General features: G+C 67.7%; 52 protein-coding genes, 1 tRNA gene and 1 pseudogene (2 of these 54 cut by a window edge). 28 read left to right on the top strand and 26 right to left on the bottom strand.

All coding sequences use genetic code 11. The features are described from left to right. The 6 genes in view from AC5P9P_RS16930 to AC5P9P_RS16905 are tightly spaced (each overlapping or abutting the next) and all read left to right on the top strand, a layout consistent with a single transcriptional unit that may run on beyond the window. Window positions 1-275 carry the final stretch of an RDD family protein gene (locus AC5P9P_RS16930; protein ID WP_005414811.1) on the top strand. Its footprint begins 415 nt before the window's first position, so only the last 275 of its 690 coding nucleotides appear in the window; the start codon falls outside the window, past its left edge; its stop codon occupies window positions 273-275. After that, window positions 272-1,264, top strand: a complete 993-nt coding sequence (locus tag AC5P9P_RS16925; RefSeq protein WP_164135164.1) for a stage II sporulation protein M — start codon at window positions 272-274, stop codon at window positions 1,262-1,264. Before AC5P9P_RS16930 ends, AC5P9P_RS16925 begins: the two co-directional genes overlap by 4 nt. After that, window positions 1,254-2,876, top strand: coding sequence for a DUF4129 domain-containing protein (locus tag AC5P9P_RS16920; protein ID WP_049403685.1), 1,623 nt, complete (start codon window positions 1,254-1,256; stop codon window positions 2,874-2,876). Before AC5P9P_RS16925 ends, AC5P9P_RS16920 begins: the two co-directional genes overlap by 11 nt. Further along, a complete protein-coding gene (locus AC5P9P_RS16915; protein ID WP_033833771.1) occupies window positions 2,873-4,057 on the top strand; it encodes a DUF4350 domain-containing protein in 1,185 nt (394 codons plus the stop codon). Before AC5P9P_RS16920 ends, AC5P9P_RS16915 begins: the two co-directional genes overlap by 4 nt. Further along, window positions 4,054-5,040 (top strand): AAA family ATPase, encoded by a 987-nt coding sequence (locus AC5P9P_RS16910; protein WP_033833772.1) that lies wholly within the window; start codon window positions 4,054-4,056, stop codon window positions 5,038-5,040. Before AC5P9P_RS16915 ends, AC5P9P_RS16910 begins: the two co-directional genes overlap by 4 nt. After that, the gene (locus AC5P9P_RS16905; RefSeq protein ID WP_049403678.1) at window positions 5,037-6,335 is read left to right on the top strand and encodes a DUF58 domain-containing protein; all 1,299 of its coding nucleotides are present in this window, start codon (window positions 5,037-5,039) and stop codon (window positions 6,333-6,335) included. The genes AC5P9P_RS16910 and AC5P9P_RS16905 overlap by 4 nt, the downstream gene beginning before the upstream one ends. A gap of 153 nt (window positions 6,336-6,488) precedes the next feature. Here AC5P9P_RS16905 and AC5P9P_RS16900 read toward each other — a convergent pair whose 3' ends face one another. The 3 genes from AC5P9P_RS16900 to AC5P9P_RS16890 are packed head-to-tail and all read right to left on the bottom strand — an operon-like array spanning window position 6,489 to window position 8,894. After that, a complete protein-coding gene (locus AC5P9P_RS16900) occupies window positions 6,489-7,136 on the bottom strand; it encodes a hypothetical protein (protein WP_049403677.1) in 648 nt (215 codons plus the stop codon). Next, window positions 7,136-8,314, bottom strand: coding sequence for a glutathionylspermidine synthase family protein (locus AC5P9P_RS16895; RefSeq protein WP_012481554.1), 1,179 nt, complete (start codon window positions 8,312-8,314; stop codon window positions 7,136-7,138). Before AC5P9P_RS16895 ends, AC5P9P_RS16900 begins: the two co-directional genes overlap by 1 nt. A 7-nt stretch (window positions 8,315-8,321) precedes the next feature. Beyond that, window positions 8,322-8,894: a DUF1190 domain-containing protein gene (locus AC5P9P_RS16890; RefSeq protein WP_005411539.1), complete on the bottom strand. Its 573-nt coding sequence runs from the start codon at window positions 8,892-8,894 to the stop codon at window positions 8,322-8,324. A gap of 318 nt (window positions 8,895-9,212) precedes the next feature. On the opposite strand from AC5P9P_RS16890, the gene ilvD reads away from it, so the two are divergent. Next, window positions 9,213-11,051, top strand: a complete 1,839-nt coding sequence (gene ilvD, locus AC5P9P_RS16885) for a dihydroxy-acid dehydratase (protein ID WP_049403676.1) — start codon at window positions 9,213-9,215, stop codon at window positions 11,049-11,051. 129 nt (window positions 11,052-11,180) lie between these two features. On the opposite strand, the gene dinG is transcribed toward ilvD, so the two are convergent. The 3 genes from dinG to aroE form a co-directional block, all read right to left on the bottom strand. Next, window positions 11,181-13,283 (bottom strand): ATP-dependent DNA helicase DinG, encoded by a 2,103-nt coding sequence (gene dinG / locus AC5P9P_RS16880; protein WP_495232974.1) that lies wholly within the window; start codon window positions 13,281-13,283, stop codon window positions 11,181-11,183. Between the two features lie 167 nt (window positions 13,284-13,450). Then, entirely contained in the window at window positions 13,451-13,804 is a 354-nt protein-coding gene (locus AC5P9P_RS16875; RefSeq protein WP_005411542.1) for a hypothetical protein, read from the bottom strand. Window positions 13,805-13,807: 3 nt separating this feature from the next. Beyond that, window positions 13,808-14,653: a shikimate dehydrogenase gene (gene aroE, locus AC5P9P_RS16870; RefSeq protein WP_033833778.1), complete on the bottom strand. Its 846-nt coding sequence runs from the start codon at window positions 14,651-14,653 to the stop codon at window positions 13,808-13,810. Between the two features lie 48 nt (window positions 14,654-14,701). Between aroE and AC5P9P_RS16865 the strand changes: the two genes are divergently transcribed. Beyond that, window positions 14,702-15,565, top strand: a complete 864-nt coding sequence (locus AC5P9P_RS16865) for a TolB-like translocation protein (RefSeq protein WP_231522514.1) — start codon at window positions 14,702-14,704, stop codon at window positions 15,563-15,565. Window positions 15,566-15,648: 83 nt separating this feature from the next. On the opposite strand, the gene AC5P9P_RS16860 is transcribed toward AC5P9P_RS16865, so the two are convergent. The 4 genes from AC5P9P_RS16860 to AC5P9P_RS16845 all read right to left on the bottom strand — a co-directional run bounded on the left by AC5P9P_RS16860 (window position 15,649) and on the right by AC5P9P_RS16845 (window position 18,248). Next, window positions 15,649-15,918 (bottom strand): hypothetical protein, encoded by a 270-nt coding sequence (locus tag AC5P9P_RS16860; protein WP_005411545.1) that lies wholly within the window; start codon window positions 15,916-15,918, stop codon window positions 15,649-15,651. Between the two features lie 32 nt (window positions 15,919-15,950). Continuing rightward, window positions 15,951-16,940 carry a porphobilinogen synthase gene (hemB, locus tag AC5P9P_RS16855; protein WP_049403672.1) on the bottom strand — a complete coding sequence of 330 codons (990 nt, stop codon included), beginning with the start codon at window positions 16,938-16,940 and terminating at the stop codon, window positions 15,951-15,953. Between the two features lie 19 nt (window positions 16,941-16,959). Next, window positions 16,960-17,877, bottom strand: coding sequence for a bestrophin family protein (locus tag AC5P9P_RS16850; RefSeq protein ID WP_111109185.1), 918 nt, complete (start codon window positions 17,875-17,877; stop codon window positions 16,960-16,962). 122 nt (window positions 17,878-17,999) lie between these two features. Further along, a complete protein-coding gene (locus AC5P9P_RS16845; protein WP_005411548.1) occupies window positions 18,000-18,248 on the bottom strand; it encodes a hypothetical protein in 249 nt (82 codons plus the stop codon). A 184-nt stretch (window positions 18,249-18,432) separates the two neighbouring features. On the opposite strand from AC5P9P_RS16845, the gene AC5P9P_RS16840 reads away from it, so the two are divergent. Further along, complete coding sequence (locus AC5P9P_RS16840; protein WP_024958198.1) at window positions 18,433-18,891, top strand: hypothetical protein; 459 nt, start codon at window positions 18,433-18,435, stop codon at window positions 18,889-18,891. A 172-nt stretch (window positions 18,892-19,063) separates the two neighbouring features. Here AC5P9P_RS16840 and AC5P9P_RS16835 read toward each other — a convergent pair whose 3' ends face one another. The 4 genes from AC5P9P_RS16835 to AC5P9P_RS16820 all read right to left on the bottom strand — a co-directional run bounded on the left by AC5P9P_RS16835 (window position 19,064) and on the right by AC5P9P_RS16820 (window position 24,720). After that, on the bottom strand, window positions 19,064-20,863 hold the full coding sequence (locus AC5P9P_RS16835) for a DUF885 domain-containing protein (protein WP_012481559.1): 1,800 nt from the start codon (window positions 20,861-20,863) through the stop codon (window positions 19,064-19,066). Window positions 20,864-21,101: 238 nt separating this feature from the next. Further along, on the bottom strand, window positions 21,102-21,617 hold the full coding sequence (locus AC5P9P_RS16830; RefSeq protein WP_049403671.1) for a cytochrome c oxidase assembly factor Coa1 family protein: 516 nt from the start codon (window positions 21,615-21,617) through the stop codon (window positions 21,102-21,104). 25 nt (window positions 21,618-21,642) lie between these two features. Further along, on the bottom strand, window positions 21,643-23,868 hold the full coding sequence (locus tag AC5P9P_RS16825; RefSeq protein ID WP_024958200.1) for a S9 family peptidase: 2,226 nt from the start codon (window positions 23,866-23,868) through the stop codon (window positions 21,643-21,645). Between the two features lie 162 nt (window positions 23,869-24,030). Continuing rightward, window positions 24,031-24,720: a glutathione binding-like protein gene (locus AC5P9P_RS16820; protein ID WP_005411553.1), complete on the bottom strand. Its 690-nt coding sequence runs from the start codon at window positions 24,718-24,720 to the stop codon at window positions 24,031-24,033. A 112-nt stretch (window positions 24,721-24,832) separates the two neighbouring features. Between AC5P9P_RS16820 and AC5P9P_RS16815 the strand changes: the two genes are divergently transcribed. Both AC5P9P_RS16815 and AC5P9P_RS16810 read left to right on the top strand, forming a co-directional pair. Further along, complete coding sequence (locus AC5P9P_RS16815; protein ID WP_012481561.1) at window positions 24,833-25,453, top strand: TIGR00645 family protein; 621 nt, start codon at window positions 24,833-24,835, stop codon at window positions 25,451-25,453. A 202-nt stretch (window positions 25,454-25,655) separates the two neighbouring features. Further along, window positions 25,656-26,660 carry an energy transducer TonB gene (locus AC5P9P_RS16810; RefSeq protein WP_005414830.1) on the top strand — a complete coding sequence of 335 codons (1,005 nt, stop codon included), beginning with the start codon at window positions 25,656-25,658 and terminating at the stop codon, window positions 26,658-26,660. A gap of 82 nt (window positions 26,661-26,742) precedes the next feature. Here the strand turns inward: AC5P9P_RS16810 and AC5P9P_RS16805 are convergent, their stop codons facing one another. Further along, entirely contained in the window at window positions 26,743-26,997 is a 255-nt protein-coding gene (locus tag AC5P9P_RS16805) for a hypothetical protein (protein ID WP_033833784.1), read from the bottom strand. 77 nt (window positions 26,998-27,074) lie between these two features. Between AC5P9P_RS16805 and AC5P9P_RS16800 the strand changes: the two genes are divergently transcribed. Both AC5P9P_RS16800 and AC5P9P_RS16795 read left to right on the top strand, forming a co-directional pair. After that, the gene (locus AC5P9P_RS16800) at window positions 27,075-27,872 is read left to right on the top strand and encodes a helix-turn-helix domain-containing protein (protein WP_049433063.1); all 798 of its coding nucleotides are present in this window, start codon (window positions 27,075-27,077) and stop codon (window positions 27,870-27,872) included. 100 nt (window positions 27,873-27,972) lie between these two features. Then, window positions 27,973-28,671, top strand: a complete 699-nt coding sequence (locus AC5P9P_RS16795) for a transposase (protein WP_049433064.1) — start codon at window positions 27,973-27,975, stop codon at window positions 28,669-28,671. 33 nt (window positions 28,672-28,704) lie between these two features. Here AC5P9P_RS16795 and AC5P9P_RS16790 read toward each other — a convergent pair whose 3' ends face one another. The 4 genes from AC5P9P_RS16790 to AC5P9P_RS16775 form a co-directional block, all read right to left on the bottom strand. Continuing rightward, window positions 28,705-29,889, bottom strand: coding sequence for an ABC transporter permease (locus AC5P9P_RS16790; RefSeq protein WP_033833787.1), 1,185 nt, complete (start codon window positions 29,887-29,889; stop codon window positions 28,705-28,707). Further along, a complete protein-coding gene (locus AC5P9P_RS16785) occupies window positions 29,886-30,632 on the bottom strand; it encodes an ABC transporter ATP-binding protein (protein WP_005411560.1) in 747 nt (248 codons plus the stop codon). Before AC5P9P_RS16785 ends, AC5P9P_RS16790 begins: the two co-directional genes overlap by 4 nt. Further along, window positions 30,629-32,155 carry an alpha/beta hydrolase gene (locus AC5P9P_RS16780; RefSeq protein ID WP_049433065.1) on the bottom strand — a complete coding sequence of 509 codons (1,527 nt, stop codon included), beginning with the start codon at window positions 32,153-32,155 and terminating at the stop codon, window positions 30,629-30,631. The genes AC5P9P_RS16785 and AC5P9P_RS16780 overlap by 4 nt, the downstream gene beginning before the upstream one ends. Before the next feature lie 68 nt (window positions 32,156-32,223). Next, the gene (locus tag AC5P9P_RS16775; RefSeq protein WP_080240769.1) at window positions 32,224-32,607 is read right to left on the bottom strand and encodes a diguanylate cyclase; all 384 of its coding nucleotides are present in this window, start codon (window positions 32,605-32,607) and stop codon (window positions 32,224-32,226) included. Window positions 32,608-32,823: 216 nt separating this feature from the next. Between AC5P9P_RS16775 and AC5P9P_RS16770 the strand changes: the two genes are divergently transcribed. From AC5P9P_RS16770 to AC5P9P_RS16760, 3 genes and pseudogenes are all read left to right on the top strand, one after another. Continuing rightward, a complete protein-coding gene (locus AC5P9P_RS16770; protein ID WP_495227354.1) occupies window positions 32,824-33,351 on the top strand; it encodes a DUF1203 domain-containing protein in 528 nt (175 codons plus the stop codon). Window positions 33,352-33,541: 190 nt separating this feature from the next. Continuing rightward, on the top strand, window positions 33,542-34,714 hold the full coding sequence (locus AC5P9P_RS16765) for a lytic polysaccharide monooxygenase (protein WP_495227355.1): 1,173 nt from the start codon (window positions 33,542-33,544) through the stop codon (window positions 34,712-34,714). Window positions 34,715-34,887: 173 nt separating this feature from the next. After that, a pseudogene (locus tag AC5P9P_RS16760) lies at window positions 34,888-36,045 on the top strand (lytic polysaccharide monooxygenase). A 112-nt stretch (window positions 36,046-36,157) separates the two neighbouring features. Here the strand turns inward: AC5P9P_RS16760 and AC5P9P_RS16755 are convergent. Next, window positions 36,158-36,907 (bottom strand): ferredoxin--NADP reductase, encoded by a 750-nt coding sequence (locus tag AC5P9P_RS16755; protein ID WP_495227356.1) that lies wholly within the window; start codon window positions 36,905-36,907, stop codon window positions 36,158-36,160. 84 nt (window positions 36,908-36,991) lie between these two features. Here AC5P9P_RS16755 and AC5P9P_RS16750 point away from each other — a divergent pair, with 84 nt between their 5' ends. The 5 genes from AC5P9P_RS16750 (at window position 36,992) to AC5P9P_RS16730 (ending at window position 41,957) form a co-directional block, all read left to right on the top strand. Then, window positions 36,992-37,960 (top strand): ABC transporter ATP-binding protein, encoded by a 969-nt coding sequence (locus AC5P9P_RS16750; protein ID WP_005411567.1) that lies wholly within the window; start codon window positions 36,992-36,994, stop codon window positions 37,958-37,960. Then, window positions 37,957-38,748: an ABC transporter permease gene (locus AC5P9P_RS16745; protein ID WP_005411568.1), complete on the top strand. Its 792-nt coding sequence runs from the start codon at window positions 37,957-37,959 to the stop codon at window positions 38,746-38,748. Before AC5P9P_RS16750 ends, AC5P9P_RS16745 begins: the two co-directional genes overlap by 4 nt. Before the next feature lie 323 nt (window positions 38,749-39,071). After that, window positions 39,072-39,839 carry a hypothetical protein gene (locus AC5P9P_RS16740; RefSeq protein ID WP_033833792.1) on the top strand — a complete coding sequence of 256 codons (768 nt, stop codon included), beginning with the start codon at window positions 39,072-39,074 and terminating at the stop codon, window positions 39,837-39,839. Between the two features lie 298 nt (window positions 39,840-40,137). Beyond that, complete coding sequence (panE, locus tag AC5P9P_RS16735) at window positions 40,138-41,076, top strand: 2-dehydropantoate 2-reductase (RefSeq protein ID WP_033833793.1); 939 nt, start codon at window positions 40,138-40,140, stop codon at window positions 41,074-41,076. Further along, window positions 41,073-41,957, top strand: a complete 885-nt coding sequence (locus AC5P9P_RS16730; RefSeq protein WP_495232973.1) for a Rossmann-fold NAD(P)-binding domain-containing protein — start codon at window positions 41,073-41,075, stop codon at window positions 41,955-41,957. Before panE ends, AC5P9P_RS16730 begins: the two co-directional genes overlap by 4 nt. A 56-nt stretch (window positions 41,958-42,013) precedes the next feature. On the opposite strand, the gene AC5P9P_RS16725 is transcribed toward AC5P9P_RS16730, so the two are convergent. Beyond that, window positions 42,014-42,811: a TatD family hydrolase gene (locus AC5P9P_RS16725; protein ID WP_033833795.1), complete on the bottom strand. Its 798-nt coding sequence runs from the start codon at window positions 42,809-42,811 to the stop codon at window positions 42,014-42,016. A 67-nt stretch (window positions 42,812-42,878) separates the two neighbouring features. Between AC5P9P_RS16725 and hrpB the strand changes: the two genes are divergently transcribed. Together hrpB and AC5P9P_RS16715 are read left to right on the top strand one after the other, a co-directional pair. Continuing rightward, window positions 42,879-45,383, top strand: a complete 2,505-nt coding sequence (gene hrpB, locus AC5P9P_RS16720; RefSeq protein ID WP_049403660.1) for an ATP-dependent helicase HrpB — start codon at window positions 42,879-42,881, stop codon at window positions 45,381-45,383. A gap of 120 nt (window positions 45,384-45,503) precedes the next feature. Beyond that, a complete protein-coding gene (locus AC5P9P_RS16715; RefSeq protein WP_019661686.1) occupies window positions 45,504-45,893 on the top strand; it encodes a hypothetical protein in 390 nt (129 codons plus the stop codon). Between the two features lie 90 nt (window positions 45,894-45,983). Here the strand turns inward: AC5P9P_RS16715 and AC5P9P_RS16710 are convergent, their stop codons facing one another. The 3 genes from AC5P9P_RS16710 to AC5P9P_RS16700 all read right to left on the bottom strand — a co-directional run bounded on the left by AC5P9P_RS16710 (window position 45,984) and on the right by AC5P9P_RS16700 (window position 47,851). Then, window positions 45,984-46,523, bottom strand: a complete 540-nt coding sequence (locus AC5P9P_RS16710; protein WP_033833798.1) for a pseudouridine synthase — start codon at window positions 46,521-46,523, stop codon at window positions 45,984-45,986. Window positions 46,524-46,630: 107 nt separating this feature from the next. Further along, on the bottom strand, window positions 46,631-46,882 hold the full coding sequence (locus AC5P9P_RS16705) for a hypothetical protein (RefSeq protein ID WP_224329425.1): 252 nt from the start codon (window positions 46,880-46,882) through the stop codon (window positions 46,631-46,633). A 111-nt stretch (window positions 46,883-46,993) separates the two neighbouring features. After that, window positions 46,994-47,851 (bottom strand): class I SAM-dependent methyltransferase, encoded by an 858-nt coding sequence (locus AC5P9P_RS16700; RefSeq protein ID WP_033833799.1) that lies wholly within the window; start codon window positions 47,849-47,851, stop codon window positions 46,994-46,996. A 169-nt stretch (window positions 47,852-48,020) separates the two neighbouring features. Here AC5P9P_RS16700 and AC5P9P_RS16695 point away from each other — a divergent pair, with 169 nt between their 5' ends. The 4 genes from AC5P9P_RS16695 (at window position 48,021) to AC5P9P_RS16680 (ending at window position 52,458) form a co-directional block, all read left to right on the top strand. Then, window positions 48,021-48,977, top strand: coding sequence for an aldo/keto reductase (locus tag AC5P9P_RS16695; protein WP_033833800.1), 957 nt, complete (start codon window positions 48,021-48,023; stop codon window positions 48,975-48,977). A gap of 648 nt (window positions 48,978-49,625) precedes the next feature. Continuing rightward, a tRNA-Thr gene (locus tag AC5P9P_RS16690) sits at window positions 49,626-49,699 on the top strand. Between the two features lie 357 nt (window positions 49,700-50,056). Continuing rightward, the gene (locus AC5P9P_RS16685) at window positions 50,057-51,181 is read left to right on the top strand and encodes a slipin family protein (RefSeq protein ID WP_495232972.1); all 1,125 of its coding nucleotides are present in this window, start codon (window positions 50,057-50,059) and stop codon (window positions 51,179-51,181) included. A gap of 56 nt (window positions 51,182-51,237) precedes the next feature. Continuing rightward, window positions 51,238-52,458, top strand: a complete 1,221-nt coding sequence (locus AC5P9P_RS16680) for an RtcB family protein (RefSeq protein WP_049406694.1) — start codon at window positions 51,238-51,240, stop codon at window positions 52,456-52,458. A gap of 95 nt (window positions 52,459-52,553) precedes the next feature. Here the strand turns inward: AC5P9P_RS16680 and AC5P9P_RS16675 are convergent, their stop codons facing one another. Both AC5P9P_RS16675 and AC5P9P_RS16670 read right to left on the bottom strand, forming a co-directional pair. Further along, window positions 52,554-53,459, bottom strand: coding sequence for an NAD(P)/FAD-dependent oxidoreductase (locus tag AC5P9P_RS16675; protein WP_033833803.1), 906 nt, complete (start codon window positions 53,457-53,459; stop codon window positions 52,554-52,556). Beyond that, entirely contained in the window at window positions 53,449-53,904 is a 456-nt protein-coding gene (locus AC5P9P_RS16670) for an Rrf2 family transcriptional regulator (protein WP_033833804.1), read from the bottom strand. Before AC5P9P_RS16670 ends, AC5P9P_RS16675 begins: the two co-directional genes overlap by 11 nt. Window positions 53,905-54,086: 182 nt before the next feature. Here AC5P9P_RS16670 and AC5P9P_RS16665 point away from each other — a divergent pair, with 182 nt between their 5' ends. Beyond that, window positions 54,087-55,564 carry the 5' portion of a methyl-accepting chemotaxis protein gene (locus AC5P9P_RS16665; protein ID WP_024958519.1) on the top strand. 643 nt of this gene lie beyond the right edge of the window, so 1,478 of the gene's 2,121 nt are visible here — the first part of the coding sequence; it begins with the start codon at window positions 54,087-54,089; the stop codon falls past the right edge of the window.

Below are 55,564 nucleotides of genomic sequence, written 5' to 3'. Positions count from 1 at the left end.
GCCTCGGCGACCTGGTGGCCGGCACCGTGGTGGTGCACGCGCCTGTGCTGTACCTGCCGCCGCCACCTACCATCGACAGCGTGCTGGCCCCGCCGCAGCCACTGCGGCCGGAGGAACAGGCCGCGCTGATGGCCTTCGCCGAGCGCGCGCCACGGCTGTCGGCGGCCCGCCAGCAGGAGCTGGCCGGCATTGCCGAGCCCCTGACCGGTACCCACGGCCAGGTCGCCGTGCTGCGCCTGTACGCCATGGCCAACTGGCTGCTGGGGCGGCGATGAAACAGGAACAGTTCGTCGCCCGCTACCAGCAGGAATGGCAGGAGCTGGAACAGTGGCTGCTGCTGCGTGCCGGCGCCTCGCGCCGCGCGCGCCGCAAGGCCAGCGGCCTGGCACTGGACGATACCGCCGTCCCGCAGCGCTACCGGCGCCTGTGCCAGCAGCTGGCGCTGGCCCGCGAGCGCGGTTACAGCCCGCAGCTGCTCCAGCGCCTGCAGCAGCTGATGCAGCAGGGCCACAGTGTGCTGTACCGCACACGGCCGACGCGCTGGCGCGCCGCGCTGGAATTCCTCGTGGCCGACTTCCCGCTGCTCGTGCGCAGCCAGGCACGCAGCATGTGGGTGGCGCTGGCGATGTTCGCGCTGCCGGCAATCGCCTGCTTCGTGCTTGTACAGGTCTACCCGGACCTGATCCACACGTTGATGGACAACCGCCAGATCGCCGCGATGGAGCGCATGTACGACCCTGCCGCCGAACGACTGGGCCGCGACAGCGGTACCGACTGGATGATGTTCGGCCACTACATCCTCAACAACATCAGCATTGCCCTGCGCACCTTCGCCAGCGGCCTGCTGGCCGGGCTGGGTACGCTGCTGGTGCTGCTGTTCAACGGCGTCACCATCGGCGCGGTGGCCGGCCACCTGCAGCACATCGGACACGGTGGACCATTCTGGCGCTTCGTGGCCGGCCATGGCGCGTTCGAGCTGACCGCGATCGTGATCGCCGGCGGTGCCGGCCTGCAGCTGGGCATGAAGCTGCTGGCACCGGGCCGGCGCAGCCGCCTGGACGCGCTGGTCGACGGTGGCCGCATCGGTGCGCGGCTGTGCCTGGGCGTGGCGTTCATGCTGCTGGTCGCAGCCTTCATCGAAGCGTTCTGGTCGTCGATCGCGGAAGTCCCCGCATGGACCAAGCTCGGCGTCGCCGGAGTGCTCTGGGCCGGCGTGCTGCTGTGGCTATGGCGTGGCGGGCGTGGAGGCGGCCATGCGCATTGACCGTCTGGACGTAGTGCTGCGTGCACGCAGCGGCTGGGAAGCGATGGAGCTGGGCAGTGCCCTCGCCCGCCGCCATGCGCGCGCCGTGTGGGGCAGCTGGCTGCTGGCCAGTGCTCCGTTGTTCGTGATCTTCAACGCGCTGGGATGGTGGCTGGATGCCTTCGGCTGGGCCTGGCTGGCGATGTGGTGGTGCAAGCCACTGTTCGAGCGTGCGCCGCTGTATGTGCTGTCGCGCGGCATCTTCGGCGAACCGGTCAGCACACTTTCGGCCCTGCGTGCGCAGCGCCACTGGGGCAACACTGGTTCCTGGGGCTACCTGGGCTGGCGTCGCTTCAGCGTGCTGCGCAGCCTGTGCCTGCCGGTGAACCTGCTGGAAGGCAACGCACCGGGCCAGCGCGGTCCACGCCGCCGTGCGGTGGCTGCCGGCGCCGCAGGTGCGGCGACAGTGCTGACCGTGACCTGCATGGCGTTCGAAGCGGTGCTGGTATCTGGTGCCATCGGTGCAGTGTTCATGTTCATGCCACTGGACCTGATGTCCGAATCCTGGCGTGCGGCGTGGGACATGATCGGCAAGGACACGCCGGCATGGGCACGCTTCGGTTTCAATCTGGCCTGCTGGCTGGCCTCGGCGCTGATCGGCCCGTTCTTCGTCGGTGCGGGCTTTGGCCTGTACTTGAACCGGCGTACGCAGATGGAAGCCTGGGACGTCGAAATCGCCCTGCGCCGCCTGCGCGATCGCCTGCTGCCGGCGGCATCGACGCTGGCGCTGCTGCTGTGCCTGGCACTGCCGCTGGTCTCCGCCCCGGTGCATGCGCAGGACGCAGATGCCGAGCCCGGGCGCGCAATGGGCAAGCCCAACGCCAATAACATCGCCGCCGAAGACGACGACGATGAACCGACCATCGACCCGGCCAACACGCCGGCCACCATCTTCGGTGGCACGCCGGTGGACACCGCCGGTTTCCGTCAAGCGGTTAACCGCGCCTATGAGGACCCGCTGCAGCGCCCGACCCGCGAGGTCACCCGCTGGAAGCCGATCGAGCAGGCCGAGGAAAAAAAGAAGGAAGACAAGCAGCTGCAGCGTGACACCAACAGCAAAGGTGAACGCAAAGCGCGCAGGGACGGCATCGCCTGGCTGGCACGGCTGGCCGAATGGGGCCTGTGGGGCCTGCTCGGCATCCTGCTGCTGGTGCTGCTGCTGACCGCGCGGCTGTGGCTGCCATGGCTGCGTGGCAGTGGCCGGCGCAAGGCCGACGCTGCACCGAAGGTGCTGGAGGAACAGGTGGAGTTGCCGGTGGTGCTGCCGCCGGACGTGGCCACCCAGGCTGGCCTGCTCTGGGACCAGGGCCGGCCGCGGCAGGCGCTGGCCCTGCTGTACCGCGCCAGTGTGCGCACGGTGGGCGAGCGCAGCGGTATCGCGCTTCCACCTGGTGCCACCGAAGCGCAATGCCTGCGCGCGTCGCGGCGCATGCCTGATGCCACCGATCGTGACCTGTTCGCGCGCATCGTGCGCATGTGGCAGTACGCCGCCTACGGTGGCCGCCTGCCCAGCCGCGCCGATTTCGATGCATTGGCCGATACCCTGCGCCAGCAGTACGGGTGGCAGGCATGAGTCCGCGCCTGTTCTGGTCGCTGCTGCTCGGTGCATTGGTGCTGTTCGGTGTACCGCTGACCATCCTCTACCTGCGCACGCACGAACGGGTGACCGAGACGATCCGGCTGCCGCCACAGGGCGAAGCCGCCTACAACCCGCTGTACGTACTCGGCCAGGCCCTGCGCGCCGATGGCATTGACGTGCACTCGCGGCCACGGCTGGAACTGCAGCAGATGGCACTGGGGCCGAACGATACGGTGGTGCTGCTGCAGGACAGCAGCGAACTGCCGCCGCCCGTTGCCAGCGCGCTGCTGGACTGGGTCGACGGTGGCGGCCACCTGCTGGTACGTACACCGCCGCCGGCCGAGGACGATGCCGGCAGCACGCAGGGCCCCTTGCTGGACCGGCTGGGCGTGGACAGCCTGTTCCAGCGCAGCGACTGCCAGCCGTTCCATGTCGACGACGATCCTGGCCACGTCGAATTCTGCGGTGGCCGTCGCTTCACCCTGGGTTTTGCCGCCAGTGCGCAGGCCGAACGTCGCTGGGGCACGGATCGCGACCTGGTGTTCGCGCGCCTGCGCCATGGCCAGGGCAAGGTGAGCGTGCTGGCCGACATGGAGTTCATGCGCAGCGAGGTGGACTCACCGGCGGCGCGCCTGGCCTCCGCAGGGGGCAAGGCCAGCGACGGCCTGCACGACGCGTCGCATCGCGACCTGACCCGCTACCTGCTCGATCCGAACTACGGCAAGGGTGCGGTCTGGCTGGTCTATGCCAGCCGCCCGCCGTCGCTGTGGTCGCGCATGTTCTATCAGGGTTGGCCGCTGTGGGCACCGTTGCTGCTGGCCCTGCTGGGTTGGCTGTGGGGCCGCTCGCAGCGCTTCGGCAGCCTGCTGCCGTCGCCGGTTCTGGAACGCCGTTCGCTGCTGGAGCACGTGCGCGCCAGTGGCGAACTGCTGCTGCGTTTCGGCCACGGCGCGCGCCTGTACGAGGCCGTACTCGCCCTGTTCCTGCACCGCCTGCGCCTGCGCGCACCGGTTGCCGCCGCACTCGATGGCGCGCCGCGCGATCAGGCCATCGCCGAGCTGCTGAAGTGGCCGCAAGGCCGCGTTGCCAGCGCGCTCACGCCCCCTCCGCCGCACGATTCCTCCGCCCTGCGCGAGCGCATCCGCTTGCTGCTCCAGATGAGATCCCTGCTATGACCGAAGTCCCCGAGCTGCCGGCGGCCGCCAACGCCCGCCTGATCGAACGCGTCGATGCCATCCGCGATGCCGTCGGCCACGCCTTCATCGGCCAGGCTGATGTGCTGGACCAGATCCTGGTGGCCCTGCTGGCCGGTGGCCACGTGCTGATCGAGGGCGTGCCCGGGCTGGGCAAGACCCTGCTGGTGCGCGCGCTGGCCCAGGCACTTGAGCTGGACTACGGTCGCGTGCAGTTCACCCCCGACCTGATGCCCAGCGACGTCAGCGGCCACGCGGTGTACGACCCGAAGACCGAGAGCTTCAAGATCCGTCGTGGCCCGGTGTTCACCAATCTGCTGCTGGCCGACGAGATCAACCGCGCACCGGCCAAGACCCAGTCGGCGCTGCTGGAAGTGATGCAGGAAGGCCAGGTGACCATCGAAGGCAAGGCCTTCACCCTGGCGCCGCCGTTCATGGCGCTGGCCACGCAGAACCCGCTGGAACAGGAAGGCACCTACCCGCTGCCGGAAGCGCAGCTGGACCGCTTCCTGCTGAAGGTGCTGATCGACTACCCGCAGCTGGAGGACGAGAAGCGCATGGTGACCGCGATCACCAGCGGCCGCGCCGCCAGCGATTTCGACCTGAGCCAGGTGCCGCGCGTGCTCGGCGCCGGTGAGCTGCTGGAACTGCAGCGCGCCACGGCGGCGATCACCGTCGATGACGAAGTGATCGACTACGCGGTGCGGATTGTGGCGGCCACGAGGCAGTGGCCGGGTATCGCGGTCGGCGCTGGCCCGCGTGGCAGCATCGCGCTGGTACGTGCCTCGCGCGCGCAGGCGGTGTTGGCCGGCCGTGACTTCGTCACCCCCGACGACGTGCGCGACATCGCGCGCCCCGCGCTGCGCCATCGCATCGCGCTGGCACCGGAACTGCAGATCGAAGGCCAGGACGCCGACGACGTGCTGGGTGCACTGCTGGCCAAGGTGGAAGCACCGCGCCGATGAGGCCGGCCCCGCTGCTGCTGGCGCTGCTGCTGGCCTGGGCCGCCCTGGGTGGCCTGGTGCTGGGCGGCATGCTGCCGCGCTGGAGCTGGGCGCTGGCCGCGGTGGCGATTGCCGTGCCAGCGTTGATGGATCTGTGGCGGCAGACGCGGCGTCCATCGCCGCAGATCCAGCGTGAGCTGCCCGAAGCACTGGCACTGGGCGTGCGCCGCGAGGCCGCGCTGCGGCTGCAGGCGGACGCATCGATGACGGTGCAGGTGTTCGACCTGGTCCCCGGCGGCTGGCCGCTGGAATCGCTGCCGCAGCGCGTGCGCCTGAAGCCTGGCAGCGCCTCCACCCTGCACTACCACCTGCAGCCGCTGCAGCGTGGGCGCTTCCGCTTCGACGGCGTGCATCTGCGCATGCGCTCGCCATGGCGCCTGTGGTGGCAGCAACGCACGCTGCCTCCCGCGCTGGACGTGCGGGTCTATCCGAACTTCGTACCGCTCACCCGCTTCGCCCTGTTCAGTGCCGACCAGGCCTCGCGGCTGGTCGGTGCACACGTGAAGCGCCGCCGCGGTGAAGGCACCGACTTCCACCAGATGCGCGAGTACCGCATCGGCGACAGCCTGCGCCAGCTGGACTGGAAGGCCACCGCGCGTGCGCGCAAGCTGGTCTCGCGCGAGTACCAGGACGAGAAGAACCAGCAGCTGCTGCTGATGCTCGACAGTGGCCGCCGCATGCTGGCCAGCGAAGGCGGGCTCTCGCACTTCGATCATGCATTGAACGCCTCTCTGGTGGTGGCCTACCTGGCGCTGCGCCAGGGCGATGCTGCCGGCCTGTTCGCCACCGGTGGCGAGCGCCGCTGGGTGGCACCGCAGCGTGGCATGGGCACGGTCGAGCACCTGCTGCGTGCCAGCTACGACCTGCAGCCGCGCGCGGTGGCCACCGACTACCTGGCCGCCGCCACCGAAGTGTCGCTGCGCCAGCGCCGGCGCGCGCTGGTGATGCTGGTCAGCAACGTACGCGATGAGGACATCGAAGACCTGCTGGCGGCGGTGCGCCTGCTGCAGAAACGCCACCTGGTGTGCGTGGCCAGCCTGCGCGAGCGCGAACTGGATGCTGTCCTCGATGATGAGGTGCAGTCGCTGGAGGACGCGGCACAGGCCGGCGCCGCGGCGCTGTACCTGCAGCAGCGCGCGAAAGCGCATGAAGCGCTGCGCAGCGAGAAGGTGATGGTTCTGGACGTGACCGCCGACGCCCTGCCCGGTGCACTGGTGGAGCGCTATCTGGCGGTGAAGCGCGAAGGGTTGCTCTGATACCAGGAACGATTGCCGGCCAGCGGCCGGCACTACCCCCCCTGTAACAACCGCCACATCGCCCTGGTGGGTGCCTACCTTGGTTGGCACGAAACTCACGGCGCCGACCAGGGTCGGCATCTACCAACGGCGGTTGCCGGCCAGCGGCCGGCACTACCCCTGCAACAATCGCCGCTGCAATCGCTCCACCGCGCGCTGCAGCAACACCCGATTGCGGGCCAGCTTCATCCACTGCGGCAGGCGCGAGAACATGGATCGGTGATGGCCGCGGCTTTCGCGCAATGTCGCGCTCGCGTACTCGTGCAATGCCTGCAGATGTTCAGCGTTATAGGCCCAGAGCAGGCCTGCGCGGGTCGGTTCGACCAGGCACAGCGGCAATCCGAAGTGCGGATCGGCAGGCTCGGCATCACGCAACGGACGCACCGAGACCGAAACATCGGTACTGCGATCACATTGCGCACATCGAGCAGCGAAGGACGCCGGCGCAGGGATGCCAGCGGGAACCCGACGACGCACGTGCAGCCACTGATGCCCACAGAATCCACAAGGTTGGCGGCCCAGCATGTAGACCGCACCGACCCAGTCACCACTGTCCAGTGCAGAACTGCAGCCGGTGCAGCGGAATCGCGCGGTCCACCGGTAGGGTTTCCAGCTGGCGACCACCCAGCCGGGGGTATCGCAGCGATGGCAACGCACCGCGACGCGGTCCGCGAAGGCCTGCAGGCTGCGCCCGTCATCGAAATGCCGGCCCGGCACGGGCGTGGGACGCCCATGCCGGCCAGGCCAACGCCGCACCGTCATCAGACGTAGATCCGCGTCGGCGCCTCGTCAACGATCGCATGCGGCACGAAGCGCGCACTGTCACGGGTGATCGCGCTGTCGTCCTCGCGGATGCCAATGCCGCAGGCGTGGTCACCCACCACCCAGCTGCCGATCAGCGGATAGCCGCCTTCGAAGCGGGTGAGCGGATGGGCGCGCTGGATGATCGCCGGGCCATCGTAGGGACCGTCGCTGCGCTGGGTGCTGCCATCGGCCAGATGCATCTCGATGTTCGCGCCTTCGCGCGAGAACAGCGGCTTGCGCACCCAGCCCGACGCCAGCGTGCTGCCGTCATCGAAATGCGCTTCCAGCAGGTTCGGATGGCCCACGTTACGCTGCCACAGCAGCGGCAGGATGCCCTTGTTGCTCAACACCGCCTTCCACGCCGGCTCCAGCAGCTGCACGCCCGAACCGGGCAGCGCGCGACCGAATTCCTCGGCCATCAGGTCTTCCAGCGGGTACAGCTTGAACAGCGTGCCGATCACCGAATCGTCCAGCGCGGTGAAGCGGCCGTCCTCGGACAGGCCAATGTCCTCGATGGCGATGGCCTGGCCATGCAGGCCGGCCTGCGATGCACAGTCGCGCAGATAGTCGACGGTGCCGCGGTCTTCTTCGGAGCTGCCCACGGCACTGAAATACAGCGGCGGCGGCAGCTGCGTGGCCAGTTCGCCGAAACGCTCGACCAGCGTTTCGTGGATCGCGTTGAACTGGTCGGCGTGCTGCGGCAGGCGACCGGCGTTGCGCTGGTCTTCCAGCCACTGCCATTGGAAGAAGCTGGCCTCGAACAGCGAGGTCGGCGTGTCGTAGTTCAGTTCGTACAGCTTGGCCGGACCGGTACCGTCGTAGGCCAGGTCCAGACGACCGTACAGATGCGGCTGGCGCTGGCGCCAGCTGTCGGCGATCCAGTCGCGGTAATGCGACGGAATCGCCAGCTGGTCCATCAGCCGTTCGCTGGCGATGACATCGCCGACCAGGTCCAGCGCCATCTGGTGCAGCTCGGCGCTGGGGTCTTCGATGTCCTGCTCGATCTGGCGCAGGGTGAACGCGTAGTACGCGCTTTCGTCCCAGTACGGCTGGCCGTCGATGGTGTGGAAGCGGAAACCCGCCTCTTCCGCGCGCGCCCGCCATTGGGCACGCTCGGCAATCCGGATGCGCTGCATGGGTCGATCAGCCGCCGTAGCTGCCGCTGCTGCTGCGGCGCGCGCTGGTGTTGCCGAAGCCACCACGGCTGGCAGTGACCGCACGGTTCGGTTCGCTGGTGACCGGGGCCAGGCCGGCCTTGCCCGCGCCGATGCCGCTGGCGGTGTTCAGGCCACCAGTGCCACCCGGTGCCGGGCGCGCCCAACCCGCGTTCTTGTCCTGGTAGGCCGGCGCCGACGCCGGTGCCTGCGGTGCCAGGCCTCCGCGGTTACTCAGCATCTGCGACATGAAGAAGCCCATCATCATCGGGCCGATGAACGAGGTACCGGCCGAGGTGTGCTGCTGCACGCACTGCTCCGGCTTGTAATCCTTCTCGCAGGCTTCCCTGCTGGCGTACTTCGGCGCCGCATCGGCGGCCTGCTTCTGCGCTTCGGCGAAGGCATTGCGGCACGACGACGGATCGCCGGTGGCCTCGGTGCAGGCCTCGACCGACGTGTACAGGCCTTCCTGCACCTTCACCTCCGGCTCCTTCTGGCAGGCGGTGAACAGCAGCGGCGCGGCGCTCATCAGCAGCAGCGCGGTGGTGCGGGAACGTTTCATGGCCTCATGCCCTGTCGACGGATCAATGCCCCAATGATGCCAAATCCGGGCCAGCAACCGGAATCGGCAAAGTCCGAAAGATGAACGGACTTTCATTTTCGTCGTTCCCCATCATCCACGCATGGCGTGGATCCATCGTGTCGACCAAGGTCGACACCTACCAGGAGCAGAGCGCCGGCCCCGACAGATCGCAGCAGACTGTCGAAGGCGGGGTGGGTCCGGTTGCGGGGGCGTGATCCGGTGGTTGCAGCAGCAACCGAAAAAATTGGCCATGATCGGCTGACCCCCACGTCGTACGGCCCGCCCGTTCCGCCAGCCATGCCCGAATACCGTTCCCGCACCTCCACCGCCGGCCGCAACATGGCCGGCGCCCGCGCCCTGTGGCGCGCCACCGGCATGAAGGATGGAGACTTCCACAAGCCGATCATCGCCATCGCCAACTCCTTCACCCAGTTCGTGCCCGGCCACGTGCACCTGAAGGACCTCGGCCAGCTGGTCGCGCGCGAGATCGAGCAGGTCGGCGGCGTCGCCAAGGAATTCAACACCATCGCCGTGGACGACGGCATCGCGATGGGCCACGACGGCATGCTGTATTCGCTGCCCAGCCGCGAGATCATCGCCGACGCCGTGGAGTACATGGTCAACGCGCACTGTGCCGACGCGCTGGTGTGCATCAGCAACTGCGACAAGATCACCCCCGGCATGCTGATGGCAGCGCTGCGCCTGAACATCCCGGTGGTGTTCGTTTCCGGCGGACCGATGGAAGCGGGCAAGACCAAGCTGTCCGAGCACAAGCTGGACCTGGTCGATGCGATGGTGGTGGCTGCCGATGACAGCGCTTCCGACGAGAAGGTGGCCGCGTTCGAACGCAGCGCCTGCCCCACCTGCGGCTCCTGCTCGGGCATGTTCACCGCCAACTCGATGAACTGCCTGACCGAAGCACTGGGCCTGTCATTGCCCGGCAACGGCACCACGCTGGCCACCCACGCCGACCGTGAGGCGCTGTTCCGCCGTGCCGGCCGCCTGATCGTCGAACTCTGCCATCGCTGGTATGGCGGCGAAGACCCGAGCGCGCTGCCGCGCGGCATCGCCACCCAGGCGGCGTTTGCCAATGCGATGACCCTCGACATCGCCATGGGCGGCTCCACCAACACCATCCTGCACCTGCTGGCCGCCGCGCAGGAAGCGGAGGTCGACTTCAACCTGACCCACATCGACGCGCTGTCGCGGCGCGTCCCGCAGCTGTGCAAAGTGGCGCCGAACACGCCGAAGTACCACATCGAGGACGTGCATCGCGCCGGCGGTGTGTTCGGCATCCTCGGTGAACTGGACCGCGCCGGCCTGCTCGAAACCACGGTGCCGACCGTGCACAGCGCCAGCCTGGCCGAAGCACTGGAACGCTGGGACGTGGTGCGCAGCGACAACGACACCCTGCATACCTTCTTCAAGGCCGGCCCGGCCGGCATCCCCACCCAGGAGGCCTTCAGCCAGGCCACGCGCTGGCCGACGCTGGACGTAGACCGCGCCGAGGGCTGCATCCGCTCGCTGCAGCATGCGTATTCGCTGGAAGGTGGGCTGGCCGTGCTGCGCGGCAACCTGGCCGTGGATGGCTGCGTGGTGAAGACCGCCGGCGTGGACGAGTCGATCCATGTGTTCGAAGGCCCCGCGCGCGTCTATGAAAGCCAGGACGCCGCCGTCGCCGGCATCCTCGCCGACGAAGTGCAGCCGGGCGAGGTGGTGGTGATCCGCTACGAAGGCCCGAAGGGCGGCCCCGGCATGCAGGAAATGCTGTACCCGACCAGCTATCTGAAATCGAAGGGGCTGGGCAAGCAGTGCGCACTGCTCACCGATGGCCGCTTCTCCGGCGGCACCTCCGGCCTGTCGATCGGCCATGTCTCGCCGGAAGCCGCCAGCGGGGGTGTCATCGGCCTGGTGGAAGATGGCGACCGCATCCGCATCGACATTCCGGCCCGCCGCATCGACCTGCTGCTGGATGAGACCACGCTGGCCCAGCGCCGCAGCGACGCCGATGCGCGTGGTTGGAAGCCGCGCGCACCGCGCCCACGCAAGGTCACCAGCGCGCTGAAGGCTTATGCACTGCTGGCCACCAGCGCCGACAAGGGTGCCGTACGCAACACCGCGCTTCTGGGCGATTGACCGCCATACGGTAGTGCCGGCCGCTGGCCGGCATCTGGGAAAAGGGGCTGAGGGAATTAAGTCGTTTGTGCCTAAATCGACTTAATCCCCTCCGTCCCCTTTTTGCCGGCCAGCGGCCGGCACTACCGGTCAGCCGATCACACGCTTGAACGGTGGCAGCGCGTCGATGATGCGCTTGCCGTAGCGGCGGGTCAGCAGCCGCGAATCGAGGATGATCACGCGGCCGGTGTCGGTGGAAGTGCGGATCAGGCGGCCTGCGAACTGGGTCAGCGTGCGCAACGCATGCGGAATGGCGATCAGGTTGAAGGCATTCAGCCCACGCCCCTCGAACCATTCGCTGAGGGTGGCGGTCTGCGGATCGGTCGGCACCGCGAACGGCACCTGGGTGATCACCACCGTGGTGCAGGCTTCACCGGGCAGGTCGAGGCCTTCGCCGAACGAATTCAGCCCGAACAGCACCGAACCCTCGCCTGCGGCCACGCGGCGCAGGTGCTCGTCGATCAGGCGGGTCTTGGACATCTCGCCCTGAACCAGCACCTGCTTGCGGCGCGCGGCCGACATCAGCCCGGCCACCTTCTCCATCTTCCAGCGCGAGGTGAACAGCACCATCGAGCCTTTGGCCCAGTCCAGCTCGGTGTCGAGGTAGCGCGCCACTTCGCGCGGATGGCCTTCGCGGTCGTCCGTAGTGACCGGGAACTTCGGCACGATCAGTTCGGCCTGGTTGGGCAGGTCGAACGGTGACGACAGCGAGACCATCTCGGCCTCTTCGGGGATGCCGTTGTCGATCGCCAGCGACTGGAAATCGCCGCCACCGGTCAACGTCGCCGAGGTCATCACCACCGAGTCCACTTCATCCCACAGCAGCTTGCGCAGCACGTGCGCGGCCGACACCGGCGAGCCGTGCAGCACCAGATCGCCGTCGCGGGTGGCGGTGACCCAGCGCGCCATCGGCGGCGCACCGTCCTTGTCTTCGCGGCGCCAGGCCTGCCACAGGTTGTACTGCTGCTCGATCATCTCCAGCGCCATGCCCAGGTTGCGCTGCAGGCGCTCGCGCGCGGCATCGTCCGGCTTGCCCTTGGCTACCTGGGCGGTGGCGGCGTGCGCCCAGTTGTAGAGGCTGCGGGTATCGTCAGCCAGTGCTTCGATCGGCTCGCGCCAGGCCTCGGGCAGTCGCCCATTGGCCGCGCGCCACATCGGCTCTTCGTCCGCCGGCGCCGGCATCCACACGCGCTCGATATGATCGCGGAACGCGCGCAGCTGCTTGGCCACGTTGCTGGCCACCTCGATCGCTTCGTTCGGCAGCAGGTTGCCGAGGCGATCCTTGTCGACCGCGCGGTAGGCGCCGGCGATCAGGATCTGCAGGCGACCGGTGCGTTTGGCCATCTCGTCCAGCGCCAGGCTGGCCGCGCCCTGGTCGATCGCCACGTTGCCGATGTGATGGCCTTCGTCCAGCACCAGCAGCATGTCCGACGGCGGTGCGATCAACGGCTGGCCGTTGTCGCTGTCGCCGATCGACAGCGCCGACAGCAGCAGCGCGTGGTTGGTGACCACGATCTGCGCGTCACGCACGGTGTTGCGCGAACGCAGCACCGCACACTGCGCCGAATAGGCACAACGGCGCCCGGCGCAGCCCGAAGCCGGCGTGGTGATGCGGCTGCGCAGGCCGGGGCTGATCGTCTCCGGTGCGTTGTCGATGTCGCCATCCCAGCTGCCGCCGGTGAAGGCATCGGTCAGGCGCTTGGCGATGTCCATCTCGATCGGCGCCAGTGGCCGGTCGAACAAGGGCGCGTCGTCCTCGAACATGCCGCCCTGCGAGCCCTCGCCCTGCGCCTCGGCGGCATTGCGCGTGCACAGGTAGCGGGTACGGCCCTTGGCCAGCGCCACGGTCGCCTCCAGGCCGGTGGCTTTCAGGAAATTCGGGATATCGCGCTCGACCAGCTGCGACTGCAGCGCCACGGTGCCGGTGCTGATCACCAGCTTCTTCTTGCTGGCCAATGCGATCGGCACGCCTGCGGTGAGGTAGCCCAGGCTCTTGCCGACGCCGGTGGGCGCCTCGACCACGCCGACGCCACCACTTTTCGACAGCGCACGCGACACCACGCCGATCATCTGGCTCTGCGAGCGACGGGTGGAGAAGCCGGGGGTATTGGCCTGCAGCGTCGTGTACGCCTTGCGGATCGCGTCCTTCAAGGTGTCATCGAGGGTGCGCGGAGCGGCGACGGTTTCGGTCACGCCGGGAATTACCGTAGCTGGATCAGGCCGGGCATTGTCGCATGGCCGGCCGCATTCACCGCCGCTGGGACCCTGAACGGGCCAGCGACGACGCCCGCTGGCGGTCCCGGTCCAATGGCCGGACCATCCAAGGGGCAGATACGCCGGGCATGGCCCGGCGCGACCGGTCAGGCGGCCGGGAGCGTACGGGTACGCAGCAGGCGCACCAGCGCCCACACCACCAGCACCACACCGATGGCCTCGACCATCGCCAGCGCGAAATGCAGCACGCCGAGGATGGCACTCAAGCTCGACACGGCACTGAAATCACCGCTGCGGACCATCCACATCGGCAGGATGCCCGCCGCCATGCCGCCGAGGCTGGCCAGCAGCAACAGCAGCAGGCCGACCAGGGCACCGGTGCGGGTGGCATCGCGCGGTGCGCCGACCACCCAGACCAGGCCCACGCACAGCGCGATCAGCACCGGCAGGCGCACGCCCACCATGCTCAGCACCGTGACCAGCAGGGTTGTGCCGTCCATCGATCAGTCCTCGCCGGCCAGCACGGCCGAGCCCTGGCGCAGCGACTGGTAGACCTCGTCGGTCTGCGGGCGCACACCGTGCCACTGCAGGAAACTCTCAGCGGCCTGCTCGACCAGCATGCCCAGGCCATCGACCGTATTGCGGCACTCTGCGGCGCGCGCCCAGGCCAGGAAGGCGATCGCCGCTTCGCCGTAGTTGAGGTCGACGGCGGTGGTCATCGAGTTGACCAGCGACAGCGGCAGCTTGAACTCGACGTCGCGGTCGCGGCCGGCCGAGGTGGCGTTGACGATCAGTTCGAAGTCACCCAGATCACGCAGGTCTTCCCAGTAGCGGCTGATCGCGCGACCCGGCTCACCCATCGCATCGATCAGTTCATCGGCGCGTTCCGGTGTGCGGTTGACCACCACCAGCTCGGTGATGCCGGCATCAAGCAGCGCCGGGGCGACGCTGCGCGCGGAGCCACCGGCACCGATCAGCAACATGCGGCGGCCACGCAGGTCCAGGCCATGGCGGTCGGTCAGGTCACGCACCAGGCCGATGCCGTCGGTGGTGTCGCCATGCCAGCGGTCGCCCTTGCGCAGCAGCGTGTTGACCGAACCGGCGCGGCGCGCGCGTGCGGTCAGGGTGGTGCACACCGAGAACGCGGCCTCCTTGTGCGGCGAGGTGACGTTGGCGCCGACACCGCCGTCGGCGGCGAAGGCCTCCAGGCCGGCCAGGAACGCCTCCGGGGCCAGGTCGATCGCGCGGTAATCCACCGCGATGCCTTCCTGGCGACCGAACGTCGCGTGGATCTGCGGCGACTTCGAGTGGGCAACGGGGTGTCCGAAGACGGCGTAACGGTCGGTCATGGAATCCTCAAGCTGGCTAGACTGATGCTCTTTCGTGCACGGACCCGGATGATGCGCATCACCCCGCCCCTGCTGGTGCTTGCCGCCAGTCTACTCTCTGCCCCCGTGGCGATGGCGTTGAACGAGTACGGCATCGAAGGCATGGGCGTGGTCTCGACCCGCGCCGACGAGGGCCGCGCCACGATCAGTGCCGATGGCCGGCGCATCGTCTTCGCCCGCCGCGGCGAAGCCGGCTGGGGCCTGTGGGAGGCGCGCGTGGTCGATGGCCGCTGGCAGCAGGCGCAGGCCCTGCCGGTAGGCGTGGCCGGCGAGGCCCGCGATCCCTACTTCAGCCGCGACGGCCGCTGGCTGTTGTTCGCCGCCGGCCGCGAAGGCGCGCTGGCGCTGTACCGGGCTGCGGTGGAAGCAGATGGCCGGCTGGGCAAGGCGCACCCCATGGCCGGCGACGGTGGACGCCACGAAGAGCGCGGGCCGGCCCTGAGCGCGGACGGCACGCGGCTGCTGTTTGCCCGCCAACAGGGCCGTGGCGCCGGCTGGAACCTGTTCGTGGCGACGCTGGATGCGCAGGGCATGCGCGGCCCGGCCACCGCATTGACAGCGTTGAACAGCGCCGACGACGAGACCGACGGCGACTGGCTGGGCAACGATGGCGCGGTGGTGTTCAGCCGCGGCAACGGCGCAACCGCACAGGTGTGGAGCAGCGGCTGCGCGTGGAGTGGCGCGGCCCTGCAACCGTTGGGACTGTCGTTCAACCAGACCGGCGGCTGGACCGGCGCGCCGGTGATCGACAACGCCAAGCCAGGCGAAATGATGGTGGCCAGCAGCGCGGCCAGGGCACCGCGTGCCGGTGGCGTGGACGTGTACCGGTTGGCGGTGCCGAAGGTGGCGGCGGTGGCCGGGTGCGTGCGGTAGATCCACGCCGCGCGTGGATGGCGCCCGCGAAGGGGATCAGAGCCCTTTCCTGCGGAAAGGGATCCGACCCCGGGCATTGCCCGTCAGCGCGACAACACCTTGGCGCGCAACTGCTCGTACTCCATCTCGCTCAGCTGGCCATTGTCCTTGCGCTGGTTCAGCGCGGCCAGCTCGGCCTGCACGCTGTCCGGCAGGGCCTGCTCACGGGCCACGTGGCGGGCGGCGGAGAGCTGCTCCGGTGGGCGCTTGCCCGCGCGCCAGGCGGCGATGAAGACACCGACGATGATGGCGCCGAACACCAGCGTGCCGGTGCCCCAGATCAGCCATTGCATCCATCCCAGTTCGGGTCCCATCGCGCAGTCCTCCGTCTATCGTGGCGCTATTGTCAGCGCTCGCGCAGCCATCGCGCCACCTGCGGCGCGAAATAGGTCAGCACGCCATCGGCACCGGCCCGCTTGAAGCCCAGCAGCGACTCCAGCACGCAGGCGCGCTCGTCCAGCCAGCCGTTGGCGAAGGCGGCCTTCATCATCGCGTACTCGCCACTGACCTGATAGGCGAAGGTCGGCACGCCGAATTTTTCCTTCACCCGGCGCACCAGGTCCAGGTACGGCATGCCCGGCTTGACCATCACCATGTCGGCGCCCTCTTCCAGGTCCAGCGCGATCTCGCGCAGGGCCTCGTCGCCGTTGGCCGGGTCCATCTGGTAGGTCTTCTTGTCGGCCTTGCCGAGGCTGGCCGCGCTGCCCACCGCATCACGGAACGGACCGTAGAACGCCGAGGCGTACTTGGCCGAGTAAGCCATGATGCGCACGTTGACGTGGTTGTCGGCATCCAGCGCACGGCGGATCGCGCCGATGCGGCCATCCATCATGTCCGACGGCGAAACGATGTCGACGCCGGCTTCGGCATGCGACACCGACTGCTTGACCAGCGCTTCGACGGTGATGTCGTTCAGTACATAGCCCTTGTCGTCGATGATGCCGTCCTGGCCGTGGGTGGTGTACGGGTCCAGCGCCACATCGGTCATCACCCCCAGTTCCGGGAAGCGCGACTTCAGCGCGCGGATCGCGCGTTGCGCCAGGCCGTCCTCGGCCCACGCCGCCGATGCATCCAGCGATTTCAGCGACGGGTCGATCACCGGAAACAGGTCGATCACCGGAATGCCCAGCTCCAGCGCCTCTTCGGCCACCTTCAGCAGTTCTTCGATCGACAGCCGCTCCACGCCCGGCATCGACGGCACTGCGGCGCGGCCGGCCAGTTCGTGCACGAACACCGGGTAGATCAGGTCGTCGGTGGTCAGCGTGTTCTCGCGCATCAGGCGGCGCGAGAACTCGTCGTGGCGCATGCGGCGCGGGCGATACAGTGGGTGGGACATGGCAGGCTCCGAGGAGTGGCTATTGCAACAGGTAGCCCTGCGGCAGCAGGGGTTCGGGCAACGGGCGTTCGCCGAGCGCATCGAGCTGGTCGATCTCGATCGTGCGCACCAGCGCGTCCAGCGGCAGATCGTTCGGCTCAAGGCCGAAGGGGTCTTCCATTTCTTCGCCCAGCTGGTCCAGGCCGAAGAAGGCATAGGCCAGCACCGCCGACAGCACCGGCGTGCCCCAGCCCAGCGAACTGGCCAGGCCGAACGGCAGCAGCACGCAGAACATCCACGCGCAGCGGTGCAGCAGCAGGGTGTAGGCGAACGGCAGCGGCGTGGTGAGGATGCGCTCGCAGCCGGCCTGGATCGACGACATCGCGTGCAGGCGCTCTTCCAGCTGGGTGTAGAGGATGGGCTCGAGCTGGCCGGCGCGCAGCACATGCGCCAGTTCGGCCGCGATCATCGCCAGCAGTGCATCGGGCACGTTCTCGCGCTGGCCCAGCTGTTCGCGCTGGCGCTTGTCCAGCCACGGCAGTGCTGCCAGGGCGACGATGCGACCACGCAGTCGCGCCGCCAGCGCATGGGCGAACGCGGTGGTGAGGTAGGCGACGCGACGACGACGGCCCGCGTCGTCGGCCAGCAGCAGGTTTACCTGGCGCGCCAGCGAACGCGATTCGTAGATCAGCTGGCCCCACAGCTTGCGTCCTTCCCACCAGCGGTCGTAGCAGGCGCTGTTGCGGAAGCTGAGGAAGATCGACAGCACCAGGCCAAGCAGGGTGAACGGGGTCACCGACACGCGTTCGATGCCGGTGGGGGGCGCCAGTTCGACCACCGCAGCCACGGCGATGGACAGGATCAGGATGGCCAGCACCTTCGGCGCGATCGCTTTGACGATCGAACCGCGCAGGATGTACAGCAGTTGCCAGCCGTGGGGACGGGGTCGGATGATCATGGGGCAGCCGCGCGGGGCGCGGATTCACAGGCACGCGGGGGGCTCGCGCAGCCATTCATTGTACGCCCCCGCCCGGCCATCGGCCGTGTGCCTGCGACGCCCTGTCGCACCCGGGACCGGGCTCAGACCACGCCGCCGCCCAGGCCAAGACGCAGGATGCCGACCACCACCACGATACCGTTCAGGACCAACCCGGCCCACGCCCGGCCACGCTTGCTCGGGTGGGTGAACAGGATGCCCAGCGCGGCGATCACCGCACCGACCGCAGCGAACGGGATCAGGAACCAGTTGCCCCAGCCCAGCAGCGGAATCAACGCCAGGATCATCCACAACAGCGCCAATACGCCCCACAACAGACTGATCACACCCATGCCGCTCTCCCGCAGTTGGTTCCTGGCCCCACCATAATCGTTCCCGTTGCCGCCGCCTACTGCCATTGGCGGGGCTGTCACCCGGCCCGTGCTAGCGTGCTGTCGTGCGTGCCCCGGCCCGGGTGTTGGCGCCGATTCAGAGTGGCCCGCCGATCATCGCAACCAGTCCTGCAGGGGAAGTGCCATGAACATCCGTTGGGCCGCGTTGGCGGCCATGCTGCTGGTCGCCGCCGGCTGTGCCAGCACCTCCAAGGTGATGCTGGGCCGCGCGCGCGCACCGATCGATCCGGCGCTGGTGCAGATCTATTCGACGCCACCGGCCGGCTCCCAGGAAATCGCCCAGCTGGAATCGTCTTCCGCCGTCGGCTTCGGCACCCAAGGCCAGACCGACGCCGCCGTGGCCCGCCTGAAGCGTGAAGCCGCAGCGCTGGGCGCCAACGGCGTGGTGCTGATGGGCGTGGGCAGCAGCGGTTCGCCGGTAGGCATGTCGGTGGGCGCGGGCACGTTCGGCTCGCACGTCGGTGGTGGCGTCGGCATCGGGATTCCGACCACGCAGAAGCGCGCCGCAGGCGTCGCGATCTGGGTGCCGAATCCGGCACCGCCGGCGCGGTTGCCGACACAGGTGATTACCCCGCAGCGGTGACGCAGCAGCGTCACCGCAGGTAGTGCCGGCCGCTGGCCGGCACATCCCTGCAACAGCCAACACATCACTCTGGTGGGTGCCAACCTTGGTTGGCACGAACCCACAGCGCCGACCAAGGTCGGCATCTACCCACACCGGTTGCCGGCCAGCGGCCGGCACTACCCGGTGATGCTCAGCGCTTGTACTTCGGCACGAACACCTTGTTCACCGCGTCGGCCAGCTGGTCCGGCGGCAGCAGGCCCTGGTCGAGCAGGAAGTTGTTGAACGCCAGGCGGTCGAACTTCGCACCCAGCGCCAGTTCCGTCTGCATGCGCAGTTCCAGGATGCGGGTGTAGCCGTAGAAGTAGCTACCTGCCTGGCCCGGCATCCGCACCATGTAGCGGTCCAGTTCCTGGGTGGCCATCGCCTTGGACAGGCCGACCTGCTCCATCAGCACGCGCTCGCCGTTGGCACGGTCGGTCAGGCCGAGGTTGAGCATCGGGTCGAGCATCGCGCGCGCGGCGCGCAGCAGGCGGAACTGCAGGGCGATCATCTGCCCGTCCAGCGGCTCGTACGGCACCATCTCGGCTTCGGCGTACAGCGCCCAGCCTTCCACGTTCACCGAATTGAACGCGAACATGGTGCGTGCCAGCGACACACCACGCTCGACCATCGCGGTGAACTGCAGCTCGTGGCCGGGGCGGCCTTCATGCGCGCTCAGCGTCCATGCTGCCGCACCGAAGTTGAAGTCGTCGTACTGCGCGCCCGGGCCCGCTGCCGGGTTGCCCAGCGGCAGCACGAAGGTGCCCTGCTGCCCGGTGTTGTTGACCAGCGGGGCCGGCAGGAAGTGCGGAGCCGGGCTGGCCGCACTCTCGGCGGCCGAGCCCAGGCGCATCTGCATGGCGCGCTTGGGCACGTCGACGATGGCGTGCTCGCGGATCAGCGGATCGATCGCATCGATCACCTTGCGATAGTGACCTTCCAGATGGTCGTCGGCGATCTTGTCGGCCTTCAGCGCGCGGATCACCGCCACCGGATCGCTCGGGTCGGCCACCTTCAGCCCCTTGTCCTTCACCACCAGCGGTGCCAGCTGCTGCATCGCCGAGCGGGTTTCCATGAACTCCAGCTGCGCGCGCTGCATCAGCAGCTTCGGGTCGATGTCGATGCCGACCTGCTTGAGCTGGTAGGCGTACAACGGCGCCGGCAGGCGTGCGTCGGCACGTGACTTCGGCAGTACCTCCTTGCGGGTCCAGGCGGCGTAGTCCTTCATCTGCCCGGCCAGCGCCTTCATTGCTTCATCGGCGCCGGCAATCTGGTACTTCTTCAGCAGCGACTCGATACCGGTGATGTAGGTCTCGACGTTGTCCAGCGATTGCTGCACTTCAATCTTCGTCGGCTGCAACAGGCTGCTGTCCTTCAGCCGTTCCTCGTAGCGCTGGCGCGCCAGCGTGGTGAAGGCGGTGCCGCCCGGCTGCAGGCCGGCATAGGCCTTGAGGCGGTCGACCGCCTTGGCCCGGCGCTCCGCTGGCACCTGGTCGGACAGCAGCAGGTTGAGGCCGCTGAACACGGTCTGCGGCGCATCGCTCCACGGCAGCAGGTACTTCTCGTTGAGCTCGCTGCCTTCGATGTTCTGGCTGGCGGCGTGGATCATGATCTCCAGGTCCTGGCGGACATTGGGATCCTTCTCGACGGCCAGCTTTGCCTTCAGTTCGTCACGTGCCTTGGCCATGGCAGCGCGGTAGCGCTTGCCGTTGTCCGGGCCGAGATCGGCCACCTTGTCGTCGTAGCCGGGCACGCCGAAGAAGCCGGTTTCCTCCGGCTGGAACGGGCCCTGGGCGTCCAGCAGAATCTGCGCCAGCGCATTGCTGCGGGCGACCCAGGCCGGGCTGGCCGGGGTGGCGGCCTTGGCGGAGGGTGCCGCCAGCGCCGGTGGTGCGGACAGCAGCGGTGCGGCAGTCAGGGCCAGGGCAACGGCGAGCGCAATCGGCTTCATGGGACACTCCAGCAAAGGGTTGCCCGCACCCTACGCGCTCACGGCGATGGCGACAATCGGCGGGAAGTCATGGCGGGCTGGTTGTGCAGCCGGGCTCCGCGGAAACCTGGCGGGGGTAGAGTCGACTGTCAGTCGACTATCGCGCGCAGCGCGGGGTTTTTCGCTGTCTGATCGAAGAGCAGTCGACTGACAGTCGACTCTACCCAGTCGACGTCCCGCAGTCGCTTGCCCCCGGAGATCACAGCGCGGCGGTCAGCGGGCATTCGCCGCGATCACGGCAGGCCTTCAGCTCGCACTCCTGCGCGGCCTCGTCGTCATCCAGCGCCGTCAGGTCGAAGGTCTGCTTGTCCTCGCCCAACACGTACATCACCGGGTAGTCCCACACGTCATCGCGACGGGTACCCTGCACGAACAACCGTCCGTGCGCATGCGGTCCTTCCAGGGCTACGGTCAGGCCGACATCACGCTGGCCGTTGATCGCAGTCTGCATGCTGCCCAGCGGCATCGACTCGATGTTCAACGGCTCACCGAACGCTTCCACCAGTTCAATACTGCAGCCCGCGCGCCGCAGCGCCTCGCGCATCGGCGGGCTCTCGCGTGCCGCCTCGCTCCAGCGCAGCACGCTCCAGGTCACCACACCCCCTGCACCACCCAGCACCAGCACCACCATCAACGGCATCGCCCAGCGCCAGTGGCGGCACCACCAACCGGCGGATGCCGGGTCATGGGCGGGAATCGGCGGTGGCAGGGTCATCGGCGGGCTCCTTCCCGTTGCTGGATCAGGGCTTGAGGCAACGTCCCAGGAAGGCTTCGGCCACGCGGTAGCGATGCAGGGCATCGGCGCCGGACAGGCCATGCTTGGCACCCGGGTAGGTCATCAGCTCGAACGGCTGTGCACGCTTCTGCAACGCGCTCATCAGGCTGGTCGAATTGGTGAACAACACGTTGTCGTCAGCCATGCCGTGGATCAGCAGCAGCGGCGAGCGCAGGCCATCGATATGGGTCAGCACGCGCGCTTCGCGGTAACCCGCTTCATTGCGCGCCGGCAGGTCCATGTAGCGTTCGGTGTAATGGCTGTCGTACAGGCCCCAGTCGGTCACCGGCGCACCGGCCACGCCACAAGCGTACTGGTTCGAAGCCTTGGCCAGCAGCATCAGGGTCATGTAGCCGCCGTTGGACCAGCCCTGCACGCCGATGCGCGCCGGGTCCACCCATGGCTGCTGCTTCAGCCAGGCCACGCCGCGCAGCTGGTCGGTCACTTCCACCGTGCCCTGCTTGCCATACAGCGCACCACCGAAGTCGCGGCCACGGCGCGGGGTGCCACGGTTGTCCAGCGAGAACACCACGTAGCCCTGCTGGGCCAGGTACTGGTTGAACAGGTGGTCGCCACGGCCGGGCCAGCTGTCGGTGACGGTCTGGCTGGCCGGGCCACCATAGACGTACACGGCCACCGGGTAGCGCTTGGACGGATCGAAGCCGGCCGGCTTGATCACGCTGTAGTTCAGCGGGGTCTTGCCGTCGGCAGCCATCAACGTGCCGAACTCCACCGGGCGCTGCGCATCGCGGTAGCGCGCATACGGATGCTTGGGATCGGCCAGGTCGTTCTCGAGCAGGGTGGCGATCTTCTCGCCATTGGCGCGGAACAGTTCGATCTGCGGCGGCGTGGTGCTGTTGGACCAACTGTCCACGTAGACGCTGGCGTTGCGGGCGAAGCTGGCGCTGTGCATGCCCGGCGCCTTCGACAGGCGCTGCGGCTCACCGCCCTGCAGCGACACCGCGTAGATCTGGCTTTCGCGCGAGGTCTCGATGCCGGCGCGGAAGTAGGCCTTGCCAGCCTTTTCATCAACCGCCAGCAGCTCGTCCACCGGCCAGTTGCCGTGGGTCAGCGCAGTGGCCTTGCCCTTGCTGTCGATGCGGTAAAGGTGCTGGAAGCCGGTGCGTTCGGACGACCACAGCACGCTGCCATCGTCGAGGAAACGCAGGCTGTTGTGCAGCGGCACCCAGGTCGGGCTGGTTTCGTGGGCGAGCACGCGCTGGCGGTTGGAGTCGAGTGCCACTTCCACCAGGTCCAGCTGCTTCTGGTCACGCGACTGGCGCTGGAAGCTCAGGTGCTGCGCATCGCGCCAGTCCACGCGGGCCAGGTAGATGTCCTGTTCCTTGCCGAGGTCGACCCAGCGCGGCTGCGCATCGGCGGCCGGTGCGATCACGCCCAGCTGCACGCGCACGTTGGCATCGCCGGCGGCCGGGTAACGCTGCTCGATCACGTCGGTGCGGTCGGCATAGACCTCATAGCGCTTCTGCACCGGTACCGGCGATTCGTCGATGCGGGCAAAGGCAATCGCCGAATCGTCCGGCGCCCACCAGTAACCGGTGTGGCGATCCATTTCCTCGTCGGCGACGAACTCGGCAACGCCGTTGCCGATGGTGGTGCTGCCGTCGCGGGTCAGCTGCAGCTGCCTGCCGCTGGCCAGGTCGATCACCCACAGGTTGCGGCCGCGGATGAAGCTGACGAAGCCGCCCTTGGGCGACAGCTTGGCGTCGGTGGCGAAGCCTTCACCATGGGTCAGCTGGCGCACCGCCGCCTGGCCCTGCTGCTTGAGGTCGTACAGGTACAGCTCGCCGCCCAGCGGGAACAGCAGGCGCTGCGCGTCCGGCGACCACTGGTAATCGACGATGCCGGTCATCGCGGCGATGCGCTGGCGCTCGCGGCGGGCCTTCTCCTCGTCGCTGAGGGTCTCGGTGCCGGGCAGCACCACCTTGGAATCAACCAGCAACCGGGTCTGGCCACTGTCGATGTCGTAGGTCCACAGGTCCAGCTGGTTGCGGTCGCTGTCCTTGCCGCGCAGGAAGCTGACCTGCGAACCGTCGGGCGCCACCTTCGGCTTCATCAGGGTCGGGCCGGACAACGGCAACGGGCCGGTGATGGCTTCCAGGGTCAGCTTTTCAGCGTGGGCGGCGGTACTGGTGGCGAGCATGAGGGCGAGCGAAGCGAACAGGTGGCGCATGGAGGATCCCGGCAAACGGCAGGTCCGCCCCCGCGATGGACGCGGAGCGGTCGTCCCCCATCCTAACCAAGCCTGTGCGGGAAGGCAGCATGACCTTCTGCCCATGCCGCGGTGCTGGGGTCGGAGCCCTTCGCGCTGCAAAGGGATCCGACCCCGAGGCGGTCAGCGCTGGCCGAACAGGTGCTTGCGCTCCTCGTCGCTGAGCGGCTTGCCGGCGTTGGGGTTCACCTGCTGGCGCAGGGCATAGGCGCGCTGGGTGGCCGGGCGTGCGGCAATGGCTTCATGCCAGCGCTTGAGGTTCGGGAACGCGGTGAAATCCACCGGCAGCTTGTCGTAGGCGCCGATCCACGGGTAGCTGGCCATGTCGGCGATGGTGTACTCGTCGCCGGCCAGGAAGGCGTGCTGGGCCAGGCGCTTGTCCATCACCCCGTGCAGGCGGCGCACTTCGTTGTCATAGCGCTCGATGGCATACGGGATCTTTTCAGGCGCGTATACGTTGAAGTGGCCCATCTGGCCGCTCATCGGGCCCAGGCCGGCCATCTGCCAGAACAGCCACTCCAGGGTGGTGACGCGGCCGCGGGGGTCGCTGGGCAGGAAGCGGCCGGTCTTCTCGGCCAGGTACAGCAGGATCGCGCCGGACTCGAACACGCTCTGGGGAGCACCGCCATCGGCCGGGGCCTGGTCGACGATGGCCGGCATCTTGTTGTTCGGCGAGATCGCCAGGAATTCCGGCTTGAACTGGTCGCCCGAGCCGATGTTGACCGGGTGGATGCGGTATTCCAGGCCGGTTTCTTCCAGCAGCAGGGTCACTTTGTGGCCGTTCGGGGTGGGCCAGTAATACAGGTCGATCATGGCGGCGGCTCGGGGTGCGGAAAGGAACCTGAAGTCTAGTGCGTGAGTTGGGTTGGCACCGTCATGGCGGGCCGGTAACCTCGCCTCTCCCCCGCAACGCAGCATCCCTCGCATGAGTGCAAACCGCCCGCCGCTCTCCCCCTTGTCCACGCTGATCTTCGCCTCGCGCTGGCTGCAGCTGCCGCTGTACCTGGGCCTGATCGTGGCGCAGTGCGTCTACGTGTTCCTGTTCGGCAAGGAACTGTGGCACCTGATCTCGCACTCGGTGTCGATGGGCGAGCAGCAGATCATGCTGATCGTGCTGGGCCTGATCGACGTGGTGATGATCTCCAACCTGCTGGTGATGGTGATCGTCGGCGGCTACGAGACCTTCGTCTCGCGCCTGCGCCTGGAAGGCCACCCGGACCAGCCGGAATGGCTGAGCCACGTCAATGCCAGCGTGCTGAAGGTGAAACTGGCGATGGCGATCATCGGCATCTCCTCGATCCACCTGCTGAAGACCTTCATCGCCAGCGGTGCGCTGGGCGGCATCCCGCTGTGCACGCCGGAGCAGATGAGCGTGGCCGCTGCCAACATCGGTGTCGCCCGCTGCTCGATGCTGACCCAGGATGGCGTGCTGTGGCAGACCATCATCCACTGCGTGTTCATCCTGTCGGCGATCGGCATCGCCTGGACCGACAAGCTGATGTCCAACAGCCACAGCAGGTCGCACGACAAGGCACACGACCACTGAGGTCGCCGCCGCCAGCGGCTTGACCGCCGCTGCCCCATTCCGGCCACCGTCCCTTGTGCGCGGCGGTGGCCGGGATGCTAGATTGCACCCTCGCCGTTGCCGGCGGTGGCGTCGGGAAACGTCACCCTGCCGCGCCCGGACCGCAGGTCCCGGCCATGCGTATCAATGATTTACGTCACGTCGTCTTCTAGAGGGGAGCAGGATGTCGCACGTCTCAACGATCACCGCCGCGCGCCGGTGGCTGCCGGTTGCCCTGGCACTGGCACTGGCCGCCTGCTCGGGCAAGGAAGAATCCGCAGCGCCTGCTGCCGCCACGGCGCCTGCCGCTGCCGCACCCGCCGCACCGGCGGTTGCTGCCAAGGTGCAGTCCATGGGCACCGAGCAGCTGCGCGAGTCGGCCAGCCAGGCGCTGCGCGAGAACCGCATGTATGCACCGGCCGGCGACAACGCCATCGAGTACTACCTCGCCCTGCGTGACAAGACGCCGGACGACGCCTCGGTGAAGAGCGCACTGACCGACCTGCTGCCGTACACCCTGATCGCCGCCGAGCAACACCTGGGCCGCGAGGACTACACCGAAGCGCAGCGCCTGGTGGCACTGATCGAGAAGGTGGATGCATCCGCGCCGGCCCTGCCGCGCCTGAAGGACGGCCTGGCCAAGGGCGTGCAGAACGCAGCCAAGCGCACCGAAGCGGAAGCCGAGAAGGCCAAGAAGGACGCCGAGGACCGCAGCAAGCAGCAGACCGAGCAGCAGCGCCTGAGCGAGCAGCGCGCCAAGGAAGCCGACGCCGCCAAGCAGATTGCCGCGCAGCAGGATGCCGCGCGCCGCGACAACGAGCGCCAGGAAGCCGAGCGCCAGGCCGCCGCCCGCCGCGAGGCCGAGCAGAAGCAGCAGCAGGCTGCCGCCCAGCAGGCCAGCGCCGCACGCCAGGCCGCCGCACCGGCAGCGCCCACCCTGCGCCCGGTCAGCACACCGGCGCCGCGCTATCCGGGCGAAGCGCTGCGTTCGGGAACCTCCGGCGAAGTGCTGGTGGAGATCACCGTCGGCACTGACGGCTCGGTGGTGAACGCTCGCGTGCTGCGCGCGACGCCGGGACGCGTGTTCGACCGTGAAGCCCTGAACGCGGTCAAGCGTTGGCGCTTCGAGCCGGTCAGCGCGCCGGTGACCACCCGCCGTACGCTGGTGTTCGCGCCGGGCAACAACTGAACGAAAAAGGGGACGGAGGGGATTAAGTCGTTTCTGCCCCTGCAATGACGCCAAGGCCCGGCATGTCCGGGCCTTGTCCGTTTCAGGCCGCTCCATCGATCAGTCGTTGCAGTGCCGGATCGCGCGCCGTCAGTACCTGGAACAGGCCCAGCGCGTGCAGGCCCGGCAGCAGCGCACGCAGATCGGCTTCGGCAGTGGCACGCCTGGCGGGATCGCTGGCGGGATCCTGCCAGTCACGGACGCTGGCCAGGAAGGCGCCGACACTGCCCTTGCGCACGGTGAGGCCGTTCACCTGCACGTCGTTCTGATGGTCGGAAAGAATGTCCTGTGGCTGCATGGCGAAGCGCTCCGTTGAGGTGGGCTCCAGTGTCGGGGCACGGACGCGACGTTTCTGCCGTATAACTACCAATCGATATGGCAGATCAGACAACCGCCGCATTGCTCGACCCCGCGCTGGCCGATGCCACCGATGGACCGGCGGTGCTGGCGGCCCGGCTGCGCCAGCTCGGCAAGCGTCGCACGGCCCGCCACCGGCATGCGCGTGGGCAGCTGCTGGGTGCGTACCAGGGGCTGCTGCGGATCGCCGCCGACGACCTGCACTGGCTGCTGCCCGCAGGTCACGTCGCCTGGATACCGCCCTTGCTGCCCCACGCGCTGCTGGGCGCAGACGGGTTCAATGGCTGGAGCCTGTACTTCAACGCGGAGGCCTGCCTGGGTCTGCCCGCCACACCACGCATCTTCCAGCCCAATGCGCTGCTGCAGGCGGCGACAGCACGTGCGCTGCAATGGCCCCATGCGCCACTGGATGCTGCGCAGGCACGCCTGGCCGGCGTGATCGCCGATGAGATTGCCGCCAGCACGCCGCTGCCGCTGGCCCTGCCACAACCGCGTGACCGGCGCCTGGGCCGGATCGCCGCCGCGCTGGCTCGCGCGCCGCACGACAACCGCAGCGTCGAGGACTGGGCCGCCAGCAGTGGCCTGTCCGGCCGCAGCCTGGCCCGCCACTGGCTGGCCGAGACCGGCATGACGCTGAGCCAGTGGCGGCAACGCCTGCGGGTGCTGCTGGCGCTGCCACGCCTGCTGTCCGGCGAGCCGGTGATCAGCGTCGCGCTGTCGATGGGGTACGACACGCCCAGCGCCTTCATCGCCGTGTTCAAGCGCGAGATGGGGGTGACGCCTGCGCGGTATGGAAAAGGGGACGGAGGGGATTAAGTCGCTTCTGCCCTCCCCCACGCCATCTCGCGGCATCGCCTGATGCCCTTCAAGGTCACGGAGGCGGCAGTCTGATGAATTCTTGAAGCCCCGAACTGCCATGCCTCGACAAGCGCGCCTGATGTTGGCCGAACAGCCGTACCACGTAACCCAGCGCGGTGTGAACAAGGGGGCGATCTTCGTTGACGATATCGACCGTCAGCTGTTTCTGCACCTGTTGCACAGCGCGTTCCTGAAGCATCAGGTCGCACTGCATGCCTACGTATTGATGGGCAATCACGTTCATCTGTTGGCCACACCTTCCACGCGTGTTGGCTTGGCGAATGCGATGCGGATGCAGGGCAACAACTATGTCCAGGCGTTCAATCAGCGGCATGAGCGCAGCGGACCGCTCTGGCAGGGCCGCTTCCATTCTTCGATGGTGGGCAGCGACGCCTATCTGCTCAGCGTCTATCGCTACATCGAACTCAATCCGGTTCGTGCAGGCATGACTGCCGCCCCGGAAGATCACCCATGGTCGAGCGTGCATGGAAACCTGCAGCGGCGCCACGATCCGATGCTGACAGAACATCCCGCATTCCAGGCGCTCGCCCCGACCAAGCGACAGCGGGCAATGCTCTATGCGGAGTTTCTGCAGGACATGAACGCGTCCGCTGACCTGCCGGCAATCCGTGCGCACAGTGCCGGGCAGCATCCGTTGGGAAATGCAGCTTACCTGCGAATGGTGGAACAGACCCTGGGTCGCCCCGTGATGCTGCGCAAGCGTGGGCGCCCTCAGAAGAAGGGGGTGGAGGGTTAGAAACGACTTAATCCCCTCCGTCCCCTTTTGCGGTCAGCCGGAGATGGCCAGGCGCTCGTTGTGATACCGGCGCACGGCGGCGAACCACAGCACGGCGGCCAGGCCGAGGCTGGCGCCGAGGTAGATGGCCCAGACCGCGGGTGTGATGGTCTCGTGGCGGATCACCTTCAGCAGCATCTGGTTCTGCGACAGGAACGGCACGGCGTACTGCCACAGCTGGCTCTTCACCGGGTAGGCGATCAGCGCATAGCCCGGCAGCATCGGCAGAAGCATCAACCAGGTCATGTGGCTCTGCGCTTCCTTCATGCTCTTGGCCGCTGCGGCCAGGAAGGTCAGCAGCGAGGTGCCGATCAGCAGCATCGGCAGCATCACCAGCAGCATCTGCACCATCGCCATGATGTTCATGTTGAGCTGGCGGCCGATATTGCCGGGGGCGATCTGCGCGCTCACCTTGAACGCGGCCAGGGTCAACAGCAGCGACGCAAAGCCGACCATGCAGGCGGCGGCGATCTTGCCGCTGACAATGGCACTGCGCGACCCCGGCGTGGCCAGCAGCGGCTCCAGCGACTGCCGCTCACGCTCGCCGGCGGTGGTGTCCATCACCAGGTAGGCACCACCGAGGAACGAGGTGAGGGTCAGCAGGATCGGCAACAACGCCGACAGCATCAGGCCACGCTTGGCTTCGGCACTGGCCATGTCCTGGCTGGCCACGTCCAGCGGCCGTGCGACCTGGGCGTCGACGCCCCGCGCCATCAGCCGCAGCGCCCCTACCTGCCCGTTGTACGTGGCCAACGCCGCCTGCAGGCGCGCAGTGGGCACCTCGGCGGCACGTCGTGTGCTGTCACTGATCACCTCCACCAGCGCCGGCTTGCCATCGGCCCAGTCCCTGCCGAAGTCCGGGCTGATGCGCAGCGCCACGTCGATGTCCTGCGAACGGATGGCCTCGGCCAGGTCCTTCGGCGCAGCAGCGGTATTCAGGCCCTGGGCAGCCAGGAAGCGCACCAGGTTCGGCGCATGTTCGGCGCCGATGGTGGGAATCTGCAGCGGCTGCTCGATCTGCGTGCGCACGCGGCTTTCGGACAGCTTGCCCATGCCCAGGATCAGCAGCGGGTACAGCAGCGGCCCGAACAGCAGGGTCAGCGCCAGCGTACGGCGGTCGCGCGACAGGTCACGCAGCTCCTTGCGCATCACCGTCATCAGGGTCGACATCATGCTCATGCGTGCAGGCCCTCTTCGCTGCCGATCAGTTTCACGAACGCATCCTCCAGGTTGGATTCGCCGGACTGCGCGCGCAGTTCATCGGCGCTGCCGGCGGCCATCACCGTGCCCTTGGCGATGATCACGATGTGATCGCACAGCGCGGCCACCTCCTGCATGATGTGGCTGGACAGGATTACGCAGCGGCCTTCTTCGCGCAGGCCCAGCAGGAAGCGGCGCAGTGCGCGGGTGGTCATCACGTCCAGGCCGTTGGTCGGTTCATCGAGAATGACGTTGCGCGGGTCGTGCACCAGTGCGCGGGCGATCGCGGTCTTGGTGCGCTGGCCCTGCGAGAAGCCATCGGTCTGGCGGTCGAGGATGTCCCCCATGTCCAGCGCGTGCGACAGCACCTCGATGCGCTCGCGGATGCGCTCGGCCGACAGGCCATGCAGTTCGCCGAAGTAGGCGATGTTCTCACGCGCGGTCAGGCGCTTGTAGACGCCACGCGCGTCGGGCAGCACGCCGAGATGGCGACGCACTTCCACCGGATTGCGCGCAGCATCGACACCATCGACGCTGATGCTGCCCTGGTCGGGGGTCATCAGCGTGTACAGCATGCGCATGGTGGTGGTCTTGCCAGCACCATTGGGCCCCAGCAGGCCGGTGATGCGGCCATCCTCGGCGCGGAAGCCGACGTTGGACACTGCCTGGATACGGCCGGTGCGGGTGTCGAAGGCCTTGTGCAGGTTGTCGGCGACGATCATGGTTCCCATCCGTTGAACGAGGTGAACGCCGGCACGTAGCTCAGCGTGTCCAGGCAGCCGGCATCCAGCGCCTTCGCATCGGTCGTGTCGATGAACTGGCCGAGCAGGCGCGGCATGCAGCCGGCGGTCAGCGTGCCGTGGCCTTGGCCACGGGCGACCAGCGCGCGTCCATTGGGCAGGCCCTTGAGGACCTGCTCGGCATAGCGCGGCGGGGTCACCGGATCCAGTTCACCAGACAACAGCAGCGCCGGTACGTCACTGCGCAGCGGCACGGCATTGGCTGCCGGTGCCGGCCGGTGCGGCCATGCCGGGCAGGCGGCAAAGAAGGAACTTGCCACGTCGTTGCCGAACAGGCGCCCGGGATCCTCGGCCGGCGCCTGGTAGCGCGGCGCGTCTTCGCTGCATATCACCGACCAGTGCATGCCACGGTTGATCTGGAAATCCATGCTGCGGTTCGCACCGCGCGCCAACGAGGCGAGCGGCGCGTAGCGGCCGTGCGCGGCTTCATCAAGAACCAGCGGCAGCAATGAGGCGTACTGGGGTACGTAGGAAAACGCAAACGCCAGGCCCACCACACTGTCCGGTGTCAGCACATCCTTCCGGGTGTCGTAGGTGCCGGGATCGCGATACTCGACCGGAACCGGTGCACGGCGCAGGGTCTCGACCACGCTGCGCAGCTGCGCACGGGTATCGGTCGGGAAGCGCCTGCTGCAGGCAGCGTCCTTGCGGCACTGCGCCGACTGCAGGGCGATCGCGTCTTCGAACGTCCTGGCGAAATCGCCGCCCACCACCAGCTCATTCGGCACCACGCCATCGATGACGATGCTGCGGGTGTGCTGTGGATAGGTACCCGCATAGCGCTGGGCCACGCGGGTGCCGTAGGACGCACCGATCAGATTGACCCGGTCCACGCCCAAGGCCTGGCGGACCGCGTCCAGGTCGGCAATGGCTTCGGTGGTGGTGTAGAAACGTGCGTCCGCACGTCCCCGCAGGGAAGCCGCGCATCGCTGGGCATAGTCGCGCAGCAAGGCTTCGGAGGGCGCCGCGTCCTCGTCCATCGGCAGTTCCTTTCCGTCCGCGCCGAGGCAGCTGAGCGGGTTGGAGCCGCCGGTGCCGCGCTGGTCGACCAGGAAGATGTCCCGCTGCTTGCGCACCTGGCGCAGCGCGGTATCGACGATGACGGCCACTTCGCTGGCGGCCTGGCCGGGGCCACCGGCCAGGAAGAACACCGGGTCGGGCTGGCTGGAGCCGCTGCTGCCCGATTCCAGCCAGGCGATGCGCAGGCCGATGCGCCGGCCAGCGGGCTGGGCCCGGTCCTCCGGCACCTGCAGGGTGGCGCACTGCGCTTCCACGTTGGCACTGGCACCTACCGTGGACAGCGTGCAGGGCTGGAAGTCGATCGTGCCGAAACGACGGCTGGGTGCATCGCTGGCGCCTTCGGCGCCGGGTGACGGTGACTGGCTGCAACCGGCAAGCATCAGGCTGGCCAACGCTGCGGCCAACGCGAGGTGGTGTCTTTGCATCGTGCTCATTTCCCCTGGAGGACGTTCCTGGCAACCACGACGGGCTGCCGCGGAAGATGTGACTCAACTTACACGGGCACGGCGTCGTCGGCGATGGGCAGACGCGAAATCTCCGCCGGCGTGGCGCAGGCCAGGCGATCGCGGCCGGCGGCCTTGGCCCGGTACAGCGCCGCGTCTGCCGCTGCCAGCAGCGTGGACAGCTCGCCCTGGCCGTCGTCCATCGCCAGGCCGATGCTGGCAGTGAACGTCACCGGCCCGGTGGCCAGCCGCGCCGGCTTCTGCTGCAGAGCGGTACGGATCGCCGCAGCCCGCGCCATCGCTTCCGCCTGCGTGCTGCCGGCCAGCACCAGCACGAACTCCTCGCCACCGTAGCGGCCCAGCAGCGTGTCATGGCCCTGCAAACCGTGCTGCATCAATGCAGCGAAGTGGCGCAGTACCTCGTCTCCGGCCAGGTGGCCCCAGCGATGCAGAGCAGGAAGCCAAGCGCGGTGAGGGTGGGGAAATCCAGGAACATGCGGCGCTCATCGGCCGGGGCGGCGCGCGCATCTTGGCGCCTTGTGCTGCGTTCCCCGTGGCGCTGCCTGGCCCGATGGAGATGCGGGGTCTGAAAACGGCGAGCACGGCGGCCGGTGCCTGCGCAGAATCCGTGGGAAGCCAAGGAGACGCCCATGCATGCGTGGTACCTCGGTGGCATCGACCACCGCCCGTTCCTGCACCTGTTCGAAAAGAGCGACACCGCACTGGCTGCGCTGGGCATCCAGCGTCGCTGGGCCGGCCAATCAGGAGGACACCCCTGCCGGATCAGCCTGAGCGATCCGCCCGGTGGCAGCGAGCTGCTGCTGTTGTCCCACGTGCACCTGCCCCTGCACTCGCCCTATCACGCTTCGGGCCCGATCTTCGTGCAGCGTGGCGTGACCCGCTGCGTGCTGCCGCCGGGCGAAGTACCCCCGTACGTGCAGCGCCGGATGATCTCGTTGCGCGCCTATGACCAGGCTGCATTGATGCTGGCCGCCGAGATCAGCGCAGGCACGGATGTCGGCGCTCGGCTGGACGCGCTGTTTGCCGACACTGCCGTGGCCTTCGTGCAGCTGCACAACGCGGCCCACGGCTGCTTCTCGTGCCAGGCAGATCGCGTCGGCATGACGCCGACATGGCCGGATCTCCACGACGTGATCGTTGCCACGCCGGACACGTGATCGCCAGCGCATCCGTTCAGGCCCACGTGAAGCCCGCGGGAAGGGCTTCACACCCACAGTCACGGATCAGCATTTCCATGGTTCCGCACCCGGCACCGCAACTCGATACTCGCCATGGTGCCGCCGAAAGTCCGCCGCGCAGCGCAACTCTGCGGTCACCGCTCTCTTTCGACGACCACAAGGAAGCGCCATGTCATTCCAATCCACACCGCTGCTGCTGGCCACCTCGTTCGCCGCTGCAGGCCTGTGCCTGGCCGGCAACGCGTTCGCCCACGGCACCATGACCACGCCGGTCAGCCGCGTCTATGCCTGTTTCCAGGGCAATCCGGAGAACCCGACCAACCCGGCCTGCGCTGCCGCGAAAGCGGTGGGCGGATCGCAGGCGTTCTACGACTGGAACGGCATCAACCAGGCCAACGCCAACGGCAACCATCAGGCGGTGGTGCCCGACGGCAAGCTGTGCAGCGGCAACAATCCCACCTTCCGCGGCCTGGACGTGAACCGCAGTGACTGGCAGACCACGCCGATCCACGCCGATGCCAATGGCAAGTTCACCTTCGTGTTCAAGGCGACCGCGCCGCACGCCACCCGTGACTGGCGCTTCTTCGTCACCCGCGAAGGCTGGCAGCCGGGCAGCCCGCTGCGCTGGGCCGACCTGCAGGAGTTCTGCACCCTGGGCAATACACCGCTGTCGGCCGATGGCACCTACAAGCTGCAATGCACGTTGCCGCAGCGCACCGGCCAGCATGTGATCTACAACACCTGGCAGCGCTCGGATTCGACCGAGGCGTTCTACACCTGCATGGACGTACGCTTTGAAGGCGGCGGCGGTGGTACGGCGCCGGCACCGCAATGGCAGGATGCCGGCCCGGTCACCGCCCGCGGTGAATTGCCGGTCGGTACGACGCTGGCACTGCGCGTGTTCAATGCCAGCGGCAACGATGTCGAACGTGTGGAAGCGACGCTGGCCAGCGGCCAGACCTCGGCCGCGCAATGGCCCTTGGCGCTGGCCCGCAAGGTCAATGCCAGTGCCCGGCATGCGCGCGTGGGCGTGCTTGCCAATGGCGTGATCACGCCGTCGGCGTCGGCCACCGACAATCGCGTGTACCTGAAGGACGGCAACCGCTTCCAGCTCGATACCCAGGTGCCGGACCCGGGTACGCCATCGCCGGGTGGTGATTTCGACCACGTGTACCCGGCGGGCATCGGCAGCTATGTGCCGGGCCAGACCGTGGTGAAGAGCAGCGACGGCAAGCTGTATGCCTGCCGCCCGTTCCCGGAGGGTGCATGGTGCAACGTCAATGCCGAGGCCTACCGGCCGGGCGTGGGCGCGGCCTGGCGCGATGCGTGGATCGCGTACTGACGCAGTGATGTGGGAGGCGGTGCACACCGCCTCCTGGCTCCCCTGCCGCGCAGTGGGGCGCGCGTTGCGGAAACAGAGGAACGCAGCAGCCTTTCAAACTTGTCTGATGGGCATATGGCGGCTACATGGGAAGACTCCGCGAGGTTTCCAACACTTCGCAAAGGAGTTCCTGCATGCATCTGTCCCATCGGGCCGTCCTCGCACTGTCCGCCGTTGTCGGCCTGGCACTGTCCGGCAACGCCTTCGCCCACGGCACGCTGTCCAAGCCGCTCAGCCGCGTGAAGCAGTGCCACGAGGGCAATCCGGAGAATCCGACCAATGCGGCCTGTGCGGCAGCCAATGCCATCGGTGGCGCGCAGCCCTTCTACGACTGGGCCGGCATCAACCAGGCCGAGGCTGACGGCAACCATCGCCAGGTCGTGCCTGATGGCGAACTGTGCAGCGGCGGCAATGCAAAGTACCGCGGCATGAACCTCAATCGCACGGACTGATCGACCAGCCCGATCCGCGCCGATGCCCGCGGTCGCTACACCTTCGAGTACCTCGCATCGGCTCCGCACAAGACCCGAGACTGGGTCTTCTATGTAACCCGCGAAGGTTGGCAACCGGGCAGCCCGCTGCGTTGGGACGATCTGGAGCAGTTCTGCTCGCTGGGTCACGTGGACGAGGATGCCAACGGCATCTACCGACTCGATTGCCCACTGCCCAAGCGTACTGGCCAGCACATCATCTACAACACCTGGCAACGCTCGGATTCGAAGGAAGCGTTCTATACCTGTGCCGACGTACGTTTCGAAGGCGGTGACATCATTCCGCCACCAGAGTGGGAGGACGCTGGGGCCATCACCGCGCGGGGTGACCTGGAGACCGGTACCACCCTGACCCTGCGCGTGTTCAACGCCAACGGCAATGACCTGGAAAGCCCGAAGATCACCCTCGCCACCGGGCAGACCTCCGCCACGCAATGGCCGCTGGCGCTGGCCCACCAGGTCAACGCTTCTGCCCAGCATGCCCGGGTGGGCGTGCTGAAGAACGGAATCATCACTCCCATCGCCTCGGCCACCGAGAACCGCGTCTACCTGAAGCCGGGCCATCGCTTCCAGCTCGACACGCAGCTGCCGGATCCGGTCGATCCGCCACCGGGCGACTATGACTTCGTGTATCCGGACGGTATCGGCAGCTACACGCCGGGCGAAACCGTGGTCAAGGGCGCCGACGGCAAATTCTACGCCTGCCGCCCGTTCCCGGAGGGCGCGTGGTGCAACGTCAACGCCGAACCCTATCGCCCGGGCACCGGCTTTGCCTGGCGTGATGCCTGGATCGCGTACTGAGGCCGGGCACCGGGGGCGGCGTGGCGCCGCCTCCGGTTCTTGGAGTTGCCGGCCAGCGGCCGGCACTACCAGGTTCGTGGGGCTGCCGGCCGGCGGCCGGCACTACCCTGACTTACTTGCTGCTGACGTACTTCTCGCGGCGGATCTGCGGGTTGCCCAGGCCGGCGGCCTTCAGCAGCTCGGCACAGGCATCGACCATGTCCGGGTTGCCGCACAGGTAGGCGATGTCGGTGGCCGGGTCCGGCGTGAAGCCGGCCAGCGCCTGCTGCACGTAGCCGTGCTGTACGTCCGGGTGCGGATCAGCCGGGAGTTCACGCGACAGGCACGGAACATAACGGAAGTTCGGGTGCTTTTCGGCGAAGCTGTAAAAATCTTCGCCGTACAGCAGTTCGCCCGGGCTGCGCGCGCCCTGCAACAGCACGATCTGCACACCGCGTTCGGCCATGGCCTTTTCCAGCAGCGGCAGCATCGAGCGGTACGGGGTAACGCCGGTACCGGTGGCGATCAGCAGGTAACGGGCGTTGTGGTCACCGGGATTCAGGCAGAACCGGCCATAGGGGCCGGACGCACTGATCTGGCCGCCCTGCTCCAGTGCCTCGAACAGGGCCGTGGCGGCGCCACCGGGCACGAAACTGACGGCGATATCCACCGCCTCGCCTGGGCCCAGCGCGTGGTCGTGGATGGTCGCCAGCGAGTAGCTGCGCTTGGTTTCGGTGCCGTCGGCGTAGCTGAAATGGACCTGGATGAACTGGCCAGGCTGGAAATCCAGCGGCTGCCCATCGTCACGCACGAACTGGTAGTGGCCGACGGTCGGGGCCAGCATGCGGCAGCCGACCAGCTTGAGGGGGAATTGAACAGGCACGACTTTTCGGGACAGTGTGTAGCCGGGGCAAGCCCTCGGGGTCTTCTATAATAGCCCCTCCCCGCCCCTCTCCAGCGCCAGCCCATGGGCGCGAAGGCTTCGAGCTTGGCATCCCAGAACGATACGGCGCCCGCCCTGCGCGTGCGCGACCTGCGCAAGACCTACGACAACGGCACCCAGGCCCTGAAGGGGGTTTCCCTGGAAGTGGCCCCGGGCGACTTCTTCGCCCTGCTCGGCCCCAATGGCGCCGGCAAGTCGACCCTGATCGGCATCATCAGCTCCCTGGTCAACCTCAGCGAGGGCCAGGTGGAAGTGTTCGGCAGCGACCTGGTGCGCAACCGCAGCGCCACCATGCGCCTGATCGGGCTGGTGCCCCAGGAAATCAACTTCAACCTGTTCGAGAAGCCCTTCGACATCCTGGTGAACTACGCTGGCTTCTATGGCGTACCGCGCGAGGAAGCCGAGCAGCGCGCCGAAGAGGAACTGAAGCGCGCGCACCTGTGGGAAAAGGCACAGGTGATGAGCCGCACGCTGTCCGGCGGCATGAAGCGCCGGCTGATGATCGCCCGCGCGATGATGACCCGCCCGCGGCTGCTGATCCTGGACGAGCCGACCGCCGGCGTGGACATCGAGATCCGCCGCGACATGTGGCGCGTGCTGAAGGAGATCAATGCCGCAGGCACCACGATCATCCTTACCACGCACTACCTGGAAGAAGCCGAGTACCTGTGCCGCCACCTGGCGATCATCAACCATGGCCAGATCGTCGAGCAGGGGCCGATGCGCACCCTGCTGGCCAAGCTGGACGTGGAAGGCTTCCTGCTGGACATCGACGGTGACCTGCCGGCACAGCTGCCGGTGATCGAAGGTGCGACGCTGACCGCGCCGGACCCGCACACGCTGGACATCGACATGCCGCGCGCAATGGACCTCAACCGCGTGTTCGCCACGCTCAACGAGGCCGGTATCCGCGTGCGTTCGATGCGTACCAAGAGCAACCGCCTGGAGGAGCTGTTCGTGCGCCTCACCGGCAACCTGGAGAAGCCTGCATGAGCACCACCGAGCTGACCGACGGCCAGCGCAACCGCATCGCGCTGATGACCATCGTGCGCCGCGAAGTCGCCCGCATCATGCGCATCTGGGGCCAGACCCTGGTGCCACCGGCGATCACCATGACCCTGTACTTCCTGATCTTCGGCAACCTGATCGGGTCGCGCGTGGGTGACATGGGCGGCTACACCTACATGCAGTTCATCGTGCCGGGCCTGGTGATGATGAGCGTGATCCAGAACAGCTACGGCAACATCAGTTCCTCGTTCTTTGGCGCCAAGTTCGGTCGCCACGTGGAAGAACTGCTGGTCAGCCCGATGCCGAACTGGGTGATCCTGTGGGGCTACGTGGCCGGCGCCGTGCTGCGCGGCCTGATGGTGGGCGTGATCGTGCTGATCATCGCGATGTTCTTCACCCCGGTGCGCATCCCGCACCCGCTGGTGATGCTGACCACGGTGATCCTGGGCGCGACGATCTTCTCGCTGGCCGGCTTCATCAACGCGGTGTATGCGAAGAAGTTCGATGACGTGGCGATCGTGCCGACCTTCATCCTGACCCCGCTGACCTACCTGGGTGGCGTGTTCTATTCGGTGAAGCTGCTGCCGGGCTGGGCCGAAGCGGCCACGCACGCCAACCCGATCTTCTACATGGTCAACGCGTTCCGCTATGGCCTGCTGGGCAGCAGCGATGTACCGCTGCCGGTGGCCTACGGCCTGATGATCGGTTTCGTGGTGGTGCTGACGGCGTTGGCGCTGTGGCTGCTGCGTCGCGGCGTGGGCATGCGCAGCTGAGTTTTGCCTGCAGGGCCTGCGGCCCTGCACCCGCTGAATCAACGTCAACGTCAAGTTCAACGGCAAAAGCTGACTAGCCGGAGGATGGCGGGGTGCGTCCGGTTGCGGGGGACGCCGTAAACCCATCCTGGGGGCTTGGCCGCGGCATCCATGCCGCGGACACCCCCGCAACCGGACCCACCCCGCCTTCGACAAATTGCCGCTGCTGTTGGTGGGTGTCGACCTTGGTCGACACGATGGATCCACGCCATGCGTGGATGGAGCGTTCACGGTAAGGCCGACGCCCGGATCTTTTCGTTCGGGATTGCGGCTAGGCTGTGGCGATGAAGATCACTTCCACTCCATTGGACAAGGCCGTGTCGGACGGCCCCATCGATGCCTTCAGCCATGCGTTGCTGGGCGATTCACCCTCGTTGGATGAGATGCTGGAATACCTGGCGTCACTACAAACGGCTGATCCCCGGTATCGCTACCTGTGCACGCTCGATGATGTCGGCCAATGCCGCTACACCAGCATGCATGCGTCCGACGACGCGCGCATCGCGCTGTACGAGGACGAAGATCCGGAAACCCCCGAAGATGCATTGGCGGCACGCGAGCGGTTGCTGGCGCATGTGGTCGCGCAGCTCGAGCATTCCTCTCATCGGCTGGAATGGAGCGCGCTGCTGGGCACGCTGATGTGCAGCGACGAGGACATCGAGGCGCTGGTCGCCGCCAATGCAACGCCGGACCTGATCGTCGACGAGGTGGTCTGCGTGCAACAGGTGCCGGTGGACCGCGATGACCTGCTGATCGCCGCCCTACCCAACGGTTACTTCAGCGCGGACTGGGACATCTTCCAGAATCACGCCCTGATCCGGCACCTGCAGGAACACCATGACTACCGCTTGTTCGGACTCGGCGCATCGTGGCTCGGCTTCCAGCGCGACAGCGCGCCGTCGCCTGCACAGGCAAATGCGTTGGTCGCGGACCTGCAGCGCGTCTACGCGGCCGGAACGCATGACACGTGGTCAAAACTGGCTGCAACCCTGGCCACCCGCACCACGCTGCTGTTGGGCTACACCGAAGACTTCAGCGAACAACTGCCCTGAGCACCGCTCTACACGAGCGAGCGCAGCGAGCGACCCGCTTCCGCTCCTGATCTGTTTTCCGTGGTGGCCGCACCCGGAAACTGTCAGGGGTCGTGTGCAATGGGCTCGCGGGGGTATCCGCGCCATGGATGGCGCGGCTAAGCCCCCAAGGATGGGTTCACGGCGTCCCCCGCGAACCCATCGCACACGACCCAGCTCATGAAACCAACTGCGCGAACCACCACGAGGGGCTCCGCCGTTGGCCGCAATCTCCGGCACAATCGCAGATCTGATTCCCCCAGAAAGCGGTGAACGTGCAATGCGCATCCTGATCCTCGGCGCCGGCGGTACCGGCGGTTACTTCGGTGGTCGCCTGGCCCAGGCCGGTGTGGACGTGACCTTCCTCGTGCGCCCCGCGCGCGCCGCACAGCTGGACCGCGATGGCCTGGTCATCCGCAGCCCGCTCGGCGATGCCAGCTTCCCGGTGCAGCACGTCACCGCCGATGCGCTGCCCGCATTGGCCGCGCAGAAGCCGTTCGATCTGGTCATCCTCAGCTGCAAGGCCTACGACCTCGACAGCTCGATCGACGCCATTGTTCCAGCCGTGGGCGCGAACACCACCGTGCTGCCGATCCTCAACGGCCTGCACCACTACAACGCGCTGGACCTGCGCTTCGGCCGCGACGCCGTGCTCGGCGGCCTGTGCTTCATCAGCGCCACCAAGGCCCCCGACGGTGCGGTGCTGCACCTGGGCAAGCCGGCCAAGCTCACCTTCGGCGAGCGCGATGGCGGCGCTGCGTCCGCACGCGTGCGTGCCTTCGCCGCTGCCTGCGCGCAGGCCCATCTTGATCACCTGGCGAGCGAACACATCGGCCAGGAACAGTGGATCAAGTACACCTTCCTGACCGCGCTGGCCGCTGCTACCTGCCTGCTTCGCGCGGATATCGGCACCATCGTCGCCACCGATGATGGCGAGGCGATCGTGCGCGGCCTGTACGACGAATGCCTGGCCGTGGCCGAAGCTGCCGGTGAGCCGATTCCCGATGCCGCGCAGGACACCGCACGCGGCACCCTTACCCAGGCGGGCTCGGCATTGAAGGCGTCGATGCTGCGGGATCTGGAAGCCAGCCAGCAGGTAGAGGCCGAACAGATCGTCGGCGACATGCTGGCGCGTGCACGCAAGGCCGATCAGGAAGCCCTGCTGCTGCAGGTCGCCCACAGCAGCCTGCAGGCCTACCAGGCACTGCGCGGCGCGTGAGCCTCCCGTTGCGGGCCAGCGCGCTGCCTACGCGGGTGCTGATCCTCGGTATGGGCTGGAGCGGATGCGTGCTGGCCACGCAGCTGCAAGCACGGGGAGTGCACGTCGTCGGCACGGTGCGTAACCCCTCGTCGGCGCCGGACGATGGCCTGCTACGGCATCAGCTGCACGCTGACTCCCCACCGTCGCCCGCCCTGCTCGATGAGGTCGCGCAGGCCGAGGCCGTGCTGTGCAGCGTGCCGCCAGATGCCGCGGGCGACCCGGCACTGCGCCTGCTGCTGCCGGCTCTGCGGGCCAGTCCGGCACTGCGCTGGGTGGGCTATCTGTCGTCCACGTCGGTGTATGCCGATCGGGCCGGCGGCTGGGTTGACGAGCACAGCGCAGCCGATGCCACCGAAGCAGCCGGCGTGCAGCGCCTGCGTGCCGAAGCGCAATGGCGTGCGCTTGCAGAGGAACGTGGCATCGCTTCAGCGGTGTTCCGCCTGCCCGGCCTGTACGGGCCGGGGCGCAATGCGTTGCTGCAGCTGTCACAGGGCCGTGCCCGCCATGTGATTCGGCCGGGCCTGGCGTTCAACCGCCTGCACGTAGAGGATCTTGCGGCAGTGATCATCGCGGCGATGCAGCGACCGGTAGCGCAGGGGATGTACCTGCCCAGCGATGACGAGCCGGCACCGCCGCAGGACGTGCTGGCCTTCGCCGCGCAGCTGGGCGGGTTTGCGATGCCACCTGCCGTGGCATGGGACGACCCTGCACTCAGCCCGACGCTACGCCGCTTCTACGAGAGCAACAAGCGCATCGACAGTCGTGGCACGCGTGAAGCGCTGGCGTGGCAGCCGCGCTTCCCCAGCTACCGTGAGGGCCTGCGCGACCTGCTCCGGTAGTGCCGGCCGCTGGCCGGCAATCAGGATGTGCTGCCGGCCAGCGGCCGGCACTACCATCAACCCGCGTCGGGCAGGCGGAAGAACGCACGCGTGGCGGCAGTGGCATTGGCCGCAGTCACGGCCACGTCCTCGCCCCGGTCACGGGCCAGTTCTTCCACGATGTGCGAGAGGAACATGGGTTCATTGCGGCGGTCCTTCGGCATCGGCTTCAGCGTGCGCGGCAGCAGGTACGGCGCGTCGGTCTCGATCATCAGGCGGTTGGCCGGGATGTTCTTCACCAGTTCGCGCAGGTGCGCGCCGCGGCGCTCGTCACACAGCCAGCCAGTGATGCCGATGTACCAGTCCTGGTCCAGGTAGTCGAACAGCTCATCGCGTTCGCCGGTGAAGCAATGCACCACCGCCGGGCCGATGCGGCCTTCGAAGTTCTTCATCTGCGACATGAAATCGGCGTGCGCGTCGCGCTGGTGCAGGAACAGGGGCTTGCCGTTGTCTGCCGCCAGCTGCAGCTGGCGCTCGAACGCACGGTGCTGGGCCGGACGCGGCGAGAAATCACGGAAGTAGTCCAGCCCGCACTCGCCTACCGCCACCACTTCGGGGTGGGCATGCAGCGCGCGCATTTCAGCATCGCATTCCTCGGTGTATTCCACCGCGTGGTGCGGGTGCACGCCGGCGGTGGCGTACAGGAAGCCCGGGTGCTGCTGCGCCAGCTGCAGGGCCAGCGGCGAGTGCTCGCGGCTGGCGCCGGTGATGACCATCTGTACCACGCCGGCCTGGCGCGCGCGGTCCAGCACGGCATCGCGGTCGCGGTCGAAGGAGTCGTGGGTCAGGTTGGCGCCGATATCGATCAGGTGCATGGTCATCGCGGGGGAAAAGTGCCCGCGCATTGTACCTGCGGCCGCCATGGCCCCTTATCCTTTGCCCATGAATGCCCCGCTCTTCCCGATTTCCCCGCTGCTGCCGCAGATCCAGCAGCACCTGGCCGTGCAGCCACGGCTGGTGCTGGAAGCCCCGCCCGGCGCCGGCAAGACCACCCAGGTACCACTGGCCCTGCTCGAAGCGCCATGGCTGCAAGGCCGGAAAATCATCCTGCTGGAGCCGCGCCGGGTCGCCGCACGCAGCGCCGCGCTGTTCATGGCACGGCAGCTGGGCGAAGAGGTCGGCGGCACGGTCGGCTACCGCATCCGCTTCGAGAACAAGGTCTCGGCACGCACCCGCATTGAAGTCGTCACCGAGGGCATCCTGACCCGCATGCTGCAGGACGACCCGATGCTGGAAGAAGTCGGTGCGATCCTGTTCGACGAATTCCACGAGCGCCATCTCAGCGGTGACCTCGGGCTGGCGCTGGCGCTGGACGTGCAGGCGCAGCTGCGCGATGACCTGCGCCTGGTAGTGATGTCGGCCACGCTGGATGGCGAGCGCCTGGCACGCTTCCTCGATGCGCCGCGGCTGAGCAGCGAGGGCCGCAGCTACCCGGTGACGGTCAGCCATTTCCCGGCGCGTCGCGATGAGACGCTGGAACTGCAGGTGCGCCGCGCGGTGCAGCAGGCCCTGGCCGATCACCCCGGTGACCTGCTGGTGTTCCTGCCCGGCCAGCGCGAGATCGCTCGGGTGCAGGCTGGCCTGCAGGAATCGCTGGATGCCGGCGTCGAAGTACTGGCCCTGCATGGTGAGCTGCCGGTGGAACAGCAGGCGCGCGTGCTGCAGGCCGCCAGCGATGGCCGCCGCCGCGTGGTGCTGGCCACCAACGTGGCCGAGTCGTCGGTGACCCTGCCCGGCGTGCGCGTGGTGATCGACAGCGGCCAGGCGCGCGAGCCGCGCTACGACCCCAACAGCGGCTTCACCCGGCTGGACGTGGTGGCCATCGCACAGGCCTCGGCCGACCAGCGCGCGGGCCGTGCCGGTCGCGTGGCCGAAGGCGTGGCTTGGCGGCTGTGGCCGCAGTCGCAGCGATTGGAGCCGCAGCGCCGCGCCGAGATCGACCAGGTGGAACTGGCCGGACTGGCGCTGGAACTGGCCGCGTGGGGCAGCAGCGACCTGCGCTTCCTCGACCCGCCACCGGCCGGCCCGATGGGTGCGGCGCGCGAACTGCTGCAACGCCTGGGTGCACTGTCGGACTCGGGCGCGATCACAGCACTCGGGCACCGTGTACTGGCGCTGGGTACGCACCCGCGGATGGCGGCGATGCTGCTGGCAGCGCCCGATGCCCGCGCGCAGGCGCTGGCCACCGATCTGGCCGCCTTGCTGGAAGCGCGCGACCCGCTGCGCCAGGGCGGTGACGCGCTGGCGAGCCGCTGGCGCGCACTGGCTGCGTTCCGCAATGGCCGCATACCGGGCGATGCCAACCGCAGCGGGCTGGCCGCCATTGATGCCGCCGCCAAGCAGTGGCGTCGCCGCCTGCGCTGCGACGCCACGTCGCCGGCCAGCATCGAGGCGCACGAACTGGGCGATCTGCTTGCACACGCCTTTCCCGACCGGATCGGTTTCCAGCATCCCAGCGATCCGCTGCGCTACCTGCTGGCCAATGGCCGCAGCGCGCGCCTGCACGAACTGAGTGACCTGCGCGGTGAGCCGTGGCTGGTGGCCAGCGAACTGCGCTTCGAGGCGCGCGATGCGCTGCTGCTGCGTGCCGCACCGGTGGATGAAGGCCAGCTGCGCAAGGCATGGCCGGAGCGCTTCGTCACCGAAGACGTGGTGCGCTGGGACAGCGAGCGACGCGCCTTGGTGGCGCTGCGCGAGACCCGTTTCGACCGGATCGTGCTGGACAGCCGCTCGGCCGGCCGGGTCGATCCGCAGCACGCCGCGCAGGCGCTGACCGATGCGGTGGCCGAGCTCGGCCTGCAGGCGCTGCCGTGGACCGAGGGCCTGCGCCAGTGGCAGGCACGGGTGGAATCGCTGCGGCGCTGGATGCCCGAGCTCGGCCTGCCCGACTGCAGCGACGACGCCCTGCTGGCCAATCGCGCGCAGTGGCTGCAGCCCGCGTTCGCCGGCAAGACGCGACTGGATGCGCTGGACGAATCCAGCTTCGGCGAAGCGCTGAAATCACCACTGGAGTGGCCACAACGGCAGCTGGTCGAGCGTCATGCGCCGACCCGCATCACCGTGCCGTCCGGACTGGAGCGGCCGATCACCTATGCGCTGGACAGCGAGAGCGGCGACCCGCTGCCGCCGGTGCTGGCAGTGAAGCTGCAGGAACTGTTCGGCCTGGCCGATACGCCGCGCATCGCCGATGGCCGCGTGCCGCTGACCCTGCACCTGCTCTCCCCCGGCGGCCGCCCGCTGCAGGTCACCCAGGATCTGCGCAACTTCTGGGAAAGCACCTACGCCGAAGTGAAAAAGGAGATGAAGGGCCGTTACCCGCGCCATCCGTGGCCGGATGACCCGTGGACGGCCACGGCCACGCATCGGGCCAAGCCGCGCGGGACGTAGCCGGACCCTGCCTGATCCTGAATGGCTGCGGTAAAGTCACACCGCGTGCCACCTCGACTGACATACCGTTTACGGGCAACACGCGACACTGGACTTCGACCCGAGGCAAAGGACCCCCGCATGAGCAAGCTGACCGTAATCACCGACCGCGCTCTGGAGCGCGCCCTGGACCTGGCCCACAGCGCCGGCGACGGCCTGAAGAGTGCCGGTGGCAGCCTGCGCCACCTTGGGCCGCAGGCCAGTGACTGGATCAAGACCGGCGCGGCGCTGGGCGCCGTCAAGACCGGTGGCAAGGTGGCCACCAAGTTCGCCCGGCGCAACCCGGCGGTGACCATTGCCGCCGCTGCGGTGGGTGTCGGCCTGCTCGGCTATGCGCTGTACCGCAAGCAGCAGAAGAAGAAGGCCGCCAACGGCCACGTGGTGAATGGCCAGGCGCAGCGCATCAATGCGCGTGACCGCCGCAACGACACCGTGGTGGACGAGCACAGCGATATCGGCAGCGACGCCTGAGTCTGCCGGGGTCGGCTTCCTTCCGCAGGAACTGAGCCCATCAGCCCGCTATGAGGGCCGGATACCGTAGAGTATCCGGCCCTTCCTGTTTCAGCCGATCTGCCGCCACTGCCCCGGCTGCAGGTCGTCCAGGCGGTAGGGTCCCATCGACACGCGGACCAGCCGCAGCGTCGGCAGGTTCACCGCCGCGGTCATGCGCCGCACCTGGCGGTTGCGGCCCTCGCGGATCGTGATCGCCAGCCAACTGTCGGGCACGGTCTTGCGGAAGCGCACCGGCGGATCGCGTGTCCACAGCGACGGCGCCGGATCGAGGCGCTCGATCTTCGCCGGCAAGGTCGGTCCGTCATTCAGCTCCACCCTATCGCGCAGCCGTTGCAGCTGCTCATCGCTGGGCGTGCCTTCCACCTGCACCCAGTAGGTCTTGTCGGCCTTGTGCCTGGGGTCGGTCAGCTTGTGCGCCAGCGCACCGTTATCCGTCAGCAGCAGCAGGCCTTCGCTGTCATGGTCCAGGCGACCGGCGGCATACACGCGCGGCGGCAGGCCGAACCCGGCCAGCGTCGGCCGCGGCGGTACGCTGCGGTCGGTGAACTGGCAGAGCACGTTGAAGGGCTTGTTGAAGGCGATCAGCATTGCGGGCACTACGGGCGGCAGGTGCAGCATTGTCCCATACCGCGCAACCTCGGCCGAGCGCGGCCCCGGTGCTGCCGGGCATCACGCCGGCCGAGGCTGCGGCGCGATCAACCGAAGACCTTCCACTCCAGCAGGAAAGAGCCCAGCACCAGTGCGATGCCGCACGCCGCGATGACATTGGCCCGGCGCCGCAGGCGAACCGGCGGCGGATTCATGGCACGCGCACGCTCCTCCAGCAGCGCACCGGCAAACAGCACGGCAAACCCCACGGTCGCCACCAGGTCGTAGGCATGGCCACCGTAGAACACGAAGTCAATCAGCCGCGCCAACACCAGCACTGCAACAGCGATATAGAACACCTTCTTCAACTGTCCACTCCATTGGCAGCAGGGCCGGGCCACGCCCGGCGGATACACGTTACGTCCATTGTGACGCCGCAGCGCTCACCGGGCGCAGCCCGGCGCCGCCCGCTACGGCTTGATGAAGCGCAGGGTCATGCGGTCGCTTTCACCGATCGCCTGGTACTTCGCATCATCGGCCTTGTCGTGCTGGTTGGTCGGCGGCAGCGTCCACACGCCGTTCGGGTGGTCCTTGGTGTCGCGCGGGTTGGCGTTGACCTCGCTGCGTGCATCCAGCTTGAAACCAGCCGCCTCGGCCATCGCGATCACCTGCTGCTGGCCGACATAGCCGGTGTCATCATCGTCGGCTACGTCGGCCTTGGCACGATGCTCGACCACGCCCAGCACGCCGCCCGGCTTGAGCACGTTGAAGAAGCCCTGGAACATGCCCTGCGCCTGGCCGGCCTTGCGCCAGTTGTGCACGTTGCGGAAGGTCAGCACCACATCGGCTGAATTGGCCGGGCCGAACACCGGCTTGGCCGGATCGTAGGCGACCACGGCAGTCTTGCCGAACTGTGCCGGCGCACCGGCGTACTTCTTCTCCAGGCTGTCGCGGCTGCGCTGCTGGTAGTCACGGCCGCGGCCTTCGGGCACCGCCATCGGATCGACCACCGCAGCAACGTAGTGGCCCTTGTCGTGCAACAGCGGCGCCAGGATCTCCGAGTACCAGCCGTTGCCGGGGGTGATCTCGATGACGGTCTTTTCCGGTGCCACCTTGAAGAACGACAGCGTCTGCGCCGGATGACGGAAGCCATCGCGCTTGACGTTGTTGGCATCACGGGTCGACGCCTTCACCGCCGCATCGATGGCCGGTGAGACCTGGATCTTCGCCGGCGCCACCGTGGCCGGTGCGGCGAACGCGGGAACGGCGGCAAGCAGGGCCGAAGCAAGCAGCAGGCGGCAACCACGCAGGGACGAAGCAGGCATCATCGGAGCGACTCCAGCGGAAGATGCGGCGAGACTAGCAGCCGCGGCGTCCCAGGTGTTCACAAAACGTTAGCGGCGTGCGCGGCGCGGAACACTGTTTTGTGGTCACCGCCGCAGCACGGTCACACTACGCGTTCTATTCTGGAGCACTTCCCCCAAGGAGTCCGTGCCCATGACGGCAACCCGCGAACTGGGCCGTTCCGGCCTGCATGTACGTCCGCTCGCCTTCGGTGGCAACGTGTTCGGCTGGAGCGCCGATGAAAAGGCCAGCTTCGCCCTGCTCGATGCCTTCGTCGACGCCGGCTTCAACCTGGTCGACACCGCCGATGTGTATTCGGCCTGGGTGCCGGGCAACGCCGGCGGCGAATCGGAAACGCTGATCGGCAAGTGGTTCGCGCGCAGCGGCAAGCGCGACAAGGTGGTGCTGGCGACCAAGGTGGCCAAGTGGGCCGAACGCCCCGGCCTGACCCCGGACAACATCAATGCCGCGGTCGAGGATTCGCTGCGCCGCCTGCAGACCGACGTGATCGATCTGTACCAGGCCCACGAGGATGACGAGTCGACGCCGCTGGAAGCGACCCTGGCTGCGTTCGGCCGGTTGATCGAAGCAGGCAAGGTGCGTGCGATCGGTGCTTCCAACTACAGCGCCACGCGCCTGGCCGATGCGCTGAAGGTGTCCACCGACTACAGGCTGCCGCGTTACGAAACGCTGCAGCCGGAGTACAACCTGTATGACCGCGCCGGCTACGAAAAGGAACTGGAACCGCTGGTGCAGCGCGAACAGATCGGCGTGATCGGCTACTACGCGCTGGCCAGCGGCTTCCTCAGCGGCAAGTACCGCGCGCCGGCCGATGCGGCCAAGAGCCCGGCGCGTGGCGAGATGGTGGTGAAGCGCTATCTGAACCCGCGTGGCCTGCGCATCCTGCAGGCACTGGATGACGTGGCCAGCAAGCACAACGCCAGTGCCGCGCAGATCGCACTGGCATGGCAGATCGCACGGCCGTCGATCACCGCACCGATCGTCAGCGCCACCAGCGTCGAGCAGCTGCACGATCTGCTGGCGGCGGCAAACGTGTCGCTGAGCGTGCAGGATGTCGCGCAGCTGGATGCCGCCAGCGCGGAAGCCTGAGGGCCGGTAGTGCCGGCCGCTGGCCGGCATTGCACACATACCGAAGAAAATAATTGAACAAAATGGTTGCGCACAACTAAATCGTGGTTTATCGTGCGCACCTCGTTTCAACAACCACTGGAAACTTCCCTTGAACGCGCATTCCGTCGCCATCGCCAAACTGCTGCCATGCCTGCGCATGGACGGGCCGGCGCGCGCGTTCGGCAAGGAAGACCAGCTGACAACGGCCTGATACCCGCCCTGCGGAGATCGGCCACCCCGATCTCCGAGGCCTGACGACGCCCTCGGAACGCAAGTCCCGGGGGCGTTTTCGTTTGCGTCGACACAAGGACCCGCGATGCCAGAACTGCACCCCGCGCGACGACCCGCCGCTCACTGACCCAGGCTTTTCCCACCCCGCCGAAGGATTTACTTCGCGCAACTGGCAGCGCCTGGACATTATCTGCATCGCACCCAAACATTATCGCTCGCGATAATGTCGTTGGCCTGCACCCTCGATTCTCCAACGGTCCCGTTTCATCCACGGGCTGGTGCGCGCGGCGTTGCCGTGGCGTATGCCGGAGGTCGCGGACATGCCATCGCCTGGATCGCCTGCTGGAGGCAGGCGCCGGTTCGCCGGTACGCGGTTCGATTCCGCGCGGTCCCCAACTGGATAGCTCAGCTTGGTCAGAGCAACGGATCCGTAATCCGTCTGTCGTGGGTTCGATTCCCACTCCAAACCACATGACCTGTCACGTCATGACTTGAAGCAACACCCGGGGTGCAAGCCCCAGCGGCCATCGTCGCCGTCCACCGACATCGCCTTCGGGCAGGAACGTGGAAGGCAACGGACCGCACGCCGGGCCCCGGCCCGCCGCCACTGCCAGCCACGTTCCGCACCGGTGCTGCCTGCCGGGAACGACGATGGCAGCACTGCCGGCGCACCGAAGGCTCCGCGCGCGGACCGTCCGCCGATGGCCGCCCTCTTCCGCTGCCTGCACGTGATGTGCAGGCAGCCTCGCCACGACCGGATCGACCCGGGTCATGGCGATTCATCCGCAACGGGTCGAACCACCAGAGCCATACAAGGAGAGACTCCCATGTTCTGGATCATCAAGGTCGTGATCGGCGACGGCGAGCGCGGCCTGGTGTATCGCAACCGTCGTTTCCAGCAGATCCTGCTGCCGGGCGTGCACCGCCTGTCGCCGTTCGGCGGCCGGCCGCACGTGGACATCCACACTGCATCGAAGGGCGCGGCCTACACTGGCAGCGACCAGGACAGCCTGATCGAAGCGCTGGGCGCACAGCTGGACACGCACTTCGTGCTGGCCAACGTCGGCGCCAGCGAGGTCGGCCTGTTGCTGCGCAACGGCCGCATCGATGAAGTGCTGCCGCCGGGCAGCCGCCGTCTGTACTGGCGCGGTTCGGTCGATACCCAGGTGCAGGTAATGGCGTTGGGTGACCAGCCGCGCATTCCGGCCGACGTGCAGCAGCGGCTGGGTCAATTGGGCGTGCTGCCGCGTGTGGCGGTGATCAGCACGGTGCCGAGCGAGTCGGTCGGCCTGCTGTTCATCGATGGCACGCTGCGGCAGACGCTGGACGCCGGCCTGCACGCGTTCTGGAACTTCAACGGCAACGTGTCGGTGGAGCGTGTGGAACTGCGTGCACGTTCACTGGACGTGTCCGGCCAGGAACTGCTCAGCCGCGACAAGGTGACCCTGCGGGTGAACCTGGCCGCGACCGTGCAGGTGGTCGACCCGGTGCTTGCGCACCGCACGCTCAGCAATGCCGATGAGTTCGTCTATCGGCAGCTGCAGTTCGGCCTGCGCCAGGCAATTGCCGCGCGCAGCCTGGACGAGCTGCTGGGTGACAAGGCGGCACTGGACGGCGAGATCGCTGCGCATGTGCAGGCGGCGATCGAAGGCCACGGCGTGCGCTTGCTCGGCGTCGGCATCAAGGACGTGATCCTGCCGGGCGAGATGAAGGAGATCCTCAACGGCGTGGTGCTGGCCGAAAAGCAGGCCCAGGCCAGCGTGATCCGTCGCCGCGAGGAGGCCAACGCCACGCGTTCGCAGCTCAACACCGCAAAGCTGATCGAGGACAACCCGGTGCTGATGCGCTTGAAGGAGCTGGAGGCACTGGAGAAGGTCACCGAGAAGATCGACACGCTCACCGTGTTCGGCGGCCTGGATGGCGTGCTGAAGCAGCTGGTGACGATCAGGTAGGGGGTCGCGGTGGCGCAGGGACGCGCCGCCGGCCCATCAAGGACATTAAAGAAGACATGGACACTCAACAGAACTATCAATGGCTGCATGCCGAGGGCACCACGCCGATCAAGGGCTGGGTCAACGGAGTGCCGCTGGAAGCGCAGGCACATGAGCAGCTGCGCAACATCGCCGCGATCCCGTTCGTCGGGCCGTGGGTGGCCGTGATGCCGGACGTGCACCTGGGCAAGGGCGCGACCGTCGGCTCGGTGATCCCGACCCGCGGGGCGATCATCCCGGCCGCGGTCGGCGTCGACATCGGCTGCGGCATGGCGGCGGTGCGTACCACGCTGCGCGCCGATGACCTGCCCGATGACCTGCGGCAGCTGCGCAACAGCATCGAGCGCAGCATCCCGGTCGGCAATGGCCGTGGCGGCGAACATCACCGCATGCCCGACAGCATCCACACCCGGCTGGTGCAGTCCGGGCTGGCCGCCGGCCTGGAGAAGATCAAGGACAAGCACCGCAGGATCCGCACCGACAAGCTCGACCGCCAGCTGGGTACGCTGGGCGGCGGCAACCACTTCATCGAACTGTGCCTGGACGAGACGGACACGGTGTGGGTGATGCTGCACAGCGGCTCGCGCGGCACCGGCAACCTGATCGGCACCTACTTCATCGAGAAGGCGCGCGAGGAACTGGCGCGGCGCGTGCTGGGCTTCCACCTGCCGGACAAGGACCTGGCGTTCTTCATGGAAGGCGAGCCGCTGTTCGATGACTACGTTGAAGCGGTGTCGTGGGCGCAGGACTACGCCCGGCAGAACCGCGAGGCGATGATGTCGCGCGTGCTGGCCGAGATGCGCCACCGGCTGCCGAAGTTCCAGCTGGCGGCGATGGCGGTGAACTGCCACCACAACTACGTGCAGAAGGAGACGCACCACGGGCAGGAACTGCTGGTGACGCGCAAGGGTGCGGTCAGCGCGCGTGAGGGCGAGCTGGGCATCATTCCCGGCAGCATGGGCACGCGCAGCTACATCGTGCGCGGCAAGGGCAACGCGGACAGCTTCCACAGCTGCAGCCACGGCGCCGGCCGGGTGATGAGCCGTGGCACGGCGCGCCAGCAGATCACGCTGGCCCAGCACCGCGAGGCCACCGCGCACGTGGAATGCCGCAAGGACAGCGGCGTGCTGGACGAGTCACCGGCCGCGTACAAGTCGATCGACGATGTGATGGCCGCGCAGCTGGACCTGGTCGAGGTGGTGCACACCCTGCGGCAGGTGCTGTGCGTGAAGGGGTAATGGAGCGGTGCCGGCCAAGGCCGGCCTCTACCAGAGCAACACGTGGCGTCGGGGGTCAGATCCCTTTCTGCGAAAGGGATCTGACCCCGGCACATTCAGCGCGGCACGCTGTCCTCGGCCACCAGCGCATGGTGCACGCCGATGCCCGCGCGCACGCCTTCGGCCATGGCCAGGGTGATGTTGCCCACCGTGGTCGCATCGCCTGCGGCATACACGTTCGGCACCGAGGTGTGCTTCATCGCATCGACCTCGATCAGCACGCCCAGCGGGCTCTCGACCAACGTGCAGCCCAGCTGCTGCACCAATGGCGTGGCCATCGCCTGGGTGGCCGGCACGAACAACGCACGCTGGGCGATTCGGCGGCCGTCGGCCAGCTCCACTTCCAGCCAGGTCGGCTGGTCGCCCTGCACGCCCAGCACGGGTGACGTCTCGATCTGCACGCCGCGCTGCTGCATGGCGGCGCGCTCCTCATCCGTGATGTCCAGTCCCATGCTGAAGAACGTGACATTGCCCCAGTCCGCGAACAGCGGCGCCTTGCTGGCGGACATCGGATGACCACCAAGCAGGCCAATGGCACCACCACCCACTTCATAGCCATGACAGTACGGGCAGTGCAGCACGGTGCTGCCCCAGCGCTCGGCGAGGCCCGGCAACGCCGGCAACTGGTCGGCAATACCGCTGGCGAGCAGCAGCTTGCGCGCGGCCAGCGCCTGGCCATCGGCGGTACGCACTTCCACGCCTTCGGCGCGGGCGGTGGCCTGCACGGCTTCGGCATGCACCCAACGCACCGTGGGGTAGTCCAGCAGCTGCTGGCGCGCGGTCTTCAGCAGCTCGGCGCCACTGATGCCATCCAGCCCGAGCACCCCGTGCGAATGACTGGCGAAACGGTTGCGCGGCGAACCGGCGTCGATGACGGTGACCGGGCGACGGGCACGGGCCAGGATCAGGCCGGCGGCAATGCCGGCATAGCTGCCGCCGACGATGAGCACATCAGGATTCATGGTGACCTTCCAGGGAACGGTGATGGGCAAGATGGCGGGCGAAGTCGGCGCCGAGCTGGTCCAGGGTGGTCGCCTGCAAGCGTTGTTCGAGCAGGCGCTGCGCCTCGCGTGCACCCTCGAGCAGGGCGCTGTTGACCAGCTGCTGGATCGGGCAGCCACCGCCGGAGTCGCGTGCGCCGACCTGGACCAGCGGTGGTGCGCCCACCGCCAGGTAGATGTCATGCAGGGTGATCGCCGCGGCATCGCGTGCCAGCAGGCTGCCGCCGCCGTGGCCGCGGGTGCTGCGCACCAGGCCGGCCTTGTGCAGCTGCGCCAGCAGGCGACGGATCACCACCGGATGCGTCGGCAGGCAGGACGCCAGCTGCTCGGACGTGCGCGGGGCGGCATGGCCGACCAGATGCGCCATCACATGCAGGGCGTCGGACAGTGGATTCGCGGATTTCATGTAACAACAATAGTTACATTTAAATTCTCTGTCGAGAGTCTTCTTTCGTTCCATATGGACACATTTGTCCTATGAAACATCCCCTTCACATCACTAAACGAAACGGTAATGTGATGAGCGTCGCACTTCAGACGCGAGGGGACAGGTCGATACCGCATTGCCCCTTCCCGAGAGTCCCTTCCATGAAAGCGTCTGTCCGTGCTCCGCGCCTGCAGTCCAAGCTGCTCGGCGCGGTTTCTGTTGGTCTGGCCGTGGTCCTGCTGTGCGCATTGGCGGGCCTGGCCTCCGCCTGGTTGAAGTTGTCCACCGAGGTTCCACCCGAAGTCGCGCACAGCCGCGACGCCGAACGCCTGCAGCGCGAGTTCCGCGGCCAGGTGCAGGAATGGAAGAACGTGCTGCTGCGCGGCCACGACGACGCGCTGCGCCAGCGCCATCTGGACGCCTTTGACAGCGAGGGCCGCCTGGTCGAGCAGCTGGCCAGGGGCCTCGTAGCCAGCCCGGACATACGCACGCGCGAACTGGCACAGTCCTTCATCGGCCTGCACACGCAGCTGCAGAAGGACTACCACGCCGCCCTGCAGGCGTTTGCGGAAGCCGGCTACGATCCCGCCGCCGGCGACAACCTGGTGCGTGGCAAGGACCGCCCGGTGGCGACCGCACTGGATGCGCTGAGCACGCATGCCACGCAGGTGGCCGAAGCAACCGTAGCGGCGCGGTCGCAGCAGGCGCGGCAGACCCTGCTGCTGTGCGCGGCGCTGACCGTGCTGGCCGCCGTGTTGCTGCTGATGGGCCTGGCCTGGTGGCTGCGGCGCGCGGTGGTGCAGCCGGTGCTGGCGGTGGAAGCCGCTGCGCGTGCCGTGGCCGCCGGTGATCTGCAGCACGTGGTGCAGGTGCGCAGCCGCGACGAGATCGGTCGCCTCGCGCAGGCGATGCAGGCGGTGCAGTCCACGCTGCGCGGCGTACTGGACGCACAGGCGACGATGGCGCAGGCGCATGACGCCGGCACCATAAGCCATCGCATGGATGCCAGTGCGTTCCCGGGCGCGTTCGGCACCATGGTGGCCGATTGCAACACGCTGGTTGACGCGCACATCCAGGTGAAGATGCGCGCGATCTCGATCATGGGCCGCTATGCCGTCGGTGACCTCAGCCAGGACATGGAACGCCTGCCCGGCGAAAAGGCCGTGATCACCAACGCGTTGGATACGGCCAAGGCCAATCTCGGCATGATCAACGGCGAGATCCGCCGCCTGGCCGAAGCCGCCGCCGCCGGTGACTTCAGCCAGCGCGGCGACAGCGCACGCTTCGAGCATGATTTCCGCGCAATGGTCGACGGCTTGAACCGATTGATGCAGACCACCGAACTGAACCTCGGCGAGGTCTCCAGCATGCTGCGCGCGATTGCCGATGGCCGCCTCGGCGCGCGCATGCACGGTGATTTCCAGGGCGTGTTCGCGCGTATCGCCGGCGACGCGAACACCACCGCTACGCAGCTGGCAACCATCGTCACCGACATCAAGCACGCCTCCGGCAACATCCACACGGCGGCGGCGGAGATCGCCGCCGGCAACAACGATCTGTCGCGCCGTACCGAACAGCAGGCCGCCAACCTGGAAGAGACGGCGGCATCGATGGAGGAACTGACCTCCACCGTGCGCCA

Source organism: Stenotrophomonas sp. YJH_SMC_14-1 (genome assembly GCF_059372275.1).
The sequence above is the reverse complement of the archived record's forward strand: the minus strand, read 5'-3'. Positions and strand labels throughout refer to the sequence as shown.

Coding starts and splice junctions, on each gene's coding strand:
- hemB (WP_049403672.1), bottom strand. CDS start 16,940: ATGTCCCACCCACTGTATCGCCCGCGCCGCATGCGCCACGACGAGTTC.
- AC5P9P_RS16860 (WP_005411545.1), bottom strand. CDS start 15,918: ATGGGACCCGAACTGGGATGGATGCAATGGCTGATCTGGGGCACCGGC.
- panE (WP_033833793.1), top strand. CDS start 40,138: ATGCGCATCCTGATCCTCGGCGCCGGCGGTACCGGCGGTTACTTCGGT.
- AC5P9P_RS16915 (WP_033833771.1), top strand. CDS start 2,873: ATGAGTCCGCGCCTGTTCTGGTCGCTGCTGCTCGGTGCATTGGTGCTG.
- ilvD (WP_049403676.1), top strand. CDS start 9,213: ATGCCCGAATACCGTTCCCGCACCTCCACCGCCGGCCGCAACATGGCC.
- AC5P9P_RS16750 (WP_005411567.1), top strand. CDS start 36,992: ATGGGCGCGAAGGCTTCGAGCTTGGCATCCCAGAACGATACGGCGCCC.
- AC5P9P_RS16830 (WP_049403671.1), bottom strand. CDS start 21,617: ATGACCCTGCCACCGCCGATTCCCGCCCATGACCCGGCATCCGCCGGT.
- AC5P9P_RS16850 (WP_111109185.1), bottom strand. CDS start 17,877: ATGATCATCCGACCCCGTCCCCACGGCTGGCAACTGCTGTACATCCTG.
- AC5P9P_RS16905 (WP_049403678.1), top strand. CDS start 5,037: ATGAGGCCGGCCCCGCTGCTGCTGGCGCTGCTGCTGGCCTGGGCCGCC.
- AC5P9P_RS16810 (WP_005414830.1), top strand. CDS start 25,656: ATGTCGCACGTCTCAACGATCACCGCCGCGCGCCGGTGGCTGCCGGTT.
- AC5P9P_RS16745 (WP_005411568.1), top strand. CDS start 37,957: ATGAGCACCACCGAGCTGACCGACGGCCAGCGCAACCGCATCGCGCTG.
- AC5P9P_RS16900 (WP_049403677.1), bottom strand. CDS start 7,136: ATGACGGTGCGGCGTTGGCCTGGCCGGCATGGGCGTCCCACGCCCGTG.
- AC5P9P_RS16780 (WP_049433065.1), bottom strand. CDS start 32,155: ATGCAAAGACACCACCTCGCGTTGGCCGCAGCGTTGGCCAGCCTGATG.
- AC5P9P_RS16715 (WP_019661686.1), top strand. CDS start 45,504: ATGAGCAAGCTGACCGTAATCACCGACCGCGCTCTGGAGCGCGCCCTG.
- AC5P9P_RS16680 (WP_049406694.1), top strand. CDS start 51,238: ATGGACACTCAACAGAACTATCAATGGCTGCATGCCGAGGGCACCACG.
- AC5P9P_RS16765 (WP_495227355.1), top strand. CDS start 33,542: ATGTCATTCCAATCCACACCGCTGCTGCTGGCCACCTCGTTCGCCGCT.
- AC5P9P_RS16925 (WP_164135164.1), top strand. CDS start 272: ATGAAACAGGAACAGTTCGTCGCCCGCTACCAGCAGGAATGGCAGGAG.
- hrpB (WP_049403660.1), top strand. CDS start 42,879: ATGAATGCCCCGCTCTTCCCGATTTCCCCGCTGCTGCCGCAGATCCAG.
- AC5P9P_RS16895 (WP_012481554.1), bottom strand. CDS start 8,314: ATGCAGCGCATCCGGATTGCCGAGCGTGCCCAATGGCGGGCGCGCGCG.
- AC5P9P_RS16685 (WP_495232972.1), top strand. CDS start 50,057: ATGTTCTGGATCATCAAGGTCGTGATCGGCGACGGCGAGCGCGGCCTG.
- AC5P9P_RS16795 (WP_049433064.1), top strand. CDS start 27,973: ATGCCTCGACAAGCGCGCCTGATGTTGGCCGAACAGCCGTACCACGTA.
- AC5P9P_RS16670 (WP_033833804.1), bottom strand. CDS start 53,904: ATGAAATCCGCGAATCCACTGTCCGACGCCCTGCATGTGATGGCGCAT.
- AC5P9P_RS16770 (WP_495227354.1), top strand. CDS start 32,824: ATGCATGCGTGGTACCTCGGTGGCATCGACCACCGCCCGTTCCTGCAC.
- AC5P9P_RS16695 (WP_033833800.1), top strand. CDS start 48,021: ATGACGGCAACCCGCGAACTGGGCCGTTCCGGCCTGCATGTACGTCCG.
- AC5P9P_RS16845 (WP_005411548.1), bottom strand. CDS start 18,248: ATGGGTGTGATCAGTCTGTTGTGGGGCGTATTGGCGCTGTTGTGGATG.
- AC5P9P_RS16785 (WP_005411560.1), bottom strand. CDS start 30,632: ATGATCGTCGCCGACAACCTGCACAAGGCCTTCGACACCCGCACCGGC.
- AC5P9P_RS16815 (WP_012481561.1), top strand. CDS start 24,833: ATGAGTGCAAACCGCCCGCCGCTCTCCCCCTTGTCCACGCTGATCTTC.
- aroE (WP_033833778.1), bottom strand. CDS start 14,653: ATGACCGACCGTTACGCCGTCTTCGGACACCCCGTTGCCCACTCGAAG.
- AC5P9P_RS16725 (WP_033833795.1), bottom strand. CDS start 42,811: ATGCACCTGATCGATATCGGCGCCAACCTGACCCACGACTCCTTCGAC.
- AC5P9P_RS16790 (WP_033833787.1), bottom strand. CDS start 29,889: ATGAGCATGATGTCGACCCTGATGACGGTGATGCGCAAGGAGCTGCGT.
- AC5P9P_RS16910 (WP_033833772.1), top strand. CDS start 4,054: ATGACCGAAGTCCCCGAGCTGCCGGCGGCCGCCAACGCCCGCCTGATC.
- AC5P9P_RS16800 (WP_049433063.1), top strand. CDS start 27,075: ATGGCAGATCAGACAACCGCCGCATTGCTCGACCCCGCGCTGGCCGAT.
- AC5P9P_RS16675 (WP_033833803.1), bottom strand. CDS start 53,459: ATGAATCCTGATGTGCTCATCGTCGGCGGCAGCTATGCCGGCATTGCC.
- AC5P9P_RS16890 (WP_005411539.1), bottom strand. CDS start 8,894: ATGAAACGTTCCCGCACCACCGCGCTGCTGCTGATGAGCGCCGCGCCG.
- AC5P9P_RS16710 (WP_033833798.1), bottom strand. CDS start 46,523: ATGCTGATCGCCTTCAACAAGCCCTTCAACGTGCTCTGCCAGTTCACC.
- AC5P9P_RS16740 (WP_033833792.1), top strand. CDS start 39,072: ATGAAGATCACTTCCACTCCATTGGACAAGGCCGTGTCGGACGGCCCC.
- AC5P9P_RS16920 (WP_049403685.1), top strand. CDS start 1,254: ATGCGCATTGACCGTCTGGACGTAGTGCTGCGTGCACGCAGCGGCTGG.
- AC5P9P_RS16825 (WP_024958200.1), bottom strand. CDS start 23,868: ATGCGCCACCTGTTCGCTTCGCTCGCCCTCATGCTCGCCACCAGTACC.
- AC5P9P_RS16865 (WP_231522514.1), top strand. CDS start 14,702: ATGATGCGCATCACCCCGCCCCTGCTGGTGCTTGCCGCCAGTCTACTC.
- AC5P9P_RS16805 (WP_033833784.1), bottom strand. CDS start 26,997: ATGCAGCCACAGGACATTCTTTCCGACCATCAGAACGACGTGCAGGTG.
- AC5P9P_RS16840 (WP_024958198.1), top strand. CDS start 18,433: ATGAACATCCGTTGGGCCGCGTTGGCGGCCATGCTGCTGGTCGCCGCC.
- AC5P9P_RS16835 (WP_012481559.1), bottom strand. CDS start 20,863: ATGAAGCCGATTGCGCTCGCCGTTGCCCTGGCCCTGACTGCCGCACCG.
- AC5P9P_RS16875 (WP_005411542.1), bottom strand. CDS start 13,804: ATGGACGGCACAACCCTGCTGGTCACGGTGCTGAGCATGGTGGGCGTG.
- AC5P9P_RS16820 (WP_005411553.1), bottom strand. CDS start 24,720: ATGATCGACCTGTATTACTGGCCCACCCCGAACGGCCACAAAGTGACC.
- AC5P9P_RS16700 (WP_033833799.1), bottom strand. CDS start 47,851: ATGATGCCTGCTTCGTCCCTGCGTGGTTGCCGCCTGCTGCTTGCTTCG.